Below are 57,671 nucleotides of genomic sequence, written 5' to 3' on the forward strand. Positions count from 1 at the left end.
ATTCCCTACTGCTGCCTCCCGTAGGAGTCTGGGCCGTGTCTCAGTCCCAGTGTGGCCGATCACCCTCTCAGGTCGGCTACGCATCGTCGCCTTGGTGAGCCGTTACCTCACCAACTAGCTAATGCGCCGCGGGCCCATCTGTAAGTGTCAGCGAGAAGCCGACTTTCAGCTTTCCCTCATGAGAGGAAAAGGATTATCCGGTATTAGCATCGGTTTCCCGATGTTATCCCAGTCTTACAGGCAGGTTGCCCACGTGTTACTCACCCGTCCGCCGCTAACCAAGAGGTGCAAGCACCTCRAGATTCGCTCGACTTGCATGTATTAGGCACGCCGCCAGCGTTCGTCCTGAGCCAGGATCAAACTCTCCATGAAAGTTGATATAGCTCATTTGTTACGTTGGCTTCACTTCAATTAAGAAATGAAAAATATTATTCGTTGACATTTTTGTTCGTTTAGTTTTCAAAGAGCAATTTTTCATGTCGCCCAAAAGCGACTCCTTTAATTTAACACAAAACACTTTATACTGTCAATAACTTTTTCAAAAACTTATTTTGTCTTGTTCTTCTTTCGAAGAGGACGTGTATTAATATATCACGCATATAAAATGATTGCAATAGAATTTTTCATCTTTTTTTATCGTCCTAAATTTTCTTTCTTCCAAGCCATCACTTCATCTCCATATTACCTTCAATTTACTCCAGCATAATTTCGTTTATAACTCATAAAATTAACATTAAAGTTAAACGCAAAAGAAATTTTTATGGTCAACACCACACCAGTAATGGTCTTTCCTCCTTTATTTTTCTAGATTTGAGAGGAAACCGATTTTTAGTTTTAGGGTTATGTATAATAGTATATATACAACCTTTCATTACATATAAGAAAAAGGCGTGAATCCAATGGAGTATATTGATATTGATATTTTAATAAAACTAGGTGTTTCTGCAGTTTTTGGTCTAATAATTGGTCTTGAACGCGAATTAAAAAGAAAGCCTGTTGGCCTGAAAACAAGTCTAGTTATTTCTGTTGTAAGTTGCCTGTTAACAATTGTATCTATTGAGTCCGCTTATATGTTTCCTAATACCGATGATGTCCGCATTACAATGGACCCGTTGCGTCTAGCAGCCCAGATTGTATCAGGAATTGGCTTTTTAGGTGCGGGTGTCATTTTAAGGCGGGGTAATGACAGTATTTCTGGATTAACAACAGCGGCAATGATATGGGGGGCTGCTGGTATTGGAATCGCTGTAGGGGCCGGCTTCTATATTGAGGCTTTTATTGGTGTAGCATTACTAATTATTAGTGTTGAATTTATGCCTTTTTTAATGAAGCTGATAGGACCAAAACAATTACGGGAAAAAGAAATAATGCTGCAACTTTTTATAAAGGATAAAATCCAAATCGATAAGGCTATATCGTTATTAGTGGAAAAGAAATATATCATGCGCAGAGTTCGAATTAAGGATTTAGATAATGGTGACCATCTCGTACAAATTTTGGTTGCAGTTGATTATCGTGAAAAGATAACAGAAGTATATGAATTTGTTTCCAATCTTGATGGAGTCAATAAGGTAGAAATAGAAAGTATGAGTTAGGGCTGTTAAACAACTAGCCCTAATTATTTTATTATTAAAAAATTTCCTCTTGCAAGAATCTCTTCATGAAGATATAATTTTCCTTGTACCACTTATACGGGGGCTTAGCTCAGCTGGGAGAGCGCTTGCATGGCATGCAAGAGGTCGTCGGTTCGATCCCGATAGTCTCCATAAAAATAAAACCTTGCCATAGCAAGGTTTTTTCTTTTTTCAAAAGGTAATTCGCTGTTCTCATTTCAATTTAGCCCTTTCGATAGCCAATACATTTACTCTTTTCAGGTAAACTATTAGAGAAAAAACATAAAAAGGCGTGATTCTTAATCGAATTCACGCCTTTTTTATTTCAACTCGTTTATTACCTCTTTTTATTTGAAGCTTTTCTCCTATCCGTTTTCCCTAATGGACGGCCAGAATTATCTCGTTGTCCACGATCTCTTCCCTGCACTTCGGTACGTCCTTGCTTTCCAGCTGGTTGACTTCTTCTGCCTTCTGGAGCAGAGGTTTTTATACCTGAACGGTCAGAAGTACTCCGCCTTCCTGACTCACCAGTTTTATACTCACTAGTATCTCTAGGTTTATTTTTTGAAAAATCCTTTTTACTTCTAGCACTTTCCTTATCCCCTCTAGTCTTCAAAGGTCTAGCGCCGTTATTTCCACCTGTCCGTTTTTTGGAACCTTCTCCCCTGCCTCCGTCTCTACTCCTAACAGGACGAGCTGGACTAGTTTTTTTCTCTGAACTCTCTTCACTATTCCCGATGTTTTGTTTCTGAATTTTAATATTTAGTTCTTTTTCGATCATATCGAGAGTGGACCTGTCGTCTGATGAATAAAATGTGATAGCCAATCCTTTTGAACCAGCCCTGCCAGTTCTGCCAATACGGTGAACGTAGCTCTCTGCATCCTGCGGAATGTCATAGTTAAAAACATGTGTTACTCCCTCGACATCAAGCCCTCGTGCTGCAACATCTGTGGCAATTAGCAGCTGTACTTCTCCATCCCTAAATCGCTTCATCACTTGCTCTCTTTTAGCTTGTGAAAGATCACCATGAAGTTCATCGCATAAAAATTTGTGGGATTTCAGCACTTCATATAATTTACTCACTCTTCGTTTCGTTCTGCAGAAAATGACTGCTAAATAGGGGCGATGTGTTTCCACTAATTGAATTAAGGTCCCTTGCTTGGCACGATCAATCGTATGAATAGCAATTTGCTTAACAGTGTCAGCAGGTCCCTGAGTTTTTTCCACTTGTATATACTCTGATTTACGCATATGTTTATTTGCTAAAATTCTAATCTCCTCTGGCATAGTGGCAGAAAAGAGCATCGTCTGACGTGTTTTAGGAGTTTCCCTTATGATGTCCTCTACTTCATTTAAAAAGCCAATATGGAGCATTTGATCTGCCTCATCAAGCACTAGAAACGAAACGTCTGATAATTGAACCGTTCCTCTTCTAATATGATCTAATAATCTGCCTGGCGTACCGACAACGATCTGAACATTTCTTCTCAGCTTCTTTAATTGTTTATCAACGTCCTGTCCGCCATAAACAGCCAGCACGTCCACCCCTTCTATATCCTTAATCAACTTTTCAAATTCCTCGGTGATTTGTAAAGCTAATTCTCGGGTTGGGGTTACGATAAGCGCTTGAACATGTGAAGCATGCGGATCCAATTTTTCTAAAATAGGTAAGATAAACGCAAAAGTCTTACCAGTTCCTGTTTGTGCTTGTGCAATAACATCTTGCCCCTTCATTACAAACGGTATCGCTTGTTCTTGAATTGGGGTAGGTTTCGCCACACCAAAACCACGTAATTTATTTACAATTGTTTCTGAAATACCTAATGCTATAAAATCAGGCAAAAGAATCCCTACTTTCTCTATCCATACAGAATAATGTCTTATTAATATTGAGTGTTTATCACAGAAATAGCAAATATTCTTTTTAAGACAAAAAAGGACCTTATCCAATAAGATAAGTTCCTTTTAAACATATTAAGCCATGACAGTAGCTTTTACCCAGTGGTTTACAATTGGAATTCCTGCATCCTTTAACGTCCTAAAGATCGGGCATCGTTGATCGACTGCTTGCTGTAATTCAGCAATACGCTCATCAGATTCAGAGGTTTGTAGAAAAGCTCTACCTTGAAGTTAAGCAACTGTCCCATTTTATTACCTTCCTCCGCTTTATTTTTATATTAGTACACTTTCACGAAGTTTCTTCGCGGCAATTGACATCGTTTTTAATTTCTCAAAAGCAATTTTGTCACTATTCATTGGACGCTGTGCAAATGTTCCAAAACCACAATCAGGATTTAAGAATATTTTCCCGTCTGGCAGGTATTTTCTTGCTTCCTCTACGCGGAATAAGATTTCTTCAACAGTTTCAACTGTTTCTGTTCTTGGATTAACAATGCCAAAGCCTATCTCTTTCCCCCCGAATTCACGAATTGCGTCAATCTCCCCAGCACGAGGAGTCGCATACTCAAGAATAAGCTGGTCAACATTTACTTTAGAAAAATAGGGAATTAGCGGATAATACGGGCCTTTTAGCAAAACCTCTTCCTGGGTACTCCAATTCCCACGGCAAACATGGACGCCAATCCGTGTTCCTCTTCCCAGCATATCTTTCGTAATTTTGTTCATTAAGTCCAAAGCAAACTCAATTTCTTCTTCTGCATCTGCCTTTGCCGTTAGGGCTCCGCACATGAATGTACGGTTTGCATTTTTCTGGGTGAACACTAGTTCAGTTAAAACCGGCTCATCAAATTGAACAAACTCTACTCCTGCCGCGATTAAATCTTCTATTTCTTCTCGAAGTACCTTAATAATATCTACTGCCAAATCTTCTTTTGTCGGATAGGCATCCTTCGATAGTCCTTCAACCCACATCGCTCTTGTCAAAAGGTAAGGACCTGGAAGAGCAACTTTTATAGCCTTTTCTGTATGTTTTTTAAGAAACAGGAAATCATTTAATGCAAGAGGTTTCCTTCGGCTAATCTTACCGGTTGCTGCTGGATTTGACATAGAAAATGCAGGCACATCTAACGTACCAAGAATTTCCTCAAAGCTGGCTTTATCTTCAACATAATCTAGCAGCTCAGATACTGTCAGCATCTGGACATTATTTAGGTGGTCAGCTACAAATGAGATAAAATTGTCGCGTCGCTGTTCTCCATCTGAAACAATATCAATTCCTGCTTCCTCCTGCCATTTTAGACATTGTAAGACCGCCTGGTCGGCTATTGACTCGAATTCTTCTTCACTTATCCTTCCGGCACGTTTATCTCGCATCGCTCGCTTTACTTCTATTGTTCTTGGCCAGCTGCCAATAACCGTGGTAGGGAACTTCGGTAAATCCATCTGTTTGCCTCCCTTTAGAAAACAATTGAGAGTTTAATATCAATTGCTATACTTTGTTTTAGAGTTTGATAGATAGGTGATTTCGTTAACGTCATATTCCATATATCTTCCAAAACAACTTCTGATTCAGGAGAAGATACATAGAATACCCCTGTGATAGTATTCATTTTCGGACTACCATCCTCTTCTAATTCCATATGAAATAAAACATTTTCTAAACCGCCTTTTAATGTCAGTTCTAGATGATCTATCTCGATATCCCTGCGTGAAGCCTGGGCTTTATAACCAACTGTTAAACAGGAGGCTAATGACGCCAGAAGATAATCAATTGCACTTGGAGCATTCACCTTTGGACTAAAGTCAGCTGGTTGACCAGCCAGAAATGTATGATTTCTTGAGTAGATTTTAGCAGTAAGCTCCTTGTCCCCTTTTGCCCGGACACTCCATTGAAATCCTTTTGCGGCCTGTAAATCTGCCTCCAACTCATCCTGATATGACCCTTTTCTTATAAAATATCGAGTGGTATTACTTCCAGGCTCTGAACCAAGATACTCATGCTCGACCATTCGGCACCAAGCCGGAAGGTCCTCTGCAACCGTTCTCTCTCTGCTTTTCACTTCAAGAATTTGACCATTTGAAAGGGGGTCCATCGTTTTCTTGATGATTAGTAATAATCCAGAACCACAGTCTAAGTCTCCACCATCACAAACTGCATGGGCTATATACATATTTCCACCGGCTTAGTATGTAATGGATGCGGCACCAAGGCTAAGGAACTCTACTAATTTCGCTCCTCCAACAATGGTAGCACCATCTACAAGGTTTTCTTCATCCAATTCCCTTTTCTTGTAACAAGGGCTGCAGACCCAAAGAGTGCCTCCTGCTTCAACGAAGTTTTCCATTAATTGTTTTAATGGAGCAAAACCTGCTTCATGAATATCATCTGCATAGCCTTTTGAAGCTAGATAGGCTCCTTCTACATTCAAAAAAACCACTGTTTCTTGTCCTGAAGCTACTGCTGCATTTGCTACAACAAAACCAACTGTCGCTTTATCAGCATCATTCTTTGCATTTGTTAAACTAACTAAAAATTTGCCAGCCATTTAAATTCCTCCATAATTTCATTTTATGTAAAAGACTGTATCAGCCTTTTTCAATATAGTAATAACTGATTTTGCCAACATCTTTACGTTCTAACAGATTGTGCTTTTGCATCCTGCACCATGCGGGCAGGTCCTCTCTAGCACCTGGGTCATAAGAGATGACCTCAATGATTTGTCCACTATTCATCTTCTTCATCGTTAAGAACAAGTTCATAATTAACTCCCCACACCCTGTTGGTCCTGCGTCATAGATATGGTCTGGTACATATTGGAGTGACACCCAATCATCTCCTATCCAATTTTTATTGTTCATTTTCATAATCTTTTCATATCCTCTGGACATTTTAATTATAAAAAAATGATATCATTAGATAAATTCAAATTATCTATTCTACCTATAGATATTAATCGTTTACACGAATACCAAAGGAGGAAAGTCGTAATGGATCTGCACCAACTCTTGGTTTTTACAAAGGTAGTAGAACACAAAAGCTTTTCTAAAGCAGCGGAGGATATATTTCTAAGTCAATCAACAGTCAGCTCGCATATACAAGCTTTGGAAAAGACGTTGAATATTAAGCTCTTCGACCGTGTTGGCCGAGAGAGTATTCTTACCCCCTCCGGAGAACGATTGTATCAATGGGCATTAAAGCTTCTTTTGCTTAAGGATCAGGCATTGCTTGATTTGAAAGAGGGAGCGACCGAACTAAGAGGGATTCTCCGTATTGCGGCAAGTTCAGTACCCGGACAATTTATGCTTCCTAAGATGGTCAAAAATTTTCGAAATCAGCATCCTCATGCTACTTTTCATATAAACCAATCTTCTTCGAAAAATGTTGCAGAACAAGTACTCAGCGGCTCTGTGAATATGGGGATATTGGGAGGAAAATACGAAAACGACAACCTCTACTATATTCCAATTGTAAAAGAAAAATTAGTCCTAATTACTTCGAATCAATCTGAAATCTCAGGCCAAGTTACGATTCACGATATATTGAAGTATCCTTTTATCATGAGAAATTCAGATTCAGGTACGAATGCACTTCTTGAGCGGTTTTTAAAGAGAAATAAAATAACAAAAGATCAATTAAATGTTATTGCTTATACTGAGAGCGGACAAAGCTTAATCCAATTTGTACTGCAAGATATCGGAATTGCAATTGTCTCTGAAATAGCGGCCAAAGATTATTATGAAAACCATATGCTTAAAATGCATGAGATAAGTGATTTTAACGAAGACAGATATTTTTATCTAGTTTACAACAAAAATAAAACGCAATCGATGTTAGCAAAATTGTTTATAGAAAATGTAAGTAAGATATTCTAATTTATAAAAATGAAAATTTCATGAACCGAAAAAACAAGGAAAAAGGAGAACAGCGAGTTCTCCAAGTTAGAAATTTATTGAAAAGAAAAAGCAGCTCACATTGAACAGCTTCTTCTCATATATTCATGATTAAAACTGAAGGGATCTCATTTGGCTGTCAGTAGCTTTAATCAGCTCTCCCCAGGTGCTTAAGCCCCGTTCTTTGAACAGTCTTAGGAGCTCAATAAATAGATAGGCAGTGGTTAAGGCATCCCCAAGCGCACTATGACGATCATAAATCCTTGTTCCAAAAACCATGGCGTACCGCTCTAAATCTCTCATATCATAGGACGGCGCAATATAGCCAATAAGGTCCAACGTATCAATGGTTAGGAAGTTTTTTAATGTAAGGTTCTGTCTTTTAAACTCGCTTTTCAATGCCAGTGCATCAAACCCGATATAGTGTCCTACTAAGCAAACGGTTTCTCTTGATTCTACAAAATCAAAAAAGCTCATCATAGCCTCTACAGCTTGTGGTGCGTCTTTCACGATTTCATTTGAAATAGAGGTAAGATCGGTTATTTTTTGAGAAATGGGTTGATTTGGATTGACGTAGGTTTGAAAGGTGTCAAAGTCGACCACTTCTAGACCTTTTATGGGAACAGCGCCGATTTCAATCATTCGGTCGGATGCTGCCACCTGAAATCCAGTTGTTTCAGTATCAAAAACGACAAAATTTAGGTGCTCCAAGGGAGTGCTTAGTGGAATGGTTTCATATTTTAAGGTACAAGATACACTGTTTCTTCGAAAAAACATAGCGCCCCTCCTCTACTCTATACTGAAAAGTGAGCGAACACCTGGCTTTGGAGCTCTCTTAGTGTTTTTAAGCTTAAAATTAGTTCTTCTTTCTGCCGAGTCGATAATGTAGTGAATGACACAATCGATGACACATTACTACCAACTTTTGTCTGCTGCCATCGCTGATTGACATATAGCGTTAATATATGGCTGACCGCTTGCTTAAGATCTTGAGTAAATAATTCTGAAAAGACTCCCTTATCCTTTAACCAATTGATTTTTTCAATAGGAGGTCCGACAAGATTTCCATGTAGAAGGGATAAAATTTGCAGGCTATGATGGTATGGGAACAAGACTTCTTTTTTCATATCAATCGTTTTGCGCTCAAGTTTGAATAAAGAACGAATAGGCTGTTCAAGGGTTGGAATGGAATGCTCCTTCTCGAGCTGGGTCAGCCTGTATAAAAAAATCCTCGATCTTTGCATTTGATTTGAAATGGTTTTCCGAAATTGGTCATCCAGTTCTTCGCTTCCGATAATAAAGCGAAAAGAAAAGAAATTTTGCGCTAATAACAAATTATCATTTGTAGATTGAAGCATCCATCTTCGCAGCCGTTCTTCCCAGTCTGCCAAAGACCCGCGCCATTCCTTCTCACTGCACATCATCAATCCTAAACAACGTGCGTATCCAGCTGATTCTAGGTTGGTTGTAATCTCTTTACCCAAATCGAAAAAGTAGGCATCTGTGTCTGGTGAATCCTTTTCATAAACAATGAAATGGTCTTGATCCGTTAGGATAAATTGCTCTTCACGGCCACTGCTGCCCATTTGATAGAAAGCAAAGGAACAAGGCTGGTGCATGCCTTTTAACTGTAAAGCCTGAATTGATAAATTAACGATTCTTGAAACAAGCCGGTCATATAGTTTTGTTACAATCTCTAAGGTTGTTAAGATAGGAACCCGATTCCTTAATAGTGTGTCAATGACTTCACAAATGGCATTCTTGACGTGAGGAAGGCTATCCCTATCAGCCAGCTCAATTTTTTGGATGGTCTTCATCACATTTTCACTTTTTTTCCTTAATAAATCCGATAATGTGACAATACCCACTACCTTAGACTCTTCTATTACCGGCAAGTGCTTAATGCCTTCCTGGAAGATTAATGATAGCGCATTATAAAAATAATCCAAACGAGAAACAAATATGGGATTATGTGTCATAATCTCATTTGCCTTCGCTGTCAACGGTATTCCTCGCGCTACTACCCTCTCGACCATATCTCTTTCCGTGATAATTCCTTTTAAAATCTCATTATCTATTACAAGGACAGAACTCGTTCTATTTTCATGCATAAGCCGTGCCGTATCTTGTACAGTTGTGTTCGGGGTAACACTTACAATTTTTTCAGTCATAATATCCTGAACACGGATCATGAACGCATCATTTTCCCCATAATCCCGGGCAAGCTTAACCTGTTCTGCCAGAGAAGAATAAATATCCTTTAAGCGAAGGGATACCTGAGACAGTAAGTAATCGTGAACAGCGGGATCGTCCCATCTTTTCGTGATTACCTCAAAAGGAATATATAATACCTTCACTGGACTAACTGCTTTTACTTCAACCATCGTTTCACTTTTTTCAGGTTTTGACATACCAAGGAAATCTGCGAGGCTTGAAAAACCAATCATTTCTCCTTTTTGAACGACTTCCAAAACTTCAATTCTTCCATGGCTTTCATTTCTCACGAAAACCTCCGAAAGGCCCTCTAGCATCAGCAGAAGCCCTTCACGAGATTTATCTTTCTTTAACATGATTTCATTTTTTTCAAAATGACGAATTTCGCATAATGATAGAAGATAATTGGCCATAACATGGTCCACCCCTTGAAAAAAGGGGTGAAACCGAACAGCCTCACTTACAGTTGAATTAAACTGATTTTGGTCCATCATCATTCATCCAAACTTCGCCGTCTTTATAAACCATTTGTTCTGGATAGCGAAGGTCCATTACATCATCCTGTAGTTTTTGAGAAGGTGCTGCTGTCAAAAGTGATACTACAATATTGGTAATAAATGCAGCAGTTGCACCAAAGACTCCCGCTCCTGTATCAATGATACCGAGAATCGTAAAGCCGCCATACTTAGCTGCAAATATATAAGATAGAGTTACACCTAAACCAACTAGTAAACCAGCAATAACCCCTTTTGAATTAGATCGCTTCCACCAAACTCCAAGTACAAGAGCAGGAAAGAAGGTTCCAGTTGCAATAGCAAAGGCCCAAGCAACAATTTGTGTGATTGCTCCCGGTGGATTTAAGGCGATTAATCCAGCTAAAAGCGTTGCAGCAACAATTGTCCATCGTGCAACAGAAAGTCGATTTTTTTCTGTTGATTCTGGCTTTAGAACGCGATAATAGATATCGTGTGCGAAAGAGGAAGAAATGGATAGCATTAAACCGCCGGCAGTAGACAATGCAGCCGCCATTGCTCCTGCTGCTACTAAACCGATTACAAACATACCAAGGTTTGCTATTTCGGGAGTTGCCATAACTACAATATCATTTGAAATAATGAGCTCACTCCATTGTAAGATTCCATCTCCATTCCCATCAGCAACCTGAAGCTTGCCTGTATCCACCCATGTTTTTGTCCATGCAGGAAGTTCACTGATTTTGCTTCCTGCCACTTTTGTCATCAGGATGAATCGAGAGAATGCAGCATAAGCTGGCGCTGACAAGTAAAGCAAACCGATGAAAAGCAATGCCCATGCTCCCGACCAACGTGCTGCTTTCATTGTTGACACTGTATAAAAGCGGACAATAACGTGTGGAAGACCAGCGGTACCAGCCATTAACGTAAACATCAAGGCTAAGAACTGCCACTTTGTTCCATTCGTAAATGGAGCAAAGTATTCTGAAATTCCCAGCTCACGGTCAAGCTCACCCATTTTTCCGACAAGCTCTCCATAAGATAGCCAAGGCATTGGGTTTCCAGTTATTTGCAGTGACATGAAAATAACAGGAATTAAATAGGCAATGATTAAGATACAATACTGGGCAACCTGGGTCCAAGTAATCCCCTTCATTCCGCCAAATGCAGCATAGAAGGCAATTAGCACTACCCCAATCATTGTTCCTAGCTTCGCATCTATTTCAAATAAACGGCCAATTACTACCCCAGAACCAGACAACTGACCAATTGAGTAGGTAAAGCTGATGATAATCGTACAAACGGCAGCTATAACACGAGCGGTGTGGCTGTTATATCGGTCCCCGATAAACTCTGGCACGGTATAGCGGCCATACTTCCTTAATTGTGGTGCAAGCAGGAACGTCAGAAGTAAATAACCACCCGTCCATCCCATGATATAGGCAAGTCCATCATAGCCTAGAAGCATGATGGTTCCGGCCATCCCGATAAAAGATGCCGCACTCATCCAGTCAGCACCGATGGCCATCCCATTAAAGATAGGCGGTACGCCACGTCCAGCTACATAGAAGTCTGATGTCGCCTTTGCTTTGTTATAGATTGCTATTCCGATATATAAAGCAAATGTTACTAAAATAATTGATAATGAGACCAAGAATTGAGTGTCCAAGGCCATCCCCCTTTTTTAAAAGCAACTATAAGTAGAAAAGAGTCCTAAAGATTGTAAACTTTGATTTTGCAAAACAACCAGCTTATCCTAATTAATGATCTAGTACTTTCCCTGAACTGATTTGCTCATTTTTATCTTCATCTATTCCATATTTTTTATCGATGCGATCACCAAGCTTAGCATTAACAAAAAGCAGAATAATGAAGGTAATAACGGCACCCTGAGCTCCCATGAAATAATGGAAGGGGAAACCGTTTATGGAGAATTTACTCAATGGCTCGGCAAACATGACCACACCAAATGAGACGATAAACCAAATAATAAAATAAATAATCATATTTCGATTTTTTTCACGAAAATAGCGTTCCGCTTTTTCCTTTTCAATTTTCTTCACATTTCCACCCCCGGTTAATTTTCAGTTTTGACGCTCAACCCAAATAAATGACCAACCAACTACTCCTTTCAAATTAATGTTGCATTACGCATTTCAAGTAGTGCTATCATTACTCCGACTCCTTTCGGAAACGGGGAAAACTACCTTAAACTGAAAATAAATTTTATAGTATCCATAAATGGTGCTGGTACTAAAATAATTTGAACGAGGAAGTAAATAAAGATAGATAGGAACGGCATGACAAGGAAGATTGTCTTCTTTTTCTTTAACGCTAGAAAAAGGCAGACAGCAGTGATGGCAAAAAGAGCTAGTAAAACAGGCAAAGAATTCCCTCCTTTTTTGATGAGAAAGCGCTATCATAATACAACGTGTTTAACTTATGCAGTTATATCAGACAACAAATAACATTTTCTGATTAAACTAAATCTTTTGAAAATTTGTACTTAATTATTATCTACAAAAATTTATAGTAGGTCAAGACCTACTGCCAAAAAATAGTAATATTTTCTTATTTTAGTAGGGAGGAGAGCGAAGTAAACTAGCCGATGGCGCCTTGCGCCGGTCCGGTATAAAGAATTTACTAAAACAAGCTACAAGGTAGTTTGTTATTCCTCGTAGAACATTTTTCTGGTCATTCCCCCATCGACCACTAAATTGATTCCCGTTACAAAATTATTATTCTTTGCAGTTAGATACAGGCAAGCTTGTATGATATCACTAGGTTTTCCAACACGGTTTGAAAAATGTTGCTCATGGTCAGCCTTTGTTAATTGAGCATAATCACCCGTGTGTATCCATCCTGGTGAAATACAATTTACCGTGATCCTGTCCTCACTAAGCGACGCCGCTAAGGCATGAGTAATCGCAACAATTCCTCCCTTGGAAGCGGCATAACCCTCTGAGTTTGGTTCAGACATTAAAGCACGAGTCGATGCCAAGTTAACAATTGAACCGCCTCCCTTTTCCCGCATCACTTTGGCTGCTTCACGTGAGCAAAGAAAGACACTCCTTAAGTTGGTTTGTATGATATCGTCCCATTCTTCGAGAGTTACATCATAAACTGATTTGAATAATCCCTTACCAGCGTTATTTATCAAGATATCAATTCTGCCATAAGTCTCTTTGGCCATTTTTATTAAATAGATAATATCTTCTTCTCTCCTAACATCTGTTCTAACAAAAATAGCCATTCTATTGTTTTCAATTAAACGTTGAGCGACCTTCTTCCCTTCTGCTTCATCTACATCCGCCATGACTACTTTTGCTCCCCGTTCTGCATATCCGGCCGCCACGGCTTGGCCAATTCCATTAGCAGCGCCTGTAACAATCACTACTTGATTAAAAAAGTCCATTCTTAATCTCTCCTTTCTAAATTTCATTCCAACCTACAGGTATATTTCCATATTATCTAAAAAAAATTTACCATGTAATATCTACCTTATTTTTGAAAAAACTATCAAAAAACAAAAGCAGTCTACAAGGAGGATTCGAAATGCAAGAAAAATGCTTTTACTGTGTTAGTGAAATCGAAGAAATGCAGCTCCATTATGTAACTTTTTTAGCTTCAAATAAAGAAAGAGATGAACCGCTCTGTGATGAGTGCTATAATGAGTGGCTACATGGTCTAAAAGGGTAACCTTTCCACTGTTATATTATGCTCAAATTTGGGCATTTCGAGGTGTTTAAAATGTCCATAAAAAAGAAAATCCCAATTATCTTTACCTTATTAGTTTTTTTAATCTTATTATCAAACAATGCCTTTCAGTATTTACATTCAAAAAACCAACTCCTTACCTATAACGAAAGAGAAATTGCATTGATTACAGAGGAAGTCTCCTATCAAGTGGAAAATACCAGAGAAGGTTCGCTTTATATGGAGGACATCCTTGCTCGCGAATTACGTACTGCATCCTTAGCCATTAGGAATGAGCTCCCATCTGACTATAAAGATGTTTCAAATGAGCAGTTGGCCAAGGTTGCCGAGGAAATGGGAGTTTCTCATATTACCTTGTTTGCAAAAACAAACGATGATATCGTCGGGGTAAAATCCTCAGATCCACATGAGATTGATGTTTCTACGAAAGAGTGGGGATATTGGTACGATGCGTTTGAACAATTATTCGCTTTAGTACCTGTAAAGGTTGAAAAGGGATTAACCTTAAAAAATTATTGGTCAGGTCCGATTGAAATTGCATCTTCTAACCCAGAGCATATTGATAAGTGGGGGTATTACTATGACGGCACAACCAATTACATCATAAACCCCTACTTCCGAGACAACGTATTAGATTTTGAGCTGCAATTTGGCCCTGGTAATATTATTGATAGTCGTACGAAAGAGAGAGGCATTTTAGAACTAACCGTTTTTAATCCTAAAAACTTTGGCAAGGAAGATGAATTTGTCAATTTAAACGGGAATAGCTATATCAGAATCTCGGAACGTCCTATATGGTATGGGGCATATACTTATAAGAATATTAATAAGGACAAATCCTTTATCACTAAAGCTATGGATACGGAATCTGTTTGGACTTATAAAGAAAGGCTTAATGGCCAGAATGTCATGAAGACCTTTGTTCCCGTAGTTCAAGCAACAAACGGTGAGCCTTATGTCATTGGCTTAGTATATAATTACGAACTCATTGAACAACAACTACGGAACGAATTAAACGCACATATTCTGCTTTCTATTGTTATTATGGTTCTTGTATTCTTCGTTAGCTTGGTGTTCTCACGATCAATAACGAATCCTATTGGATACATTGTTGAACAAGTAAAGGAGATTGCCAAAGGGAAGTTCGGGAAAACCCTTGAACTCAATCGGAATGATGAATTTGGGACCCTGGCTGAAAACGTTAATGCCTTATCACGCCATTTACACAGCTATATGAATGATTTAATCAAGAGTAAGGAACTTATTGAGTACCAGGCATTTCATGATCCCTTAACAGGGCTTCTTAATCGAAGGTTTATTCTAGAAAAAATGCCCGATATTATTGATGAAGCAACTAAAAATGGTGAAACGATATCGGTTTTATTCATAGACATCGACCGGTTTAAACATGTGAATGATTCTCTTGGCCATAACAAAGGCGACCAGTTATTAGAGATGGTTTCCACTCGGATAAGAGAATACCTTCCTGTTGAAAAGGCACTTATCACTCGCCAGGGAGGCGACGAGTTTATTATATTGTTGATGAATCTTAGTTTGGAGGAAGTTAAAAGCTCCGCTGAAGGTCTTGTAAGCGTGTTAAAGAAGCCTTATACACTAGAAGCTAACGAGCTTTACCTCGGAGCGAGCTGTGGAATTAGTCTTTTTCCACAGCACACAAAAAACATGGACAATCTTTTTGTCTACGCTGATATTGCTATGTATGCTGCAAAAAAAATGGGTGGTAATAAGGTTATTATTTACAATGAACAAATGGGAATATCAAATCAAGAACGACCGCAAATCGAAGCACGCTTAAGGAAAGCATTAGAGCAGGCAAAGCTCGAAGTTTATTATCAGCCAAAATTGAATGTACTAACGGGGGAAGTAGTTGGAGCAGAAGCCTTGGTTAGATGGACAGATGAGGAGCTTGGGTTTGTGCCTCCTGATATCTTTATACCTATTGCGGAAGATACTGGTCTCATTCAACCATTGTGGGATTTTGTTATGAATACAGCCTGCCACCAAATGAACGAGTGGAACTTGAAACATTCACGAAACTTATCGATTTCGGTAAATTTTTCAGCTCGTCAATTTCAGGAACCCTGTAATATGGTGAACAAGATTAAGGATATCCTCCTCGAAAGTAAACTTCCTGCAGATAATTTTGAAATTGAAATTACTGAAAGTATTTTACTTACCAATTCAAAGGAGATTGTTCAGACATTACGGTCCCTTCAAGAAATGGGGATGTCCATTTCCATTGATGATTTCGGAACAGGTTACTCTTCGCTTAGCTATTTAAAAAACCTGCCCATTACTACCCTAAAAATCGATAAATCATTCATTCAAGACATTACCAAAGAATTAAAAAACACGGAGATTGCAGAGGCGATCATTAACCTAGCACGCAGCCTTCATTTAAAGGTAATAGCTGAGGGAGTAGAAGAAGAATATCAAAAGAACTTCTTACTATCAAAAAACTGCTTTCACATGCAGGGATACCTTTTTAGCAAACCGCTTAACAAAGAAGATTTTAGTGTTTTTTTGGAGAAGAACTGAGAAAAGGCAGCTGCGGCTGCCTTTTTTTATAAACATTTTTCGCATTTTTTAACAGAGCTTCCAGTGCTGTCTATGTTTACTAATTTGACCTTCATGTCAGGGAAAGCACCCTCTAATACATTTGCAAGTTCCTTACCCTTACCCAATTCACAAAAACATAAAACAGTTGGTCCTGCACCGCTTAAAGCAATCCCAAATGCACCAGAGTCCTTTGCCACATCATCAATTTCCTGGTAAAAAGGGATTAATGGTTTACGGTAAGGCTGGTGAAAACGATCTCTGTCCATCATTTTTCCGGCTAGTTCCCAGTTTTGACAAAGTAGGGCAGCCACTAACAGATTGGCTGTCGAGGATGCTTGAACTGCTTCAGGATAGGAGAAATCTGTTGGAAGAACACCTCTTGATTCCTTTGTTAATAAGATTTCCTGTGGGATGACTGCTACCATTTCCATTGGAATGTCTGCCATTGACAGTATATCAACTTCATTGTTCTGATAGCTGCCAATTACTAAACCACCATAGAGTGAAGCTCCCACATTATCAGGATGGCCCTCAATCTCTGTTGCCAGCAATAACTTTTCCTTTTGCGTTAATTCTAAATCGCCTACATAATTTGCCAATTCAATTCCTGCTACAATCGCTGCTGCACTTGAACCAAGTCCTCGGGCTAGTGGGATATCACTATCAACAACAATCCTGCAAGGTGCTAACTCTTTGCCATATTTCTTTGCTGTTTGAATGGCAATTTGACAGATGAAATTTCTATCATCTGTTGGAAACTCTTGCAGTTCAATGGTCCGTGAATAACATTCCCAGTGCTCACTTGTCTCTACCTCTAAATCTAAATACAAATCAAGGGCTACGCCCATGGAATCAAAGCCTGGCCCCAGATTGGCCGAGCTGGCTGGAATACGTATAGCAAACTTTTGATCCGTTAAATTCATTGATGGACAACTCCCCTTATTAAGCTGAGGGTATTTTGACTAATAGTCAGAAATTCTTTATATGCTTCATTTAATTCCTGCCATCTCATTTTAGTTCCTCACCACTCTGTATGCACTTTTTATTTCCTTAACAGCGTGTAAGTCATTCAATTCATGTAAAATTGCATCATAATTTGTTAATGAGGCACGATGTGTAACCAAGACAATCTCCGAAGTTTCATTTTTCCTCACTGGAAGCTGAAGAATCTTTTCAAAGCTAACCCCATGCTTGGCAAAAACCGACGTGATCTCAGCAAACACACCCACTTCGTCTTGGACATGAATACGTAGAAAGTATTTAGAATACTTTTCTTCGTTCGTCTTTAACCGCTTAGGATACTGAGGTGTTACAGCACTTCGTCCATTTACGCCTAACCGTAAATTCTTGATCACACCCACTAAATCAGAAACAACTGCGGTGGCTGTAGGGAGACTTCCTGCACCCGGTCCATAAAACATCGTTTCTCCAACAGCTTCACCATAAACGTATACGGCATTATATTCATTCTGAACAGAGGCTAACGGATGATTGTTTGACAAGAATGTTGGTTGAACACTTACCTCTACTTTCTCCCCTTCACGATGTGCATAACCAAGAAGTTTCATCGTGTAGCCTAGTTGCTTTCCATATTGCAAATCTTCTTCGGTAACATTAGAAATTCCAGATACAGCTACATCGTCTAAATCGATATGCATCGAGAATCCCAAGGTTGCCAAGATCGTCATTTTACGAGCGGCATCTAAACCTTCTACATCCGAAGTTGGATCTGCCTCTGCAAATCCAAGCTCCTGTGCTTCCTTTAGGACCTCATCATAGGCAGAGCCATCCTTGCTCATTTTTGTTAAAATATAGTTAGTGGTACCATTTACAATACCCATCATTTGCGTAATTCGATCGGAAGCAAGTCCGTCAACTAGGCCTCTTAGAATTGGAATTCCTCCGGCGACACTTGCTTCATAGAATAAATCACAGCCATTTTCTGACGCAACCGTCAAAAGCTCAGACCCGTGAAGTGCCATTAAATCTTTATTAGCCGTTACAACATGCTTCCCTTTTTGAAGAGCACTTAGTAAATAATCTTTTGTTTCATGCACCCCACCCATGACTTCAATAATTACATCAATCTCATCGTCATTTAGTACTTCATCTGCATTGGATGTCAACAAGTCTTTGTCCACTTCACTGGGTCTTGATTTATGTAAATTTTGGACAAGAATTTTTTTCACTTCTACTGGACATCCTACTTGGTGCATTAATTTATCTTGATGGTTTTTGATTATTTTTACGACACCGGAACCAACCGTTCCTAATCCTAATAAACCGATTGAAATTGCTTTCAACAAAATCACTCCTGTATAAAGTGTATTTTTTAGATGTACATTTGTATTTCTATAGTAGACATTATATTATTGTAAGAATTTTTTTACAATAGATAAGTTTTACAGAAATATCACTGTAACCGCTTAAACCCTTCTGTCTACTAGCATACTGCTTTTTTTATTTTTTTTCGCCTAAAAAATATTGAAAAATAATTTCATTTTATTCCTTTACAATATAAAAGGAACCGATGTAGAATGTTCAGTATATTCAGTTAAAAGCGAAAGTGCCTTGTTCAGGGCCGACAGGCATAAGACGAGCTGGCAGGAAGGTTGCTTTTTAACCTATAGGCAGTAAAAGAGGGTGGCACCGCGTTTAATCACGTCCCTCATAACAAGACAAACCTGTCTGTTATGAGGGATTTTTTATTTATAAGGCTGTTAAAGGATACACTTTGTTAATTGGAGCGGAAGGCACGAGACTCCTCGAAAATGCTAACGCATTTCCTTCGTGCGTGGGAAGATTCGAAGATGCTCTTCAGTGTCCTGCGGGAGGACTGGGCAGGGGAGACCCCGCAGGGCGCAAAGCGCCGAGGAGGCTCCCCGGACCGCCCGCGGAAAGCGAAGTTCCTGGAGTGTAAATCAACAGCCAATATTTTCACAGCCATTTTTCAAAATATAGGAGGTTTCAAAAAATGTATAAGGTACTTGTAACAGACGGAATTAGTGATACTGGACTAAAAAGTTTATTTGACCATCCCAATTTCATTGTTGAACGTCAGCCTACTCTTCCTACTGATCAACTAAAAAGTATTATCGGTGAATATGAAGCACTTATAGTAAGGAGTCAAACAAAGGTAACAGAAGATCTTTTACAACACGCTGACAAATTGAAGGTTATTGCCAGAGCTGGTGTCGGAGTTGATAATATCGATGTAAACGCAGCAACACGAAAAGGAATTATCGTTATTAATGCTCCGGGTGCCAATACGATTGCTGCTACCGAGCACACTTTGGCAATGATGCTTTCTATGGCTCGGCTAATTCCGCAGGCTCATAGGAAAACGGCAGATGGTGAATGGGATCGTAATTCCTTTAAAGGGGTAGAATTGTATAAAAAAACACTCGGAATTATTGGCATGGGAAAAATCGGTACTGAGGTCGCGAAACGTGCCAAAAGCTTTGGAATGACTATTCTTGGCTATGACCCGTACTTAACGGATGAAAGAGCAAAAAAGCTTGGCATGACAAAAGCGAGTCTAGACTTAATTGCTCAAGAATCTGATTTTATAACGATTCATACCCCTCTAACAAATGATACCAAGGGCTTAGTAAATGAAGAATATTTAAGCAAAACCAAAAAGGGAGTACGCTTTATCAATGTAGCCCGCGGGGGAATTATTGATGAAAATGCACTAGTTCGAGCTATTCAAAGCGGTCACGTAGCTGGAGCTGCCCTTGACGTATTTGAAAAAGAGCCAGTTGCTAACCCAGCGCTCCTAGATAATCCAAACATCATCGTTACACCACATCTAGGTGCCTCAACAGTCGAGGCACAAGAAAAAGTAGCTCAGGAAGTAAGCGTTGAGATTATTGATATTTTGGAAACACAATCCATTCGCAACGCAGTGAATATGCCTCAAATGACAGGGGAAGCACAGCAGAAAATGCAGCCATATTTATTGCTTGGAGAGCAGATGGGACAATTAGTCATACAACTGTTGAAGAAGGCACCAACAAAAATTGAAATTAACTACTTTGGAGATTTGATTGAGGAAGATACAGAGCTATTAACAAGAACAATGATTAAAGGAATTCTATCCCACCATCTAAGTGATTCAGTGAATTTAATCAATGCTCTCCATCTCTTGAAGGAACAAGGTGTTTCCTATAATGTCCAGAAGAATGCAACAAACAAAGGCTTTGCAAACTATGCAGAACTCTCCATTATAAAAGGGCCGGAAACAGCTAAAATTGGTGCAACCGTACTAAATGGCTACGGTGCACGGATTGTAAAGATTAATCAGTATCGAATCGATATAAGACCTGAAAAATATCTTCTTTATATAAAGCACCAAGACGTACCAGGAATGATTGGAAAAGTTGGTTCTTTATTAGGCGATTACCAAATTAATATTGGAACCATGCAAGTGGGAAGAACTGAGGTAGGCGGTGAAGCCATCATGGTGCTGACACTTGATAAAACAGTTAATTCCGAAGTGCTTCGTGCACTAACCTTAATCAACGGCTTAGATGTAGCACAACTATTAGAGCTATCCAACGTCGATTCCTTTTACCCAGGAAGATTTGAAAAATAAAAGAAATAGGGATTGCGGCACAATAGGCAATCCCTATTTCTTTTATTTATGGTTTCCACACTTCATCGGGGCAGGATGACCCCGATGGTTACCGCTTTACTCATAAATACTGCTCCACGGGCATCAGACTATCCTTCTGGTTACCGTTATCCTCTTAATTTCCACTTCACGGGCATCAGACTATCCTTCTGGTTACCGTCATACTCTTAATTTCCACTCCACGGGCATCAGACTATCCCTCTGGTTACCGTCATACTCTTATATTCCACTCCACGGGCATCAGACTATCCCTCTGGTTACCGTCATACTCTTATATTCCACTCCACGGGCATCAGACTATCCCTCTGGTTACCGTCATACTCTTAATTTCCACTCCACGGGTATCAGACTATCCTTCTGGTTACCGTCATACTCTTATATTCCACTCCATGGGCATCAGGCGAACTCTCTGGTTACCGCCATATTCTTAAATTTCACTCCACGGGCAGCAGAATGCAAGGCTGCATTATAAAATACTTTTTAAATCTAGTACGGAATTAAGGATATAGTCTGCCTTTTTCTCCTCGAAGTCACTTCTGGCATCTTTTCCAGATAACCCAGTTAACACGGCGGCAAACATACAGCCCAGTTGTCTAGCCGCTAGCAAATCGGCTAAAGAATCTCCCACTACTAATACCTCATGACCATTTTCAATGGGCAAAGGCAATTTTAAACAATCCTCTACAGAAGTCCCTTTCCCACGAAGACCTAAAATATAGGTATACGGATGTGGTTTTGATAATGACTTCTTTTCTTTGAGTCTTTCCTCTGCTCTAAGAACATCATCTGCAGTTACAATATGATTCTTATTGAAGTGATGAAGCCAATTTAGGTGGTGAAAAGGCTGGATGGTTTCAAGTTCAGGTCTGCCCGTACCAATACCAATCTGAAGACCAGCAGCTGTTAAGTATTCAAAGAGCCCTTCAAGCTCATTTGCTGGGGCTAAAGTAGTCTCATTTGCTAAAAAGCCTTTTTTTCCTAACTGGACAGAGGGCCTTCCAGTGGACTCAAGTACATGCTCATCACCAACATACCATTCCTGTGAAACATGCTCACAGACTGACCATAAAGTCCCTTTGCCTTTAAAAATATCGGTTTCCACTCCCAGCTTTTCCTTTGCTAGGACATTTATGTAGTTAAACAACTCTTCCTTCATGGCACTAGACCGTTTAAAGTCATCAACGAATATCGTAAAGTCAGGTTTTACCTCATAATCTTTTAACACCTTACCCATGTCTACAAGAACTTCACGATTAATCTCGGACTTTAGCCAATGGTTAATTTTTTCCTGCTCCGTATTCCTTATTTGTGATAACAAATGAAGAAGTTGATGGCAAAATGATAAATAAATCATGTCCCAGTTAGCATTTAACCCGCGTGACTTTAAGAACTTTAAAACCTGATCTTTTTCAAAAACATGTTCTCGAATTGCTGTAATCTCGTCTACACTATAGTCCGTCTTATAGTCATTTGGTGACAGCGCTAAGTACTTATCACTAATGATTAACTCCCAAACTGTAAGTGCTGATGCATCAAAGTAATGCTCTTCACTTAAAAGAACTCCATCAACGTCAAACAATACTATCTTTATCATCTAATCCACCCTTTTCTACCGTTTCACATTTGTACTTTATGGTAGCACAGTAAAGATTAGAATAGAAAGAAAAAGAAGCTTTAGTAACTAAAATTAATCACTACAATTTATATATTATTAGAAGAATAAAAAAGAAGAAGCTAGCCATAATAATGGTTAGCTCCTTCTTTTTTATTAAAAAATCATTTATTTAGCAAAACGATGGTTACCAATGGTTACTGTAACAGGTCGTGAAAAAATCCACTTACTTACAGCTGTCTTCGGGTTATAGAAGAATAATGACCCGCTGCCCTGCCCTCTAAACGCCAATGCTTCATTAACAGCCTTTCTCGATGCCGCATCTGCTGGTTTGTTGATTTGTCCGTTGGCAACAGGTGTAAATGCATAATGACCATTTGAAATTTCATAAACTACACTTCTTACTGTATTTGGAAACTCTGAACTTGCCACTCTATTTAAAACGACTGTCGCAACCGCTACCTTGCCAGCGTATGGTTCAGCCTCTGCCTCGGCACGAACAAGTCTTGCCATTAAATCTTTGTCTGCTTCTGAAATAGTAGAGTTAGGGATTACTATATTCGAGCCAGCGTATAATAGTGAACCTGTTGCATTATTTGCTTTCATTAAACTATTAACAGGCACACCATATTTCGATGCTATCTTCCAGTAGGTTTCACCTGATTGTACTCTATGTGAAGTTGCAGCTTCTGACTGCGAAGTAAAAGTAAAAGCTGACATAGAAAATATTAATCCAGTTGCAATGACTAGTTTTTTTAGTTTCTTCATAATTTATTACCTCCTAGTAATCTGGTTCGTTTCTCTACTAATCATGCTATCAGCTGTAACATACTAATTCATTATCCAAAAAGTGGTAAGTATTTTCGCATACCTTCTTCCATTGGTAATAAAGGTTTCTCATCTATACTGGCATTTTTAACCACTGGTTAATTCCCACCTAAAAAAATACTCAAATGTAACATTATGGTTCTATTTTTACGCAGTGTATCATGGTTGTAACATAGAAATTAAAGAGAGTTCACTAAATTGACATGATTTCCCTTTAATCCGCAAAGAATTCTAACTAAATCTTTGGTAATAATATATAGAGGACAAACAAACAGGAGGTAAACTACATGGAAAATCAGTTAAGCAGTGTTCTTAACAAACAAATCGCAAATTGGTCAGTATTGTATATTAAATTACATAACTATCACTGGTATGTGAAGGGCGGACAATTCTTTACATTACACACTAAGTTTGAAGAGTTTTATAATGAGGCAGGCCTGCATGTGGATGAATTAGCCGAGCGGCTCCTTGCAATTGGAGGAAACCCAGTGGCGACCATGAAAGGATGTCTTGAGCTTTCATCAATTCAAGAAGCTATAGGCTCAGAATCAGCAGAGGAAATGGTTCAATCTTTGATCAACGATTTCTCGATTGTTATCGGAGAGATAAAAGAAGGTATGAGTTTAGCCGGTGAGATGGATGATGAAACAACAGGTGATATGCTTCTTGCCATTCATTCCGGTCTTGAAAAGCATGTATGGATGCTAAAAGCCTTCTTAGGTAAAACAGTTTAAACATCTTCTAAAGGTCTAACAAATTTGTTGGACCTTTATTTTTAAAAGGAGGTATTCGTCATGTTTTCACCCGAAATTATTGTTTATAGCAGTAACGGTTGTTCATATTGTAAGAAAGTAAAAGTGTTCCTTAAAGAATTGGGTTTCGAATACGAAGAAAGAAATGGATCCATACATAAAGAGTATTTTGATCAATTGAAAGAAAAGAAAATATTTGGAACTCCCGCAACCTTTGTAAACGGGAATTTAGTGTTGGGTTTTCAAGAGAAAAAACTTAAAAAACTACTTGGGATTCCATTGGATTAGTCAGTTAAAACGGATACTTCTCCTATGCAAGTAGGATTCCTTAGAATCGTTGTCTTCTACCCTATTAAATTGTAAAATTAAATATAAATTGCATCTAGGGGGAAAAACATGAAAAGGTATATTATATTAATCCTTACCGTACTGATCCTTTCAGCTTGTACTTCAAAGACCTACACAAAGAGTTTTGAAGCAGGAATAGAAGAATTGAAGCTTGGTAACTACGCGGAAGCAGTTAATCAGTTTCAAAACGCATTAGAAGAAAAGGAAACAGACGAGGCGATGGGCAACCTACAGTTTGCAGAAAGCCTTGCAGAAAGTAACGAACTTTACCTAGACGGTGACTTTGACACTGCCCTCTATGCCGTTGATAAGGCTCTCAATAGTAAGGTTAGTACAACATTTGATCAGGCTATTATAAAACCGGCAGAAGAACTCAAAGACAAAATAATTGAAGCAAAAAAACTGGCGGACTCCTTAACAGAACAATTGGTAATAGGAAAAAACCTGCTAGATCAAGAACAATATGAGCAAGCAGTTGAGATATTCCGACAAATCTCTGAAACAAAAGACTTCACCCATATTTCAATGATTGAAAAAATGACTCAAGAAGCTAATTCTCTCTTGAATGAGACAACAAAAAAGAAAGAGAAGACACAGCAGGAGAAAGAGAAACAGGACCTAGCTAAAGAGGAAAAGAGAGAAGATAAGCAAGAACAAGTCAGTCAAACCCTTACATATGAACAAGCAGAATCCTTGGTAAGAACTTACCTCAATTTAAACGCGAACCCGAGTATCTTTGTAAAATATGACCATGATGCAGACAACGGTGATTACATTATCCAAGTGTATGAAATAGTTGTCGATGATCCAAAGACAGGTGCAGGTCACACTGCGACATGGGGATGGTATGGGGTTAATAAAACAACCAGAGAGATCTACGATACCATGAATTAAAAAAAGCTGACTTACTGAATCTTTATTTTCAGTGAGTCAGCTTTTTTACATTAGCTAGGTGTATGAATTATCTTTTAGAAATCTAAACGCATGTCCAACCCGAAAAGAACCTTATTACATAAATTATATAGACGAAACTAATGGAGGTGAATAAAATGTCTGGATATGGTTCTAGCAACAGCTTTGCGTTAATTGTTGTTCTTTTCATCCTGTTAATCATCGTAGGTACTTCTTTCTACGGTGGTGTTTACTAATTTTTAGCTAGAAGAAGAGAAGGTCTTAGACCGTCTCTTCTTCTCTTTTTCTAACGGCTATTCGAATTAAACAGATGGTAATAATGGAAAAAGCAACAAATGCCAGTACTGGAATAGTTATAAAACCAAACCAATTTATATAGTCCTTTGAACAAGGAACTCCACTTTTGCACATTTCAAACTGTTGTAAATACGGTATCTTTTGCAATGCAATATGATAGCCTGAAATCATCATTCCTACAATTGATAATGGTAATGTATAGCTAACAATGCCGTTATCGTTTCGATAAAACGCAATACCAAGCAGGATTGCTAATGGGTACATAAAAATCCGCTGATACCAGCATAGTGTACAGGGAATATAATGCAAAACTTCGCTAAAGTATAAGCTGCCAATCGTTGCGACAAGGGCAGCAACCCAAGCAAGCAATAAGGATTTATTCATTTCCTTCCCCTAGAGACGCTTCATCAACCATCGTTTTTAAATCCTCCATCGTCTGTCCATTGAAAAGCTTCCCGTTTACGAAAATGGAAGGTGTTCCCGATACATTAAGTTTGCCGGCAAGTTCTTCATCTTTCTTCCATGCTGCTTCAGGCTCGCTCGTTTCGAAATATTTAACTACCTTCACAACGTCTTCTTCACTTGCTATTTCTTTTAATGTCTCTGTTAAAAACTCCTCAGTAAATACATCTACAGTTTCATAACCTGGGTCCTCTGGTTGTTTATCATAAATTAACTCATGGAATTCCCAAAAAGCTTCGTTTCCTAATTCATGATAGACAGCTTCAGAAAATTTTGCGGTTCGTTTAGAGTCGATATTAATAAATGGGTAATGGAAATAATAAAACTTTGCTTTCCCAGTATCAACAAATTCCTCTAAAATCCAAGGAACGATGTTATCGGCAAAGTTTTTACAGTTTGGGCATTTATAATCACCGAATTCAATAATCGATACTGGTGCTGACTCTTCTCCAATAAAGGGCTGATTTGCATAATCAATTGTATCGTTTTTACCTTCGTCGTCTGATTTAGAATGATTGTTAAAAAATATAAGTGCTACAACGCTGACTGCAATCAAACCGATCACCCAAAAGACAAATTTTCCTGCTTTTGCTTCTTTTTTAGTACTTTTTTTATTCTTAGCCATAATCATACCCCTTATTATCTATAATAGTATTCCTGCCATAATCAATCTATTAAAGTTCGAATTTTGTTAGCTAGGATTGATTTTACTAGAACTTGTCCATTTTGTGAAATTATTAAATCTTACCACTCAATGTGCGGGATTTTAGAAAATGAAAGAAAAAACGAAAAGCCCTCCATTTATAAGGAGAGCACTTTTCATTATAATTTATATATGTGGCCAGCCTTCTGCATCCCATAACAATGGTTTAATCCGTAATGTTGGTTTTCCCTTTTTTAAGGCATCATAGGCATGATTGACGAGGATCGATGAGTTATCGGAGAAATAAACGGCACAGTGACCTGGGCCAATCCAGCGTTCATCTCCAGCGTCTATTAATGTTCCGCCGCCCTCCATCATTGATAGACCGTTTTTATCGGTATAAGGTCCTGTAATATTCTTAGACCTTCCTACTACGATTTTATATGTACTTTCGATTCCTCGGCAGCAGAAATCAAAGGATACAAACTGATAATAGTAGCCGTTACGATAGACGATAAATGGAGCTTCGATTGTATTAGGCTGTTCTGTCCGACTCGAAATGGACAAAAGCTCTGCATCCTCTGCACGCTTCATCGTAACAGGATCTAATTTAAACAGCTTGATTCCTGACCAAAAGGAACCAAAATTTAACCATGGCTGCCCTTCTTGATCAAATATCAAATTGGCGTCAATTGCATTGTAATCATCAGATTCTGTACTATGGATGACATATCCCCTGTCCTGCCATTCATACTCTGGATTCTCAGGATCAAGTGTTGTATTTGTTACTAATCCAATAACAGAAGTGTTCTTCCCAAAGGTAGACACAGAGTAATAAATATAATAGGTTCCATTGTGGAGGTAGATGTCTGGTGCCCAGATACTTTCTTCCTCCTTTTCCGGAACATAATGCTTACTCCATTCTGGCAAGGTTGAGAAAATTGGACCTTGCTGCTTCCAATTAACCCCATCCTCAGAAGTTTTGATTTGGATACCTTCTCCTGTATGAAAAACGTACCAGCGATCACCTTCCTTAGCCATTACAGGATCATGGGCCCATAGATCTCCCTTCAAATCCCACTTTATCTCATTAAAATTAATACTGCCAAAGCCTCTTGAGTTATTCATGTTTAAAATCCCTCTCCTTTTGGAATAACAGACCTAACGCTGAGTCTGGTTCTGCCATTCCTAAGATTATTAAAATAATATGATTGATCATTTATGATAGACAAATCGTTCTCCAGGCACCAACATATGAAACTTTTGATTAGGATATTGATGAAACAGATAGTCCACGAAATAAGCAGGATTCTCACGATTAGTTGGAAATAGATCAAAATGGATTGGAATAATCAGGTCGACTTCCATTTTTACTCAAGTCAGGACTTGTTACCCAACAGCAGGGATTTCTGCTTTCTCAATTAGCACTTTCTTTTCCCAAGCTCTGCTCTTCCATCTATAGTACATGATAATGCCCCTAAACCATTCATCGACGATAAAAGCAATCCATATACCCGCTAACCCTAAGCCAAAATAGATTCCCAAGATGTAAGAAATCGGGACAGCTAATCCCCACATGGACAAGATCCCCATTTTCATCGTAAAAACAGCATCACCGGTTGCGCGCAAAGAGTTGATTACGATTAAATTAAAGGTTCTGCCTGGTTCTAGAATTAAACATAGTAATAGCAGAAAGCTGCCTGTATGAATAATATCTTTATCGTCCGTGAAAATACTCATAATATTTTCTCGAAAAATAGAAATTAAGATGGCGATTACAATTGTAATGACCAAACTATACTTCAAGCTTTTTAGTAGTTGACGATAGGCTCCGTCGAAATCTCTAGCACCAACCCGGTAACCTATTAAAATCTGTGTCCCCTGCCCAACCGCTAACCCAAACAGCATGATAAACGACATTACGTTCCAAGTATAAACACGTGTAGATAAGGCAGCTGCACCCATAATGGCGATAATAGCAGTCATGGCCATTTGACTCGTATTATAGCTAAGTTGTTCCCCAGCTGTAGGTACACCAATTTTTAATATTTTTCTAATATGGGTAATTTGGAAATCAAAATAATCTTTAAGCTGTATTTTTATAGGAAGCCTCTTATACATAAATACAAACGCAATAATTAAGGCCGCTGCCCTACTAACAGCAGTTGAAATGGCCACCCCTTTAACTCCCAATACGGGGAATCCGAACAGTCCGTAAATCACGATAGCATTTCCGATTAAATGGATGATGTTCATCATAATAGAGACGAACATGGCTTCTCTTGTAAACCCATTTGCTCTAAGAATTGCCGAAACAGTAACCAGCATTGCTTGAAGGAACAATGTTCCGCCTACAATTGAAAGGTATTCGTATCCAATCGCCGCTAACCGGTCTTCAAGGTGAAAGATTTCTAAAAGAGGGCCTTTAAAAATAATTAATAGCATACTTACCACTAGACCCATCCCTAGATTAATCGTAAGAGAAATGGCTGAGGCTTGTTTAGCCTCCTTCTTCAGTCCAGCACCTAAGTATTGTGAGACTAATACCGCTGTCCCAGTTGCGGTAAAGTTAAACAAGAGAATAGCAAAAAAAACAAGTTGATTGGCTACTCCTATTGCAGCAACAACGTCATCAGAAATGTGGGACAGCATAATAATATCCGTGGTTCCCATGAGCATCTGTAAAAAAAGTTCTATAAAAATGGGCCATGTTAATGCACGGAGAGTGAGATTTCTTTTACTTTGTTCTATTGTATTTACCACGGTTGATCTATCCACCTTTTAATAGAAAAGAAACATATCAAAGTGTTGATATGAATCTTTCACTTTCACCCAAAAACTAATGATTATTCCGGAAATCCGAGGTCAGGTGTTCCGTCTGGATTCCAAGTGAATTCTTTTGCACATGTGTGACGATTCGGGTCGTATAATGGGTCTCCAACAATCTCTGTATAATTCCTTACGTGGTAGACAATTACATCCTTACTGCCATCTTCTGAAACAGTAAAGCTATTATGTCCTGGGCCATATTGGCCAGTTCCATAACAGGTTTTGAAAACAGGCTCCATTGTTTTACTCCAGGAATCTGGATTTAATAGGTCGCTATTTTCATCTGCTGTTAAAAGTCCCATAGCATAGTTCTCATCGGTTGCACTTCCCGAGAAAGAGATAAAAATTCTACCATTTCTTTTTAAGACTGCTGGTCCTTCATTTACCCAGAATCCAATGGTTTCCCAATCATATTCTGGTTTGGCCACCATAATCTGAGGACCTTTAATCGTCCATGGATTTTCTAGTGGAGCAATATAAAGATTCGAATTCCCTCTAATTTCTGGATCTTTTTGAGCCCAAACCAAATACTGCTGTCCGTTATGATTAAATGAAGTAGCATCTAGCGCAAATGAATCCCAATCGGTATTGACTTGTCCCTTTTCTTCCCAAGTCCCTTCCAATGGGTTTGCTGATTTATTTTCAATTACAAACATCCGATGTTGGAAAAGCCCATCAACGATTTCCTTTGACGGTGCTGCTGCGAAATAGATATACCAGCTGCCATTAATATAATGTAGCTCTGGTGCCCAAATTAGATTGCTCATTGGTCCAGTTTCATGCCTTCTCCATGCAACAACAGGCTCCGCTTCCGCTATTCCTATTATTGTTTTTGAACGTCTAACTTCGATTAGGTCATACTCTGGTACTGATGCTGTAAAGTAGTAGTAACCATCTGTATGTTTATAGACCCATGGATCTGCTCTTTGTTCAATAATTAAATTCTTTGCCTTTTTGGCTTGGTCAATTGTTACATGTACCATACTAATTACCCTCCATAATCATGATGTCAGCTATTTTGCATCTGGTACTGGAACACCGAAATTAGGAGTTCCGTCTTCATTCCATGTAAAGACTTGTGCCCGTGTATGGCGGTTTGGATCCCAAAGAGGATCGCCAACAATGTCGCGGTAATTACGGGCATGATAGATTAAAATGTCCTGACTTCCATCTTCTGAAACAGTAAAGCTATTATGTCCTGGACCATATTGGCTGTTTTCTTCATTGGTTTGAAAGACAGGAGATTCTGTTTTTGTCCAAGATTTCGGATCCAACAAATCGCTATTTTCATCGGCTGCTAGTAAACCCATGCAATAATTATAATCAGTTGCACTGGCAGAGTACGAAATGAATATCTTTCCGTTTCGCTTTAATACGGCAGCTCCTTCATTCACTAAAAAACCAATGGTTTCCCAGTCAAATTCAGGTTTGGTGATCATGACTTGAGGTCCTGCAAGTGTCCATGGATTCGCCATTTTAGCAATATAAAGGTTGGAGTTCCCAACTATTTCTGGGTCTCTCTGAGCCCAAACATAGTATCTTTCACCCTTATGTTCAAAGGTAGTTGCATCAAGTGAAAATGATTCCCAGGCTGCTTTTACTTGTCCTCTTTCAACCCAATTTCCTTCCAGGGGATTTTCTGATTCATTCTCAATCACATACATCCGATGGTCAAATATAGCATCTTCTCGAGCAGCCGCATAATAGATATACCATTTTCCATCAATGTAATGGATTTCCGGTGCCCAAATATTAGCGCTCATCGGGCCGCTTTCATGCTTTCTCCAGGCAGTTACTGGTTCTGCACTTCCTAGTTCTTGAATGGTTTTTGCCCTTCTTACTTCAAGTCGGTCGTATTCCGGAACTGATGCGGTGAAATAGTAATATCCATCTGTATGTTTATAAACCCAAGGATCTGCACGCTGCTCGACAATCGGATTGTTTAAAGTTTCTACTTTTTGCATAATAGGTCACCTTCCATTTTTATGATTTCTTCTATAATAGCTGGTTCTCATTTATAAACTTTAGTGCTGTGTAACGATTTCGTAGGTGATGTGCTTTTCTTAAACTTGCGTTTACTAATTCTTGATCAATGCCAAGCTGACTTGGTAAACTTGCCCCACCTATCATTTCCAATAAAGCTCGCAGTTGAGTTGAGTTCGGTATCTCGTGATAGATGGCGATGATTTCTTGAAGGTTTTCTTTCATCCTGATTACCAAGTCTTTGTCCTTTACCGAATGTAAGCAATTAGGTTCTGATATGAATGGAAGAAACGTTTCTTTATATACTTCCGCAAGGAGTGCTGTTGATACACCGACTTTGGCGCCATGCAGAACTGCAGGAAGTTTTCGCTGTAGGAATTCCATTTCCCAATAATGCGATAGATGATGTTCACCGCCGGATGCCGGATGTGATTGCCCAAAAACAAGCATGGCTAAACCAGATTTGATTAAGGCTTCAATTACTATTTGAATTCCCTCTTCATCACCTTCAGCAATCTTTTCGGCCTTCTCGAAACAAGAATTCAGGGCATCCTTAGTAATGCTTGCAACAAGTGGACAATAGGGTTCTTCTTTTAGCAGATGGCCAAATTTCCAATCTGCAAGTGATGTATATTTTGCCAGCATATCTCCAAATCCTGCTGCGATCATTTCCCTTGGTGAAGCTTTTAATATACCTATATCTGCAAATACAGCGATTGGCGCTGTCATTTGAAAGGTGGTTTTAACTCCTCTGATGATTAAGGGAGCACCCATTGAGGTGAAACCATCGACTGAAGGAGCAGTTGGAACAGAAATAAAAGGTACTCCTGTTTTTGCACTGCAAAAACGAGCAATATCATGAATGGTTCCAGCCCCTACCGCAACAATTACGTCCGTACCGTTTGGAATCTCCAATAATGCTTGAACCAATGAAATTTCATTTGCTACAACATCATTATTTTCATCAGGCTTGATGAGACTACTAGAGAAATTTATATCAGCCTTCATTAATTGGCTAGATAATTTCTCCCCTGCTGCTTGAAAGGTATTTTTATCGGCGATTAGTACAGGCTGTTTATATTCCTTTTTTTGTATAAAAGAAACTAGTTCTTCTAATACATGATGACCGACTAAAATTGTTTCAATTGGGATTTCGTTATGATGATTTCCACAACTGCATCTTTGAGCGAGAGACATAAGTTCAGTTATATATTTTTCCACTGTCCATCCCTCCTGCACACCATAAATTAAACGTATAAATGAAAGATAAATAAATGATTCCATACCATTTCGAACATCAGTATGTCAAAAATGGTATGGAATATAAAGTATGATTATTTACGCTTTGCCAGGCGGATTACGTTCCAAGAAAGCTTAGGCAGTACAGCAGTTACCCCGCCATTTTCCGTTCTGGCATTTCCATTGGAATGTGGAGCGACTGGTGTACCTTCGGCAGAATTGGTTTGCTTTAGATTGCCGTCATTTTCCAAGACAATATGCTCAACGACTTCGTAGCCATTGAAGTTACGAATGTCCACTGCTAAGTCTAATCCTTCTTCTAGGTGGCGGTTTACAGCAAAAATGGTTAGGGTTTCTTGTTCTTCATTGTAAACAGCCGTTGACTCTAAGTATGGGACATCGGTGAAATCTTTACTGTCATATTTAGGGCTCGAAATAATTGGGTTTAGTGATACTCCTCGGCCATAAACAGAAGTATGCATATATGGATAGAAGATGGTTTGCTTCCAAGCAGGTCCATTATTCTCCGTCATAATTGGTGCTATAACATTTACCAGCTGGGCAAGACAAGCAATTTTCACACGGTCAGCATGCTTTAACAAGGTAATCAGCATACAACCCACCAATAGAGCATCTTCAAAATTATAAATGTCTTCTAATTGAGGTGGTGCAATGCTCCACGGTTCTATCTTTTTATCTGCTTCATTGCTGTGATACCATACATTCCATTCATCAAAGGAGAGGTTAATCTTCTTTTTACCACGCTTTTTGGCTTTAATATAGTCTGCAATCGAGATAACAGATTTAATAAAGTCATCCATTTCTAAAGATAATGCTAGATAATTAGAAATATCATTGTCACGGTTGCCGTAATACTGGTGAAGCGAAATATACTCTACATGATCGTAAGTGTGGTCTAGAACAGTTGCTTCCCAGTCTGCGAATGTCGGCATATGGCGGTTTGAGCTTCCACAGGCAACTAATTCAATAGTAGGATCCACCCACTTCATTACCTTTGCTGTCTCCTGTGCCAGGCGTCCGTATTCTGCAGCTGTCTTATGGCCAATCTGCCATGGACCGTCCATTTCATTTCCTAAGCACCAAGTTTTGATTTTATATGGATCTTTTACGCCATGAGAGATCCGTAAATCGCTATAATAGGAACCACCTGGGTGGTTGCAATATTCTACTAGGTTTCTAGCAGCGTCGATTCCCCTAGTTCCTAGGTTAACCGCCATATTTACATCTGCATTAACAAGCTGCGCCCATTTCATGAATTCATTTGTTCCCATTTCGTTGGTTTCTGTTGTCCGCCATGCTAAATCCAAGCGACGCGGACGGCTTTCCACTGGTCCGACACCATCTTCCCAGTTATAGCCTGACAGGAAGTTACCGCCCGGATAACGGACAAGCGGTACCTGAAGCTCCTTAACCATTTCAATTACATCCTGACGGAAACCATTTTCGTCCGCTTGAGGATGTCCTGGTTCATAAATTCCGCCATAAACTGCACGCCCTAAATGCTCTATGAAAGAACCATAGATGCGATTATCAATTTCAGACACTTTAAAATCTTTTTCTAAAATCATTTTTGCTTTATTGTTAGCCATGTATATCCTCTCCCATTTACTAGAGATAAAACTAAGTATTATAAGAAGTTTACTTTAGAAAAACGTTAGATTAACTGACCTTATCCCATTTCGGTTTGCCCGCAAATGGGCAGCTTTTGTTTTTAAATTTGGCTCGATAGCGGACGATGCATCCGCTATGGGCACAAGTTGTTCTGTATTGAAGGGAGGGACAGCCTTCACAAATCTTTAATCGAGCTGCATATACTTCATCAGATACAATCACAGATAAATTCTCCTCAGTTTCCTTAACAAGCTCCTGGATGACTTCCTCTGTTACGATCACGCTGTCAACGCAGCCTTTACATAGATTTCGCTCACTCACTGCCTTCTCCCCTTATCCTTTATTCCACCGCTAAGGTAACTACAGACATTGGCGGAAGTTTGATGGCTAATTTATTGTTTTCGACAGTTACTCCAGTAAACTCAACCGGTTTAACAACCTCCGGCTGATCGAATGTATTATGTGCATTCATCGTATCAGCAGTGATAATCGTGCCGGTAACCTTCGTTTCTGCAGCTGTTACACCACGAAGGTCTAAATCTAGTACGGCTTCGTTTTGGTGGTCGATATTACACAAGCTGATGTGTACTACACCTTGGGAATTCTTAGATGCCGAAACCGTTACTTGTGGTAATGTTTGCCCATTGACTTCATAAGTTCCAAATGATGAATCTACTGCCAATAGTTCCGCATCCTGATGTACTTTGTACATATCAAAAACGTGATACGTTGGTGTTAGAATCATCTTCTCGCCTTCTGTTAGAATCATGGCTTGAAGCACATTGACGGTTTGCGCAATATTCGTCATTTGTACGCGGTCAGCGTGATTGTGGAAAATATTAAAGTGCAATCCTGCAACTAGAGCATCACGGATTGTATTCTGTTGATATAAGAATCCAGGATTAGTTCCCGGTTCTACATCAAACCAAGTTCCCCACTCATCAATAATCATGCCAATGCGCTTATCAGGATCATATTTGTCCATGATCGTACTATGTTTCGTAATTAACTCATCCATATGAAGAGCTTTCTTCATTGTGATAAACCATTCGTCCTCTGGAAAATCAATTGCCGAGCCTTTTCCTAACCAGAAGTCACCTGGGATTGTGTAATAATGAAGGCTTAAACCGTCCATTAACCAGTGAGCATTTTTCATTAACACTTCTGTCCAGTTATAGTCATCTACATTTGCGCCACCAGCGATTTTATAAATTTTGTTATCTCCATAGTTTCTTACGTATGTTTGATAACGGCGATAAAGGTCCGCGTAATATTCTGGGCGCATATTTCCGCCGCATCCCCAGTTTTCGTTCCCTACTCCGAAATATTTCAATTTCCAAGGCTGACCCGCGCCGTTTTCGCGGCGCCAGTTTGCCATTGGAGATTCGCCTTCAAACGTCATATACTCAACCCATTCAGACATTTCCTGAACAGTACCACTGCCAACGTTTCCGCAAATGTAAGGCTCACACTCTAACATTTCACACAGCATCATAAATTCATGTGTCCCAAAGTGGTTATTTTCAACAACGCCGCCCCAATGTGTGTTTACCATACGTTTACGGCCTTCTCTTGGACCAACGCCATCCTTCCAGTGATATTCATCTGCAAAACAACCGCCTGGCCAGCGAAGAACTGGAACTTTCAGGTGCTTTAATGCAGCTAATACATCGTTGCGAATCCCGTTTGTATTTGGGATGGAAGAATCTTCTCCCACCCAAATACCTTCATAAATACATCTGCCAAGATGCTCAGCAAAATGACCATATATATTTTTATTAATTTTTCCTTTTAAAATATCTGTATTGACTATTACATTATTTGACATAGAGTAACCTCCAGTTGTAGTAGTTTGGGATGAATAATTACTGTTCAACCCCTTTAGCATCTCCGAATAACCAGGATTTAAAGGCGTTCTTTAATTTTCTTGATAATACTTTCAGCTGTAAAACCATACTCTTTGGCAATTCTGTCACCAGGTGCAGACGCTCCAAATGTGGAAATTCCAATTACAAGTCCATCTCTGCCTACATATTGTGCCCAGCCCTGAGGTGAACCTAATTCTATTGCAACATTTAGTTTAATTTCAGATGGTAAAATAGCTTCTTGGTAGGCTTTTGGTTGTTTGTCAAACAACTCCCATGAAGGCATATTCACAACTCTGCTAGTAATCCCTTCTTTGTCTAAGCCCGCTTTTACATTTAAAGCTAGCGTTAATTCTGAGCCAGTAGCAATCAATTGAACTGTTGGCACTTCCTGTTCTGAGTTCGCAACAATGTACGCCCCTTTTACAGTTTCTTCATTTACTGTGTCAACATCTAGATTGACGGTCAGATTTTGTCTTGTTAACACCAATGCCACTGGACCATCTTGATTTTGCATGGCATATTTCCAAGCTGCTGCTGTTTCATTCGCATCTGCTGGACGCAAGACGGTTACATTTGGAATTCCCCGCAATGCTGCCAATTGTTCAATTGGTTCGTGTGTCGGTCCATCTTCCCCGACAAAAATACTATCATGTGTGAATACATATACTGCAGGTAAATTCATAATTGCAGCCAGCCTAATTGCAGGACGAAGGTAGTCTGAGAATACGAAGAAAGTAGATCCAAACGGCTTTACTCCACCGTGCAAGAGCATTCCATTTACAATCGTTCCCATAGCAAATTCTCGGACGCCAAAATAAACATTTCTGCCTTGGTAATTACCTGCTGAGAATCTGCCTAATCCGTTTAAGTGGGTCATCGTCGATGATTCTAAATCTGCAGAACCACCAATTAAGTTCGGGATGGTTTTTGCAAGCGCATTTAAAACCTGTCCTGAAGCAACGCGGGTTGAAAGTGATGTTCCTTTTTCGTATACAGGCACTTCCCCATCCCAATCTTCAGGCAGTTCACCCTTCATCTCTCTTTCAAGGCGGTCTGCTAATTCTGGGAAGCTCTGCTTATATTGGTTGAGTAATTCATCCCATTTCTGGTTAGCTTCTATCCCATTATTTTTAACTTCCTGCCAGTATTCTTTAACCTCTTCAGGAATAAAGAAGTCTTCCTGCGGCCAACCGTAAGCCTCTTTAGTCAGTTTAACTTCCTCAGAACCTAGTGGAGAACCGTGTGTACCACCATGGCCGCCTTTGCCACCCTTATTTGGACTGCCGTAACCAAGTGTTGTTTTTACTTCTATTAGAGTTGGTTTGGACAAATCCTTCTTTGCTTCAAACAAAGCCTCTTCAATTGCAAGAAGATTATTTTCTTCATCCACTCGAAGAACCTGCCAGCCATATGCCTCGAAACGTTTAGCTACATCCTCTGAAAAGGACAGGTCCGCTTCGCCGTCAAGTGTTATATTGTTAGAATCATAGATTGTGATTAATTTACCTAATTCTAAATGTCCTGCAAGAGAAGCTGCTTCAGCAGAAACACCTTCCATTAAATCTCCATCACCACAAATCGCATATGTAAAATGATTAATAAGCTCGTAGTTTTCGCGATTATATACGGATGATAAGTGTGCTTCAGCCATTGCCATTCCGACAGCCATTCCAATACCTTGGCCGAGAGGACCGGTTGTTGCATCTACTCCTGCTGTATGTCCAAATTCGGGATGTCCCGGTGTTTTGCTTCCCCACTGTCTGAACTGTTTTAAATCCTCAAGTGATAGGTCATATCCACTTAAATGTAATAGGCTGTATAGAAGCATCGATCCATGTCCAGCTGATAAAACAAAACGGTCACGGTTAAACCATGTTGGATTTGCTGGATTGTGATTCATTACCTTTGACCATAGTACATGGCCTGCTGGTGCCATGCCCATCGGCATTCCTGGATGTCCTGATTTAGCCTTTTCAATTGCATCAATTGCAAGAGTTCGAATGGTATTAACTGCAAATTGCTCTACTTGCAATTTATCAACGGTTTTACTCAAAATGTGTTCCTCCTTCAGTTTCTAAAAGTGAGAGTTCTTCTTCTATATTTAAACAATAGGGCTATTATTGCTAATAGCCCTTTGTTTTTAGATACTTTTTTTTTTAACGATAAATCAGATCGTTCCACCGTAATTCGTTATTGAAAGCATGTGTATTCGTATCGTTATTGATTACTACCATTTCAATTCCAGCTAATTCAGCAAAATCTCTTAGTTGTTCAGTTGTGACTTTATAAGAGTAGCCAGTATGATGAGCACCACCTGCTTGGATCCAATTTTCAACTGCTTGGCTTAAAGATGGCTGTGTCTTCCATAATACTCGTGCAACAGGAAGGTTTGGCATATCCTGTTCCGGCTGCAGGGCATCTACTTCATTCACAAGAAGACGGAAACGATGGCCAAGATCAATAATGGAAGCATTTAGCGCAGAACCGCCTTTACCATCGAACACGATTCTTGCAGGATCTTCCTTGCCGCCAATTCCAAGTGGATGAACCTCAATTTTTGGACGAGTAGCCGAGATCGTTGGGCAGATTTCAAGCATGTGCGCACCAAGTACCATCTCGTTTCCTGGTTCAAAATGATACGTATAGTCTTCCATAAATGAAGTTTCTTCGTTACCAGCAATGATTTTCATTAAGCGGACAAGCGCTGCTGTTTTCCAATCGCCTTCACCAGCAAAGCCATATCCTTGTGCCATTAAGCGCTGAGCTGCAAGACCTGGAAGCTGGTGCATGCCGTGTAAATCTTCAAATGTTGTTGTAAATGCTGTATATCCGCCTTCTGTTAAGAACGCCTTCATTCCAAGTTCAATTCTTGCTTGATAACGAATAGAATCCCTAACTGGTCCATCTGTAAGGCCTACAGGTACGATATCATACAGTTCTTCATATTCAGCCATTAGAGTATCAATTTCCTGTTCGGTTACGTCATTCATTCTTTGAACCAAATCTCCAACACCGTATCCATTCACTGTCCAGCCAAATTTGATTTGAGCTTCAATTTTATCGCCTTCCGTTACAGCTACTTGGCGCATATTATCACCGAATCTTGCAACTTTAAGGACTTTGCTTTCTGCAAAGGCTGCTGCCGTTCTCATCCAGCTTCCAATTCGTTCTCTTACTTCTCCATTTTCCCAGTGACCTACCACTACCTTGCGTTTTACATTCATACGGCTGTGGATGAATCCATGTTCACGGTCACCGTGTGCAGATTGATTTAAATTCATGAAATCCATATCAATCGAAGCCCATGGTATATCACGGTTAAATTGAGTCGCTAAGTGCAATAGTGGCTTTTGTAGTGCAGATAGTCCTGCAATCCACATTTTTGATGGTGAGAATGTATGCATCCATGTAATGATCCCTGCACAATTTTCATCTGAATTTGCTTCAAGAATTAATCTTCGAATTGCATCTGAATCCTTTACAACTGATTTGAATACCAATTTATAAGGTACAGCTGGATCTGCATCTATACCATTAACAATGACTCTAGAGTTTTCTTCTACTGCTCTAAGTACATCTTCTCCGTAAAGTAATTGACTTCCAGTGACAAACCAATATTCATATGCTTTTGTAGTTAACAAGGTAAAGCCCCCCAGATCATTTTTGAGTTTATTTCACTTCATATAGTAAATAAGTTATACGTACAAGTAATTTTAGAAGCAAATGTCTAAAATACCTATGCAGTACTACAAATTATTTTTGACCGTAATATGCATTTGCTCCATGCTTACGCAAGTAATGTTTATCTAATAAAAATTGTTGGATGGGTTGGATATTGGGATTCAATTGAAACGTATGAAGAGCCATTTTCGCCACTTCTTCCATCACTACTGCATTGTGCACAGCCTGATTAGCATTTTTCCCCCAGCAAAATGGAGCATGATTAAATACCAGTACCCCAGGCATAGCTGCCGGATCAAGACCTTCTTTCTCAAAGGTTTCGATGATGACATTTCCTGTTTCAAGTTCGTAGGCACGTTCAATTTCCTCTTGAGTCATCTCACGTGTACAAGGAACCTCCCCATAATAATAGTCAGCATGAGTGGTACCAAGTGCCGGAATCGGACGCCCTGCTTGTGCCCAACTAGTCGCCCATGGGGAATGAGTATGAACTACCCCTCCAACGCTTGGAAATGCACGATACAAGGCAAGATGAGTAGGTGTATCAGAGGAAGGGCGCAAATTCCCTTCAACAATATTTCCTTCTAAATCAACCACTACGAGGTCCTCAGCTTTTAACTCTTCATAAGGAACTCCGCTTGGCTTGATGACGACAAGATTTTGCTCACGATCAATTCCACTAACATTTCCCCATGTAAAGGTAACTAAGTTATGCTTTGGCAAAGCCAAATTTGCTTCAAGCACCTCTTGCTTTAATTTTTCTAGCATAAAATCTCCTCCTTTTACCAAGGTACTAGCTCTAATTTGTTAATTTGGCCAATACTATAAAACTGCCTTAAAGTAAGAATACGTTTACAAAACTGTAAAAATATTTTTCAAGTTTCATAGGATTTAATCTATGAGACTTGATGAATTTAGCGCTTTCTAAATTTATTGATGCTATACGTACAAGGGTTAGAGTAGTAGATAGTAACTCCTTATGACCAACCTTACAAGTTGATCATAACCAGCCTCAAACTTGTACGTATAACCTTTAATTTGATTGTACCATCTATCATTATTTTTTCAATGGTATTTTAAAAAGTTTTCGCTTATTAAGTAAAAAGTTTACTCCGTAACCACACGAATTCCAAAAACCTTCGGAACTTTTTGCCCCTCATGTGCACAAAACTTTACTTTCACCTTACTCTTGTCCATTGTTACATGATTTGGAATCTCATATTTAACCAGTACAAACTTATTCATTTCTTCTAACTCTATTTGACCATCTTCTAAGATTACTCCATCAACGGTAATATCGAATGATTGCATCGTTTCTATTTCCTTCGTATACATAACAATTAGATGGTTCACTTGATTAGATAGTACTTCTAGATTAAAGGAGAAGTATCCACTTGGCCAAGTTTCTCTGTACTTTCGATTGGAAAGTACACCATAACCTACATGTTCCCCTTCAAATTCATGATCCCGTTCTGGCTGCATTTCTCCTGGCTGCACGAAATCTATCGTTTTCAGTCTAAGTTCACGATCTTTCTCAATAGAGGCTTTATAAGAGATTTCAGCCGCACTCCACTTTTCGTTAGTAAATACATCCCAATAGACTGATGTACTCCGATCATGCATTTGGTAAAAAGGTGATAAGCTGACGTCTCGCGGAAACCCTAGGTTCTTTGTTTCAAATAGATGATTCTCTTCTAAAACCGGCACAACCTGGCTAAGCACTTCCGGATGATCGGTTACCAGTACTGGTGTAAACAATAGGTCAGTTGCATCTATTTCTTGATCAATTTGTCCTAAATCACCTGCCAAAACAATCGGACCATTCATAAATGCGATCCGGTTTGGGTTATCATTCATTGATTCCACTCTTAAGGTCATTGGAATATTTAATTCTAGTTGATCACCACTATTCCATACTCTCTTAAGCGAAATAAAACTAGAAGGTTGTGCATCATGGCTGTACGGTTCACCGTTTATTAAAATAGTCATCCCCTGTTCAGCCCAATAAGGATAACGAACTAATAAGGCGAACTCTTTAGGCTCAGTAGATTCAATTCCAAGTGAAATTGAACCGTTTTCTGGATAAGAGGTAGTTTGATTCACCACAACTCCCATCTCCTTCCAATTCAGCCTAGAAGGAATATATTGATTGATGACAAGAGCATTTTCACCTTGGAAGTAGATGGCGTTACCATAGCTTGAATGGTTTTCCATTCCTGTACCGACACAACAAGTGAAATCATTGAATTTAGAATTATAAACCTTATGTCCACCCATATCTAAGGAAACAAAATAGGTAACAGTGCCTTCACTCGGATGCTGGGAGGCTAAGATATGATTATATAAAACCCTTTCATAATAATCCCCTTGCTCCGCTAGAGCGTTCCATTGGAAAAGATGCCTTGTCAGTTTTAACATATTGTAAGAATTACAGGTTTCACAGGTATTTGCACCAAGACGATCATTCAATTTGCCCGCTTCACCAAAATGCTCATTTAAACTGTTACCGCCAATTACATAGGAATGCTGGTGTACAACTCGGTCCCAGAAGAATTCCGATATACGTCGGTATGAGTCTTTTTTAGAAATTTCATACTGCCGGGCCGCCCCAACCACTTTTGGGATTTGGGTGTTTGCATGTCTGCCTGCAAGCAAGTCTTTTCCATCTGCCAGCGGATTTAATAGTTCAGCGTGATGGAATAGTTCAGATAATTTCCAAAACCGATTCTCACCAGTATCTTCAGCAAGGTCTGCCAAGGTTTCCGACATCCCGCCAAATTCGCATTTCAAGACTTCCTCTACCTGCTGTGCATTTAAGCTTGAAAACACATCCTCCAGCCATAGACCAAGCTTTCTTTCAACTTGCAGCGCTTTTTCGTTTTTAGTCAGCTTGTAAGCGTCACGTAAGCCTGCAAACAATTTGTGAATTGAATACAGCGGGACCCAGCCCCCGTTCAAATCAAAGCCTTGGGAGCGGATATCCCCTGCCTTTACTTCCTCAAAGATTTCTTTTCCGCGGGGAACACCAGATATATATCCCGTTCCATGTGCTTCTTGGCATAACCCTAATTCATCTACTAAATAGCTTACTCGTTCGATCAATCTAGCATCATCCGTTGCTGCCGCCATCATGGCACATGCGGATAAGTAATGGCCTAATGAATGACCAGAAATCCCTAAAGCTTCCCAGCCTTCATAATTTTTCGACTTTGGTTCTAAGCCTGCATATTCACGGAACCTTGATAAAAGTCTGTCAGGCTCAAGCTGTAATAAATAATCTTTATTTAAATCCATTGCATGCTTTAGTGGTCCATCGGTAACACGAACACGGTTAAGATCAAACGCTTTTAGTTTCATCTGATATCTCCCTTAGTGATTTTTTTCCAGCTTCTTTTTGCCCCATAGAACGGTTCCTTCTTGGTCCATTCCTGTGAACACAATCGTCGGGTTCCAATTCTCCCAATCCCAGGCAGGAATTACTTTCAAGCTATAATTCCAGTAGTCGTCAGGAGCAACACCAGGATCATAGATAGATAGTTTTAATGTATTATCTCCCGTTAATTCCCAGCTGCTTTTTTCTTTATTTTCCACTTTTCCCTTAGGCAGGAGGGTCAGTTCCGCGGAGGTTTGTAAACTATCATCATACCGCGGAAGGTGAATCTGTTCGTAGTGCCCTACAAGATTTTCTTCCTTGATTTTTTGTTCCTTTTCCCCTGCATATCTTTCAGGAGATACGACCGGCCAGCCATCTAGAGTCCAAAGGATTTTTCGGACATGTAAATGGGACCAGTAAATATCTTCACCCGCTCTGGCATTGTGGGTAAGATAATAGTTGCCATCCTCTTCTAGGAGACCATTATGCCCGGTACCAAGCCAGCCATCACTATTCTCAAACGCATAGCTGCCCACTAATTTGTTTCCTGTATCAAAAGACTCGTCCGTCGTATCGACCATATCCCTGTGGTTATAATCTAGGTACGGACCGGTGATACTTTTTGAGCGCGCAGTCCTAACATTATAGGTATCCTCTAACCATTCATAGGAGACGGTTAAATAATAATAACCTGTATCAGGATTGTACATAATTTCAGGCCCTTCAATCCCATAGCTCATGTTTTTCCTTTGTGCGATCAATGTTCCTTCATCAGTCGGATCTACTAATTTACCAGTGACCTTATCTATTTTGGTAATAAAGATGCCGCCAAAATAGGAACCATACACCATCCAAGGCTGTCCTTCATGATCGATCACAATATCAGGATCGATTGCGTTAGCAGTATAGTCATCACTTTCTTTTGTTTTAAAAACTGCCCCTTCATCCGTCCATGGTCCTTCTATACTGTCACTCGTTGCAAGGCCAATATAGGAGTTTCTTTTACCGACCGAAGAAACAGAGTAATACAAATAAAACTTATCATTCATTTCGATTACATTCGGTGCCCAAAAGGTATTGCCGGTTGTCCACTCCCATGCCTCCATTGAGACTTGGTCAAATACCCGGCCGACAAACTCCCAGTCTATTAAATTCTTAGACTTCCTAATTTGAATACCTGGTGTCGGAGATGCCCCAATCATGTAATCAGTTGAGAAGGCATAATACCACCCATCCGCTTTAATGATGGCAGCATCATGAGTGAAATTGGTTGTCCAATCCCGTTCTCTATGAACAATGTCAGCATTGACATTCTGGATTGGCTGCTTTGCAGGTGCTTTGGGGAAACTGATCCCTGAATCATCATTATTATTTGGCTTCGTAAAATGCATTCCTAATAAAATAGACGAGATTACAAGTATAAAAATGATGAGCCCAAGGACTAGCATTTTAGTTTTTCTATTCATTGTGCCGACTCCTCTATGTGCTTTCTTAAAACAAAAGGCACTTATCAAGTCGATGCTGATAAGTGCCTCAATTTACTCTATTAAACTTCTAAAACCACGAATCAAGAATGCACTTGCATTTGATTTAGTTGTATTAACCTTTTACACCCGAAATAGCGATTGACTCAATGATTTGTTTTTGGAAGATAATAAACACAATCAACATTGGCAATAAGGCAATGACAGATGCAGCCATGATTAATGGATAATCACTTTGAATCGCATAAGATGCATTGAAGTTGGCAATAACCAACTGCAAGGTTTGCTTCTCAGGTGAGTTCAAATAAAGGATTGGACCTAAGTAATCGTTCCATATTCCCATAAACCACAAAATTAATTGCGCTGCCACCGCTGGCTTAATTAATGGGAAGATAATCTTGTGAAAGATTTGGAAATAAGAGCATCCATCAATCTTTGCTGCTTCAATGATTGAGTTAGGAATACTTGTTAAGAACTGTCGTAAGAAGAATATCATGAATATGTTACCGAATAGTCCTGGTACGATTAGCGGCAGTAAGCTATCAACCCATCCAACAGTAGAGAACATGATAAACTGCGGAATCATGATTACCGGGTAAGGAATCATAACAGAAGCAAATAGCAATAAGAAAATCTTATTTTTTCCTTTGAACTGTAATTTAGCAAATGCGAATGCCGCTAAACTAGAGGTGAATGTTCCAATAAGTGTGACAGAAACCGCTACGATTAAACTATTACTAATACCTGACAGCAAAGGTCCCATTGACCAAATTTCAGCATACTTTGCAAATGAAATTGTTTCTGGGATCCATACTGGCGGTAGGGCAAATACATCTTCTTTCGATTTAAGCGAAGTAGAGAACATCCATAATAATGGTGCTACCATGAAGATAGCTCCTACACTTAAAAAGGCAAAAACAAATATATTCGTAATTCTATCTTTTTTCTTTTCAGACATTGGTTCTGATTTAACCAACTTTTTATCTGCAAATGCACCTTCCATTATTAAAAGCCCCTTTCTTTTACTCTTTTATTCACCAGTTATTAATCCAAATCAAAGGAAGATTTTTCGTTAATCTTAAATTGGATCAGGGTAATAATAAAGATGAAAAGTCCTAGTACTAAGGCCATTGCAGATGCATAACCTAGTTGGAAGTTACCAAATGCTTTCTGCCATACATAGAATACAACTGACGCTGAACTATATTCTGGTCCTCCCGTAGGAGTCATAACGTTAATTTCCGTAAAGATTTGCGCCCCGCCAATAATATTGGTTACGATGATAAAGAAGGTAACCGGCTTTACCATTGGGAGTGTAATATACCAAAAGGCTTGAAGTGCTCCAGCACCATCTAATTTGGCTGCCTCATAGAATGATTTAGGTACACTTTGTAATGCCGCTAGATATAATAGCATCGTGTAGCCTAAGCCCTTCCATACTGCCATGATAATCAATGCTGGTTTTACCGTGCTAGTATTTTGCAGCCAGTTAGGGCCTTCAATACCGAATAGTGCTAAAAATTGGTTAACTAATCCATAATCTCCGTTGTAAGCCCATTGCCAAAGAATAGAGATCGCAGCAATAGAGGAAACAACCGGAATATAGTAAAGTACTCTAAATGTGTTTGTTCCAGGAATTCCTCTATTTAATGCCATTGCAAGTAATAGCGCAAGAATAATTCCAATCGGGATACCAAGCATCATGTAAACAGTGTTAAACATGGATTTATAGAAATACTCATCCTGAAAAACATTGATAAAGTTTTCTAACCCAATAAAATTCATTTGTCCTAATCCATCCCAGTCCGTAAAAGCTCCATAGATTGAATAAATAAGTGGAGCCATTGCAAAAATGAGGAATCCTAAGACAGGTGCTGCAATAAATAAGTAAGCATATCTCTGTTCTGTACGATACAGTTTGGAATGTGAAGCTACTTTCATCTTTCCTCACCCTTTCAAAGAGCATTTTAAGTATATATTTGACATTTCCCTTTTTCTAAATTTCTTTCGTGAAAAAAATTTAGATAAAAGGAATAAATGGTGCTAGTAATCTTCTAAAAACTAGCACCATTTACACTATGTCAAAGTATCATTATTACCTTACTTAGCAGCTTTCTTTTCTGCTTCGATTGCTGCATCTAATAGTTTTTGCATTTTTGGCTGTGCTTCTTTTACATATTCCGCAGCAGTTTGCTTACCATCAAGTACTGGCTGGATATTTTTGAAGAACTCATCATACCATTCACCTGTATATGTTTTTTCAGCTGGGAATCCGCGGCCGTAATCGTTAATAATATCAAGGAATTCTTGCTTGTTAGCAGGCTTGATTGATTCATTAGCAGCCCACTGCTCTGCAACTGTTACGCTGTTTGGTAATTGAACTTGAGCATCAACTAATGCTTGGTTTCCTTCTTGGTCAGCAGATAGGTACAATGCTAACTCAGCAGCTGCTTCGGCATTCTTAGAAGTAGCTCCTACACCAATACCTAGTGAACCAACCCACGCAGCAGGTTTACCAGTTTTTCCTGCAGGCCAAGGCATTAAGTCGTATTCAAACTTTAATTGCTCTGCATATGTTGCCATATCCCAAGGACCAACAGGGAAGAATGCTAATTCACCCTTCATCCATCTTTGGTACGTATCAAGTGTTTGTGCTTCTGCAATAGAAGGAGTTACTTTGTGAACGTTTTGCTGATCAGCAAACCATTGTACTGCTTCTGCAAATTCTGGAGTATCAACTGTTACCTTTGTTCCAGTTTCATCGATCCAGTCTGCACCATTACTCCAAGCAATTGGCTGTAATGACCATTGAATGTTAAAGCCTGTACCAAACTGATTAGTTTTACCATCGCCATTTGTATCTTTTGTTAATTGTTGTGCCACTTCAATGAATTCATCTAATGTATAAGGAGTGTCATTGTCAGGAAGTGGAATTCCAGCTTCTTCAAACATTGTTTTGTTGTACCCTAATGCAAACGGACCTAAGTCTTTTGGTAATCCATAAATCGCACCTTGACCAAGTGTTTTCCCATCAAAACGATATTTATTGATACCTTTTTCCCAAATATCGTCGATGCTAACACCTTCTGAACCTTCAACAAACTCAGTGATATCTTTTAGCACACCAGAGTTAACATATGCTTTAACTTGAGCTGGGTTGTAGAAGAAAACATCTGGAATCTTCTTACCAGCGATTGCTGCTTTCAACTTTGTATCATATTGATCTGGAGCAACTTGAACTAAAGTAACTTTTACATCTGGATTTGATGCTTCAAAACGCTTTACAGTAGCTGTATAAGCTTCTAATTCTTTTGGCTGTCCTCTAAACATGAAAGTGATTTCCGTTTTTCCAGATTTGCTATCTCCTGAACCACTTTCTTTACCACCACAACCAGCTAATACTGCACTGATAACCATAATTGCAAGAAGCAACATGATACCCATTTTTTTAGATGATTTAAACAAGTAAATCCCTCCAATACTTATCTTTTATTTTTTTAAAAAATTTAACCCCATGATAGAATTTCTTTGAAAGCGCATCTACTTTTATATAATATAGAAAGTAGATATGTTACTACTAGAATAACAGAATAATAGAATGCCAAAATATAGATGTACGGACATGTTGAACAATTACATAAGAATCCCTCCTAGAAATTCTTTCGCAATTAAGTTAATAACCTTAAACTATGAAAGTTTTCCTGCCCTTTTTCTAGAGATCTTGTTGCAAATCTATGAAAGCGTATTCTCTACACTTCAAATAGTAATATACCTGTTCGTACATGTCAATTAGTTTTATAAAAAATATTTACTTTGTACGTACGTGTTTTATGAAGCATAATTTAGTATAATTTAGACATAGTAAATCTTTGTTTAATTTGGTAGTATAGTCATAATAATTCATTTAAACTGTTGTACGTATAAGTTGTTTAATATGGAAATGATTAATTGGATGAAAGAGTGGTGTAATATGGCACAAAAGACCAAATACAATATGGTGAAGGAACAGATATCCGAATGGATCTCGACGGGCAAGGTTAGCCCAGGGGAAAAGATTTATTCTGAAAATGAACTTGTAAAAATGTTTGGTGTTAGCAGACATACAGTCCGCCAGGCAGTAGGTGACTTGGTTCATGAAGGATTACTATACAGGGAACAAGGGGCTGGAACTTTTTGCTCCCATACTATTGGACAGAATCAAAATAAGGAAACTGTACAAAATGTAGCGATTCATGGTGGTAAGAATATTGGTGTAATTACTACTTACATTTCTGACTATATTTTCCCCTCGATTATTAAAGGAATTGAATCATATCTTACTACAAAGGGTTATTCTTTAACCTTTGCTTGTACGGATAATGATACTGAAAAAGAAAAACAATGCCTGCAGACGATGTTAAGCAGAAATATTGACGGACTTATTGTTGAACCAACAAAGAGCAGTAATTATAACCCTAATATTAATTACTACTTAGAATTAGAGCAAAATAACATCCCTTACTTAATGATCAACCAATATTACTCACAATTAATGCCGCCACACATTATCATGAACGATGAACACGGCGGTTATATTGCAACAGAGCACCTAATTAAATTAGGACATGAGAAAATTATTGGTATATTCAAAACAGATGACCTTCAAGGTGTTAACCGTATGCAAGGCTTCATTCGAGCATTTAGAGAACATGGTTTGCCGTTTTTCCCTGATATGGTCATTACCTATACAACAGAGGATGAAGAAAGTAAAATATTAGATCAATTAAATAGATATTTTGCTGCAGAAAAAATGCCTACAGCAATTGTTTGTTATAACGACCAGATCGCACTTAGTGTATCGGGTATGCTCCGAGAGCTCCAATTAAACGTCCCTGAAGATGTCTCGCTTGTTGGTTATGATGATTCCTTTTTGGCAGAAGCATCCGAAATAAAACTTACTTCAGTCACCCATCCCAAAATGGATATGGGAATTGAAGCTGCAAAGTGGATTGTTTCAGCAGTTGAGGGGAATGATAATATCCCGCAATCCGTTATATACGAACCGGAAATAGTTGTAAGGAATTCTACTGCTGAAGTGAAAAAAGCTACTGCTGTCAATTGAACCAAACATTACTTTGTTTAGTATCTAGCCAAGAAGAAATCCCCCTTTAACGGTAAAGGGGGATTTCTTCTTGGCTTTTAGTATAACTTTAATAGCATGGAACTATGGGGAGGTAAAGAATGGTGGATTCTATCCGAAATTTGGCCTATTTCTTCTTGCTTCCATAAATCTCTTACGCTCTTTTTTTGTGAAAGTCCAAGTTGTTCTAGTGAAACTTCTAAATTAGTAGTCTCCTCACCTATGTTGAATAAAGCAACATAGGTGTGGTCATCATTATTTTTAGCTGACCAGACAACTTTATCATCCTCACGAAAAATCAGTCGATTGTTATGGCTATTTTGGTTTACCTCTAATACTTCTTTGTTACTTAGTAAGGATAGAGTCCATGCATCATTATCTCGTAATTCCCCTCCAAACATGAGCGGAGAACGGAAAATGGACCATAATGTCATCATGGTTATTTGCTCGTCTCTTGTGAATCGTGTCCAGCGATCCCCTCCCCCTCCATCAACGGAGCGTAATCCAATATGTCCTAATGGAAGCATATCACAGTCAGGCCAATGACCTTCCCCAACGTATTCGCTCCATTTTTCACATCTTTCAAACATTCCATATAGGAGATTCCAATGATCCCAATAATCATCTGTCATTCTCCACATATTAGCATTATTCTTTAAGTCTTCTGCAAATTCTACTGGTGCAGGGCCTGGAGACAAACTAAGAACCATATCTCTTCCACAATGGTCAATCGCCTTACGAATAAGTTCTATTTCTGCTTTATGAAAATGATAAAGTCTGGATGCAGCGATATCATCTACTTTAACAAAATCTACTCCCCATTCGGCATACATGTCAAATAAGGAATTGTAATATTCCTGCGCTCCGTCTTTAGAAGCATCCACTCCGTACATATCCGTATTCCATGGACATATTGAATTTGGATGAGCAATATCTCTAGCCCTCACACTTGTTCCTAATAATGGTGTATTTTGATGTACAGCTTGACGGGGGATCCCGCGCATCATATGAATACCGAATTTTAATCCCTGGTTATGTACATAATCCGCTAAAGATTTAAAGCCCCTCCCTTCTGTTGCAGAAGGAAAACGATTAACAGCAGGAATTAATCTTGAGTATTCATCCATTTCAAGCGGAACAAAAGAGCGGTAAGCAGAGGAAACTGCTCCTGGTTCATACCATTGTATATCTACAACTACATACTCCCACCCATATGGTTTAAGGTGTTCTGCCATGTAGTCTGCATTTCCTTTTACTTCTTCTTCTCTAACCGTTGCTCCATAGCAATCCCAGCTATTCCAGCCCATTGGTGGTGTTTTTGCAAATGTATGATGTCTCATTTTATTCCTCCTACTTAAGTTCCTTTTTTATGATTTCGAGAATAGATAACAACTGATCTACTTCTCCTAAAGGCTTATGTTCACTAGTTGGCTGTCTTTTGCGGTGATTATACCAAATAGCCTGCCATCCTGCTTCTAATGGGGCAACTACATCATTGGGCCAAGAATCACCAATGTATAAAATTTCATTAGCTGAAAAGCCATGTCGATCTGAAACTTGATGGAAGATTTGCGGATTCGGCTTTGCAACTCCAACTTCATCCGAGATGGTCATCATTTCTCTGGGGATATGATTTGTTAGACCTAGCAGCTTTATTTTATTAAATTGGTGTTCCACCGGACCGTTTGTAATGATTCCAACATGGATTTCTTTACTTTTTAGGTTTTCTATTAGTTCAGGTACTTCTGGAAATAAACGAAGACGGTTCAAACCTTCCTCATATTGAGCTTGGAATTCCACTGCTTGTTTATCCGAGATGAAAATATTAAAATAGTTCATCGCTAATACCAATCTATCGATTCTTAATTGTTCTAAGGTTAATTCACCCACACTGTATTTTTTCCAAAGCAGGTCGCTAAAATCTCTAAACTTTTTGTATACTGCTTCGATCTCAATTTGCTTATCAAAAGTTGGAAAAGTCATTTTAAATGCCTTTGAAAACGGTAATAGATGATCATGTAATGTGTCATCTAAGTCAAAAAAAATTGCTTTTATTTCCATTTTTTCCTCCATGTCTAATCTACTTCTTTTTTTATTAAATCTATGCTATTTTTATTGTACTGCTAGAAAATACGAAACTTGGTGAGATTATGAAAGAAATTTTTAAGGTACTTGAAGTTGTCACTGCATTTTTTCAATTGACTGTTCTTTGGCTATTATTTTGTTTACCCGTTGTCACTATTTTCCCTGCTACCGTGGCGATGTACTGTGTTATACGCCAATGGGTCCTGCATAAAGACTTTAGTGTTTTTCGCTTGTTTTACCAATTTTTCAAAGAGAATTTTAAACAAAGCTTTATATTAGGTATCATTTGGATCGTTTTTGGCGGAGTATTTGTAGTAGATTTTATGTTAATGGAACAGCTTGGTTCTTTCCAGTATATCCTGCTACCTGTCTTATTTTTATTAGGATTCGTTATCCTATTAATCACGATTTTTATTTTTCCGACGATCGCCAATTACAATGTCAATTGGCTGACTGCGATTAAGAATTCTTTTTTCTTTTCGATTAGGTATATCCTCGTCACATTATCCGTTATTGTTCTACTCGTTCTTACAATGTTGATTTTATTTACTTGGCCGATCACTTTTATTTTTATTTTCGCTGTCTATGCCTATTGTAATTATCACTTGTGTAATCTTGTTTTTACCAAGGTTCAACGTTTGCAAGCTAAGTAAATATAGGTAAGTATGGGCCCTGTTTTTAACAACAGGACCCTTTTTCTTATCTTAAAGGGGCAAAGTCTTTTATTCCTGCAAGTATTTGATCAATTGCTGCTATTACATCAAGTGTTAATACCACATCAACAGCTTTCACGTTTTCTTCGATTTGTGATGGTCTGCTTGCACCAATAATCGCAGAGCTGATCCCAGGATTACTTAAGATCCAGGCAAGTGCTAGCTGACTTAGTGTTACATCCAGTTCTTTAGCTATGTTGTTTAACTTTTGAACGCTTTCCAATACATCGTTTCGGAAGTAGCTATTAATTACAAAATTAGTCGTATCGTTAGCAGCACGGCTGTCAGCTGGCTTTTCCGTATTTGGTTTGTATTTTCCCGTTAGAACACCTTGGGCTAATGGTGAGAATACAATTTGACTCATACCATTTTGGGTGCAAGTATCCATAATATCTTCTTCAATGTATCTCTCGAGCATATTGTAGATCGGTTGATTTGATATAAGAGGTCTTAATTTATGTTCTTTCCTAATTCCTGCCGCTTTTTCAATTTGAGCTGCACTCCATTCACTAACTCCGGTGTAGAGAACCTTCCCCTGTCTTACTAAATCATCAAGGGCATAAAGTGTTTCCTCCATCGGAACTTCCGCGTCATACCGGTGACATTGATATAAATCGATATAATCTAAGCCAAGTCGTTTTAAGCTGGCATCACATTGTTCCATGATATGCTTTCTTGATAACCCGCGGTCATTTGGACCATCTCCCATTGGGAAAAATAACTTTGTTGCTACCACATAGCTGCTTCTCTGATACGATTTAAGTGCCTCACCTAGTACTTCCTCCGCTTTTCCACCTTCATACGCATTCGCTGTATCAAAAAAGTTAATTCCTAGCTCGTATGCTTTATGTACACAGTCGTGTGCTGTTTCGTTATTAACAGCCTTTCCATATGTTAACCAGCTTCCTAAAGCAATTTCACTGACGCGTAACCCGCTATTTCCAAGCTTTCGATATTTCATATTAATCCTCCTAGGCATTCTACTAAAAGATATACTCCTTTAGGTTATAGAAAACCCTTTCTTGTGACAATGTGCAAGTTGAACAACAAATGCCAACTAATATTTGGACATTAAGCACTAATTTTTAATAATTCTGCGTTTTTTTGTTAAAATAAAATGAATCTATTTTTTTAAGGGGAATGAAAATGACAATTCATGAGTTTAAAGGTTTCATTGGCACCTATACGAAAGGTGAAAGTAAAGGTATTTATTCCTTTACGTTAAACGCAGAAGAGGGGAAAATACTAGATATTAAAGTTGCAGCTACTTTGGAGAACCCTACATACCTAACCATTAGCGATAACAAACAATATCTATATGCTGTTTCAAAAGAAGGCAATGCAGGCGGTGTTGCATCCTTTTCTATTCAAGAAAATGGTGAGCTAAAAGCGATCAACAGTCAGGTTCTAGAAGGATCACCTCCCTGCCATGTAAGTGTTGACAGCAAAAACCGCTATGTGTTCAGTGCCAATTACCATAAAGGGAGCGCTGAGTCGTACTTATTGAATGAGGACGGTTCACTTCAACCGCCAGCCTCCATTGTTCTACATGAGGGATCTGGACCTGACCCAAGACAGGAAAAGCCGCATTCACATTATGCTGCTTTAACACCTGATGGGAAGTACTTAACCGTTGTCGAATTGGGGACTGATGCTTTAATTACCTACGATGTAGCGGAGGACGGGAAGCTAACCAAAAAGAAACTTCTCCCGTTAAAAGCTGGAAGCGGTCCTCGCCATCTGGTCTTCCATCCAAATGGGAAAACTGCCTATATCATGACTGAGTTCAGCTCAGAAGTGATTACCTTAAGCTATAATCCAGAAGATGGACACTTCTCAGAAAAACAGTATATCACCACCCTTCCAGAGGATTTCACTGAAAACAACCAAGGAAGCGCGATTCATATTTCTTCTGATGGACGTTTTGTCTATGCGGGTAATCGAGGGCATAACAGTATTGCTGTTTTTAAAGTTAGTCAAGAAACGGGTAAGCTTAGCTTTGTGGAAAGAGTTTCTACTGAAGGGGATTGGCCGAGGGACTTTGCACTTGATCCGAGTGAGAAATTTGTTATTGCTGCGAATCAGGAGTCGAGTAATTTGGTCTTGTATGCACGGGATGAGGAAACGGGGAAATTGACGTTATTGCAATCCGATGTCACCGTTCCTTATGGGGTTTGTGTGAAGTTTATGTAATCTCCAAATAAATATTTGTTTGTAGAGTTTATAGCAAATACGAAAAAATGGCCCCTTTGTAATGAGAGCTAAACAAAGGGGTCTTCTTTTGTTTACTTAATATGAATCCACTTTTGATTTTTCCCACCCTGCACCTTTGCAACATAGTCACTATAATCCTTATTTTTATTAAATATATAATTCGCCGCCGTAATAGATAGACCGACTGCTATCCCAGTTAAAATTTTTCTCATAGTAGGATTCACCCAACCTCGATTATCAATAATGAAATAGTTTAGATTTGCTTTGCGGGAATGCCAAATACAGTCGTCTCTGGTTTCACCTGTTTAACAACAACACTTCCCGCTCCGATCTTTGCGAAATCTCTCACTTTCACACTAGGTGTTATTACCGAATGACTGCCTAAGAATACACCAATGCCCAACTTAGCACACCCTGTAACATCTGAATGAGAATTAATCGTACACCCATTACCAATTACCACATCGTGTCCAATCGTTGAACATAAATTGATCAGTACATAATCCCCAATTTGAATGTCACAAGTAAGTACTGCACGTGGGCTCACTACACAACCATTTCCCAGTTCAACGTTTTCTCCAATTATCGCAGTTGGATGTATCAAGCTAAGAAATTTACCACCACGTTTTTCTAAAGCTTGCCCTACTGCTAGCTTATCCTTTGGGTCAGCAATTGCCATAACTAAAACATGATCCTCTTCTGGCTGATAATCTTCGATTGTACTGATAATTGGTATGTTATAGTTGTAATCATCAAGAATGTCTAATCTATCACTAATAAAACCAATTACTTTCCAAGAATCACCTATCATACTTGGGAGCCAGCTGTATATCATTCTTGCTAATCCGCCTGCACCTACAATTACAACTTTTTTCATAATAGATCTTCCTTTACGATTTGAATGGAAGCACCCTGCTGTCTACATTTTGATAACTTCGAGTTGATTATTGATTAGATTTAATAAGTCGCCAACAATTTCACACTTCTTTATAGCTTCATTTGAAACAGATAACTTGAAGTGTTCATCCACCATCACAATAATTGAAATTAACGCCAAAGAATCCCAATTTTCATTTTCTTCTAGCTGATAATCATTGGTCAAATCCGCTCTCTCAATCTCTAGTAAATCGGCTAATTCTAATAGAAAAGCTTCCATTTTCCAACCCTCCATTAATTAAGATACGAGTCTTTGTGAAATTTTGATATTATTACAGAACCACAAACTGATCAAATCTAACCATAATCTTCCCTTCTTCATAATGATAGATGTTTTTTTCATATGGTGGATTAGTAATACCATTAAGATTATTAATAATATTCTTAATGAAATTTTCTCCCATTTCATATGCATAGGGATATCCTCCACCAAATCTTGGGTTTATTTCGGATATCACATAACCATCTCCCGTTTTAAAGAAATCAATATCAACCGGACCTATTGGTTTTAAAGCATTGATAAGTTTTAATGTTAACTCAAATAGGACGGGGTCTTTTATAGCTATAGATTTATCGGTTTCTCCAGCCCTCATATTAATTTTGCGTTTGCTAAACTGACTGATCAACTCATTTGATAGAATGTCAATATAACACTCTACACAATATTCACTCCCTTCCATAAAAGGTTGAGCAATGAGGTTATGGTTACTCTCCCAATATATTTGAAGGTCGTTAAGGTTGTTGACTTTATACAGTCCAGCACTTCCACTGCCATTTTTGGGCTTTATCATTAATGGAAAATTAATTTTACCTAAGGTTATTTCCTGTATTACATCATTAAGGTTTTCATAAGTCGGAACCGCTGGTAAGTCATTATCCTTTAAAAACTCATATGTTAAATTTTTATCATAGCAAATATCAATGACTTGCTTATCCGATACAATAATGTGAATATCTTCTTTTTTTAATTCATCTTTCATGGTAGTTAATATTGATAATTCAGGATCTATTAACGATAAAATACCTTTAATGTTATATTTCCTACAGAGGCTTTTAATAACAGTTTTATATTCTGGATGATCTATCCGTGGCACAATTTCAAAAAAATCAGCATGATATAACGCAGGTGCTGTTTGATCGCAGTCTATTGCCAAAACCTTTCCATTAACTTTATTAAGCTCAGCTTTAAAATACTCAATTAACTGTACTCGCCTTCCCACACTTGAAATGAGAATATTCATTGCCTTACTCCTCCCCATAACCTAAAAAATATATATTTCTTCATTGAAGAATTGTCGTAACGTTTCTTTTTTTCTAACTTCAGATATTCGATTATTTTCAATCGCAACAATACCCGGTTTTTCCTTGATAAAGGAAGGATTAAAAACGATTGTATATGCACCAACATTTTCAAATATAATGTAATCATTCGTTTTAGGAATCTTTTCATGAAAATTATAAGCTAAATAATCTTTTTCCAAACAAGTGTAGCCAACGATATGAAAATCCTCGTTATTCCCAAAATCAACACTATCTTGCCTAACAATTTTCATTGGAAGATTCTTTTTATGCATGGTTGGTTTGATATTATGTACACTGCCATCTACCAACACAAAGTTATGGTCTTTTATTGATTT

Annotated in this window: 53 protein-coding genes, 1 tRNA gene and 1 rRNA gene (1 of these 55 running past the window's edge); 13 read left to right on the forward strand and 42 right to left on the reverse strand. The window is 38.8% G+C overall.

Annotated features, from left to right (window positions below; genetic code table 11):
• Positions 1-372, reverse strand: a 16S ribosomal RNA gene (locus BTR25_RS14385); the annotation flags it as partial.
• A gap of 527 nt (positions 373-899) precedes the next feature.
• Between BTR25_RS14385 and BTR25_RS14390 the strand changes: the two genes are divergently transcribed.
• Together BTR25_RS14390 and BTR25_RS14395 are read left to right on the forward strand one after the other, a co-directional pair.
• Positions 900-1,595, forward strand: coding sequence for an MgtC/SapB family protein (locus BTR25_RS14390; protein ID WP_075688745.1), 696 nt, complete (start codon positions 900-902; stop codon positions 1,593-1,595).
• A gap of 98 nt (positions 1,596-1,693) precedes the next feature.
• A tRNA-Ala gene (locus BTR25_RS14395) sits at positions 1,694-1,766 on the forward strand.
• 184 nt (positions 1,767-1,950) lie between these two features.
• On the opposite strand, the gene BTR25_RS14400 is transcribed toward BTR25_RS14395, so the two are convergent.
• The 5 genes from BTR25_RS14400 to BTR25_RS14425 form a co-directional block, all read right to left on the reverse strand.
• Positions 1,951-3,456 carry a DEAD/DEAH box helicase gene (locus BTR25_RS14400; RefSeq protein ID WP_075688746.1) on the reverse strand — a complete coding sequence of 502 codons (1,506 nt, stop codon included), beginning with the start codon at positions 3,454-3,456 and terminating at the stop codon, positions 1,951-1,953.
• A 330-nt stretch (positions 3,457-3,786) separates the two neighbouring features.
• Positions 3,787-4,956, reverse strand: coding sequence for a cobalamin-independent methionine synthase II family protein (locus BTR25_RS14410; RefSeq protein ID WP_075688747.1), 1,170 nt, complete (start codon positions 4,954-4,956; stop codon positions 3,787-3,789).
• 14 nt (positions 4,957-4,970) lie between these two features.
• Positions 4,971-5,684 (reverse strand): sulfurtransferase TusA family protein, encoded by a 714-nt coding sequence (locus BTR25_RS14415; RefSeq protein ID WP_075688748.1) that lies wholly within the window; start codon positions 5,682-5,684, stop codon positions 4,971-4,973.
• Between the two features lie 12 nt (positions 5,685-5,696).
• On the reverse strand, positions 5,697-6,059 hold the full coding sequence (locus BTR25_RS14420; RefSeq protein ID WP_075688749.1) for a DsrE family protein: 363 nt from the start codon (positions 6,057-6,059) through the stop codon (positions 5,697-5,699).
• 40 nt (positions 6,060-6,099) lie between these two features.
• On the reverse strand, positions 6,100-6,339 hold the full coding sequence (locus BTR25_RS14425) for a sulfurtransferase TusA family protein (RefSeq protein ID WP_075688837.1): 240 nt from the start codon (positions 6,337-6,339) through the stop codon (positions 6,100-6,102).
• 162 nt (positions 6,340-6,501) lie between these two features.
• On the opposite strand from BTR25_RS14425, the gene BTR25_RS14430 reads away from it, so the two are divergent.
• Positions 6,502-7,386, forward strand: coding sequence for a selenium metabolism-associated LysR family transcriptional regulator (locus BTR25_RS14430; protein ID WP_075688750.1), 885 nt, complete (start codon positions 6,502-6,504; stop codon positions 7,384-7,386).
• 129 nt (positions 7,387-7,515) lie between these two features.
• Here BTR25_RS14430 and BTR25_RS14435 read toward each other — a convergent pair whose 3' ends face one another.
• The 6 genes from BTR25_RS14435 to BTR25_RS14460 all read right to left on the reverse strand — a co-directional run bounded on the left by BTR25_RS14435 (position 7,516) and on the right by BTR25_RS14460 (position 13,506).
• Positions 7,516-8,181 (reverse strand): 3'-5' exonuclease, encoded by a 666-nt coding sequence (locus BTR25_RS14435; RefSeq protein ID WP_075688751.1) that lies wholly within the window; start codon positions 8,179-8,181, stop codon positions 7,516-7,518.
• 17 nt (positions 8,182-8,198) lie between these two features.
• On the reverse strand, positions 8,199-10,031 hold the full coding sequence (locus BTR25_RS14440; protein WP_254842719.1) for a DUF294 nucleotidyltransferase-like domain-containing protein: 1,833 nt from the start codon (positions 10,029-10,031) through the stop codon (positions 8,199-8,201).
• A gap of 58 nt (positions 10,032-10,089) precedes the next feature.
• Positions 10,090-11,760 carry a sodium:solute symporter family protein gene (locus BTR25_RS14445; RefSeq protein ID WP_075688753.1) on the reverse strand — a complete coding sequence of 557 codons (1,671 nt, stop codon included), beginning with the start codon at positions 11,758-11,760 and terminating at the stop codon, positions 10,090-10,092.
• Positions 11,761-11,851: 91 nt separating this feature from the next.
• Positions 11,852-12,154, reverse strand: a complete 303-nt coding sequence (locus BTR25_RS14450) for a DUF4212 domain-containing protein (RefSeq protein WP_075688754.1) — start codon at positions 12,152-12,154, stop codon at positions 11,852-11,854.
• 140 nt (positions 12,155-12,294) lie between these two features.
• Complete coding sequence (locus BTR25_RS14455) at positions 12,295-12,477, reverse strand: hypothetical protein (protein WP_075688755.1); 183 nt, start codon at positions 12,475-12,477, stop codon at positions 12,295-12,297.
• 282 nt (positions 12,478-12,759) lie between these two features.
• Positions 12,760-13,506, reverse strand: a complete 747-nt coding sequence (locus BTR25_RS14460; RefSeq protein WP_075688756.1) for a glucose 1-dehydrogenase — start codon at positions 13,504-13,506, stop codon at positions 12,760-12,762.
• A gap of 140 nt (positions 13,507-13,646) precedes the next feature.
• Between BTR25_RS14460 and BTR25_RS27685 the strand changes: the two genes are divergently transcribed.
• Complete coding sequence (locus BTR25_RS27685; RefSeq protein WP_175596794.1) at positions 13,647-13,790, forward strand: hypothetical protein; 144 nt, start codon at positions 13,647-13,649, stop codon at positions 13,788-13,790.
• A gap of 51 nt (positions 13,791-13,841) precedes the next feature.
• On the forward strand, positions 13,842-16,367 hold the full coding sequence (locus BTR25_RS14465; RefSeq protein WP_075688757.1) for a putative bifunctional diguanylate cyclase/phosphodiesterase: 2,526 nt from the start codon (positions 13,842-13,844) through the stop codon (positions 16,365-16,367).
• A 26-nt stretch (positions 16,368-16,393) separates the two neighbouring features.
• On the opposite strand, the gene thrB is transcribed toward BTR25_RS14465, so the two are convergent.
• The gene (thrB, locus tag BTR25_RS14470) at positions 16,394-17,311 is read right to left on the reverse strand and encodes a homoserine kinase (protein ID WP_075688758.1); all 918 of its coding nucleotides are present in this window, start codon (positions 17,309-17,311) and stop codon (positions 16,394-16,396) included.
• A 90-nt stretch (positions 17,312-17,401) separates the two neighbouring features.
• Complete coding sequence (locus BTR25_RS14475) at positions 17,402-18,691, reverse strand: homoserine dehydrogenase (protein WP_075688759.1); 1,290 nt, start codon at positions 18,689-18,691, stop codon at positions 17,402-17,404.
• Between the two features lie 671 nt (positions 18,692-19,362).
• On the opposite strand from BTR25_RS14475, the gene serA reads away from it, so the two are divergent.
• Positions 19,363-20,985: a phosphoglycerate dehydrogenase gene (gene serA / locus BTR25_RS14485; protein ID WP_075688761.1), complete on the forward strand. Its 1,623-nt coding sequence runs from the start codon at positions 19,363-19,365 to the stop codon at positions 20,983-20,985.
• Positions 20,986-21,490: 505 nt separating this feature from the next.
• Here the strand turns inward: serA and BTR25_RS14490 are convergent.
• Entirely contained in the window at positions 21,491-22,618 is a 1,128-nt protein-coding gene (locus tag BTR25_RS14490) for an HAD family hydrolase (RefSeq protein ID WP_075688762.1), read from the reverse strand.
• Positions 22,619-22,804: 186 nt separating this feature from the next.
• Complete coding sequence (locus tag BTR25_RS14495; RefSeq protein ID WP_075688763.1) at positions 22,805-23,404, reverse strand: cell wall hydrolase; 600 nt, start codon at positions 23,402-23,404, stop codon at positions 22,805-22,807.
• A 347-nt stretch (positions 23,405-23,751) separates the two neighbouring features.
• Between BTR25_RS14495 and BTR25_RS14500 the strand changes: the two genes are divergently transcribed.
• The 4 genes from BTR25_RS14500 to BTR25_RS14515 all read left to right on the forward strand — a co-directional run bounded on the left by BTR25_RS14500 (position 23,752) and on the right by BTR25_RS14515 (position 25,712).
• The gene (locus BTR25_RS14500) at positions 23,752-24,198 is read left to right on the forward strand and encodes a Dps family protein (RefSeq protein WP_075688764.1); all 447 of its coding nucleotides are present in this window, start codon (positions 23,752-23,754) and stop codon (positions 24,196-24,198) included.
• A gap of 60 nt (positions 24,199-24,258) precedes the next feature.
• The gene (locus BTR25_RS14505) at positions 24,259-24,504 is read left to right on the forward strand and encodes a glutaredoxin family protein (RefSeq protein WP_075688765.1); all 246 of its coding nucleotides are present in this window, start codon (positions 24,259-24,261) and stop codon (positions 24,502-24,504) included.
• Between the two features lie 108 nt (positions 24,505-24,612).
• Positions 24,613-25,458, forward strand: coding sequence for a lipoprotein (locus tag BTR25_RS14510; protein ID WP_075688766.1), 846 nt, complete (start codon positions 24,613-24,615; stop codon positions 25,456-25,458).
• A gap of 155 nt (positions 25,459-25,613) precedes the next feature.
• On the forward strand, positions 25,614-25,712 hold the full coding sequence (locus tag BTR25_RS14515) for a YjcZ family sporulation protein (RefSeq protein ID WP_139311246.1): 99 nt from the start codon (positions 25,614-25,616) through the stop codon (positions 25,710-25,712).
• Positions 25,713-25,737: 25 nt separating this feature from the next.
• On the opposite strand, the gene BTR25_RS14520 is transcribed toward BTR25_RS14515, so the two are convergent.
• The 18 genes from BTR25_RS14520 to BTR25_RS14605 all read right to left on the reverse strand — a co-directional run bounded on the left by BTR25_RS14520 (position 25,738) and on the right by BTR25_RS14605 (position 48,402).
• Entirely contained in the window at positions 25,738-26,157 is a 420-nt protein-coding gene (locus BTR25_RS14520; protein ID WP_075688768.1) for a disulfide oxidoreductase, read from the reverse strand.
• Positions 26,150-26,860: a DsbA family protein gene (locus BTR25_RS14525; protein ID WP_083652390.1), complete on the reverse strand. Its 711-nt coding sequence runs from the start codon at positions 26,858-26,860 to the stop codon at positions 26,150-26,152. Before BTR25_RS14525 ends, BTR25_RS14520 begins: the two co-directional genes overlap by 8 nt.
• Before the next feature lie 204 nt (positions 26,861-27,064).
• Positions 27,065-28,006 carry a family 43 glycosylhydrolase gene (locus BTR25_RS14530; protein ID WP_075688770.1) on the reverse strand — a complete coding sequence of 314 codons (942 nt, stop codon included), beginning with the start codon at positions 28,004-28,006 and terminating at the stop codon, positions 27,065-27,067.
• A 261-nt stretch (positions 28,007-28,267) separates the two neighbouring features.
• Entirely contained in the window at positions 28,268-29,641 is a 1,374-nt protein-coding gene (locus BTR25_RS14535) for an MATE family efflux transporter (protein ID WP_254842720.1), read from the reverse strand.
• Positions 29,642-29,724: 83 nt separating this feature from the next.
• Complete coding sequence (locus tag BTR25_RS14540) at positions 29,725-30,690, reverse strand: glycoside hydrolase family 43 protein (protein ID WP_075688771.1); 966 nt, start codon at positions 30,688-30,690, stop codon at positions 29,725-29,727.
• 30 nt (positions 30,691-30,720) lie between these two features.
• Entirely contained in the window at positions 30,721-31,671 is a 951-nt protein-coding gene (locus tag BTR25_RS14545; RefSeq protein WP_075688772.1) for a glycoside hydrolase family 43 protein, read from the reverse strand.
• A gap of 31 nt (positions 31,672-31,702) precedes the next feature.
• Positions 31,703-32,911 carry a sn-glycerol-1-phosphate dehydrogenase gene (locus BTR25_RS14550; RefSeq protein WP_254842721.1) on the reverse strand — a complete coding sequence of 403 codons (1,209 nt, stop codon included), beginning with the start codon at positions 32,909-32,911 and terminating at the stop codon, positions 31,703-31,705.
• Positions 32,912-33,024: 113 nt separating this feature from the next.
• The gene (gene arfA / locus BTR25_RS14555; RefSeq protein ID WP_075688773.1) at positions 33,025-34,539 is read right to left on the reverse strand and encodes an arabinosylfuranosidase ArfA; all 1,515 of its coding nucleotides are present in this window, start codon (positions 34,537-34,539) and stop codon (positions 33,025-33,027) included.
• A gap of 70 nt (positions 34,540-34,609) precedes the next feature.
• Positions 34,610-34,882 (reverse strand): DUF6171 family protein, encoded by a 273-nt coding sequence (locus tag BTR25_RS14560; protein ID WP_075688774.1) that lies wholly within the window; start codon positions 34,880-34,882, stop codon positions 34,610-34,612.
• Positions 34,883-34,901: 19 nt separating this feature from the next.
• A complete protein-coding gene (locus BTR25_RS14565; protein WP_075688775.1) occupies positions 34,902-36,389 on the reverse strand; it encodes an alpha-N-arabinofuranosidase in 1,488 nt (495 codons plus the stop codon).
• A 77-nt stretch (positions 36,390-36,466) separates the two neighbouring features.
• A complete protein-coding gene (tkt, locus tag BTR25_RS14570) occupies positions 36,467-38,482 on the reverse strand; it encodes a transketolase (RefSeq protein ID WP_483295260.1) in 2,016 nt (671 codons plus the stop codon).
• A gap of 103 nt (positions 38,483-38,585) precedes the next feature.
• Positions 38,586-40,070, reverse strand: coding sequence for an L-arabinose isomerase (araA, locus tag BTR25_RS14575; protein WP_075688777.1), 1,485 nt, complete (start codon positions 40,068-40,070; stop codon positions 38,586-38,588).
• A gap of 112 nt (positions 40,071-40,182) precedes the next feature.
• Positions 40,183-40,878 (reverse strand): L-ribulose-5-phosphate 4-epimerase, encoded by a 696-nt coding sequence (gene araD, locus BTR25_RS14580; RefSeq protein WP_075688778.1) that lies wholly within the window; start codon positions 40,876-40,878, stop codon positions 40,183-40,185.
• Between the two features lie 339 nt (positions 40,879-41,217).
• On the reverse strand, positions 41,218-43,467 hold the full coding sequence (locus BTR25_RS14585) for a glycoside hydrolase family 127 protein (protein WP_075688779.1): 2,250 nt from the start codon (positions 43,465-43,467) through the stop codon (positions 41,218-41,220).
• 12 nt (positions 43,468-43,479) lie between these two features.
• Positions 43,480-44,949: an arabinan endo-1,5-alpha-L-arabinosidase gene (locus BTR25_RS14590; protein WP_083652392.1), complete on the reverse strand. Its 1,470-nt coding sequence runs from the start codon at positions 44,947-44,949 to the stop codon at positions 43,480-43,482.
• A gap of 133 nt (positions 44,950-45,082) precedes the next feature.
• A complete protein-coding gene (locus BTR25_RS14595) occupies positions 45,083-45,925 on the reverse strand; it encodes a carbohydrate ABC transporter permease (RefSeq protein ID WP_083652401.1) in 843 nt (280 codons plus the stop codon).
• An 86-nt stretch (positions 45,926-46,011) separates the two neighbouring features.
• The gene (locus BTR25_RS14600) at positions 46,012-46,908 is read right to left on the reverse strand and encodes a carbohydrate ABC transporter permease (protein WP_075688781.1); all 897 of its coding nucleotides are present in this window, start codon (positions 46,906-46,908) and stop codon (positions 46,012-46,014) included.
• Positions 46,909-47,067: 159 nt separating this feature from the next.
• Positions 47,068-48,402: an ABC transporter substrate-binding protein gene (locus tag BTR25_RS14605; RefSeq protein WP_083652402.1), complete on the reverse strand. Its 1,335-nt coding sequence runs from the start codon at positions 48,400-48,402 to the stop codon at positions 47,068-47,070.
• A gap of 535 nt (positions 48,403-48,937) precedes the next feature.
• On the opposite strand from BTR25_RS14605, the gene BTR25_RS14610 reads away from it, so the two are divergent.
• Positions 48,938-50,068, forward strand: coding sequence for a GntR family transcriptional regulator (locus BTR25_RS14610; RefSeq protein WP_075688782.1), 1,131 nt, complete (start codon positions 48,938-48,940; stop codon positions 50,066-50,068).
• A gap of 77 nt (positions 50,069-50,145) precedes the next feature.
• Here BTR25_RS14610 and BTR25_RS14615 read toward each other — a convergent pair whose 3' ends face one another.
• Both BTR25_RS14615 and BTR25_RS14620 read right to left on the reverse strand, forming a co-directional pair.
• Positions 50,146-51,426: a glycoside hydrolase family 27 protein gene (locus BTR25_RS14615; RefSeq protein WP_075688783.1), complete on the reverse strand. Its 1,281-nt coding sequence runs from the start codon at positions 51,424-51,426 to the stop codon at positions 50,146-50,148.
• Positions 51,427-51,436: 10 nt separating this feature from the next.
• The gene (locus tag BTR25_RS14620) at positions 51,437-52,147 is read right to left on the reverse strand and encodes an HAD family hydrolase (protein WP_075688784.1); all 711 of its coding nucleotides are present in this window, start codon (positions 52,145-52,147) and stop codon (positions 51,437-51,439) included.
• Positions 52,148-52,236: 89 nt separating this feature from the next.
• Here BTR25_RS14620 and BTR25_RS14625 point away from each other — a divergent pair, with 89 nt between their 5' ends.
• Entirely contained in the window at positions 52,237-52,824 is a 588-nt protein-coding gene (locus tag BTR25_RS14625) for a YesL family protein (RefSeq protein WP_075688785.1), read from the forward strand.
• A 46-nt stretch (positions 52,825-52,870) separates the two neighbouring features.
• Here the strand turns inward: BTR25_RS14625 and BTR25_RS14630 are convergent, their stop codons facing one another.
• The gene (locus BTR25_RS14630) at positions 52,871-53,845 is read right to left on the reverse strand and encodes an aldo/keto reductase family protein (protein WP_075688786.1); all 975 of its coding nucleotides are present in this window, start codon (positions 53,843-53,845) and stop codon (positions 52,871-52,873) included.
• Positions 53,846-54,030: 185 nt separating this feature from the next.
• Here BTR25_RS14630 and BTR25_RS14635 point away from each other — a divergent pair, with 185 nt between their 5' ends.
• Complete coding sequence (locus BTR25_RS14635; RefSeq protein WP_483295261.1) at positions 54,031-55,077, forward strand: lactonase family protein; 1,047 nt, start codon at positions 54,031-54,033, stop codon at positions 55,075-55,077.
• A 92-nt stretch (positions 55,078-55,169) separates the two neighbouring features.
• On the opposite strand, the gene BTR25_RS27690 is transcribed toward BTR25_RS14635, so the two are convergent.
• The 5 genes in view from BTR25_RS27690 to BTR25_RS14655 are tightly spaced (at most 52 nt apart) and all read right to left on the reverse strand, a layout consistent with a single transcriptional unit that may run on beyond the window.
• The gene (locus tag BTR25_RS27690) at positions 55,170-55,310 is read right to left on the reverse strand and encodes a hypothetical protein (protein ID WP_175596795.1); all 141 of its coding nucleotides are present in this window, start codon (positions 55,308-55,310) and stop codon (positions 55,170-55,172) included.
• Between the two features lie 41 nt (positions 55,311-55,351).
• The gene (locus BTR25_RS14640) at positions 55,352-55,975 is read right to left on the reverse strand and encodes an acetyltransferase (RefSeq protein WP_075688787.1); all 624 of its coding nucleotides are present in this window, start codon (positions 55,973-55,975) and stop codon (positions 55,352-55,354) included.
• Between the two features lie 42 nt (positions 55,976-56,017).
• Positions 56,018-56,254 carry an acyl carrier protein gene (locus BTR25_RS14645; protein WP_075688788.1) on the reverse strand — a complete coding sequence of 79 codons (237 nt, stop codon included), beginning with the start codon at positions 56,252-56,254 and terminating at the stop codon, positions 56,018-56,020.
• 52 nt (positions 56,255-56,306) lie between these two features.
• A complete protein-coding gene (locus BTR25_RS14650; RefSeq protein WP_075688789.1) occupies positions 56,307-57,275 on the reverse strand; it encodes an ATP-grasp domain-containing protein in 969 nt (322 codons plus the stop codon).
• Positions 57,276-57,296: 21 nt separating this feature from the next.
• Positions 57,297-57,671: the final stretch of a type III PLP-dependent enzyme domain-containing protein gene (locus tag BTR25_RS14655; RefSeq protein ID WP_368482996.1), read on the reverse strand. The gene runs 906 nt beyond the window's last position; only the last 375 of its 1,281 coding nucleotides appear in the window; its start codon lies off the right edge, out of view; its stop codon occupies positions 57,297-57,299.

Source organism: Bacillus sp. MRMR6 (assembly GCF_001940785.1).
GTDB lineage: Bacteria > Bacillota > Bacilli > Bacillales > Cytobacillaceae > Neobacillus.

What these genes read in the sequence shown, in the direction of transcription:
- BTR25_RS14390 (WP_075688745.1), top strand. Translation starts at nt 900, where the DNA reads ATGGAGTATATTGATATTGATATTTTAATAAAACTAGGTGTTTCTGCA.
- BTR25_RS14410 (WP_075688747.1), bottom strand. Translation starts at nt 4,956, where the DNA reads ATGGATTTACCGAAGTTCCCTACCACGGTTATTGGCAGCTGGCCAAGA.
- BTR25_RS14415 (WP_075688748.1), bottom strand. Translation starts at nt 5,684, where the DNA reads ATGTATATAGCCCATGCAGTTTGTGATGGTGGAGACTTAGACTGTGGT.
- BTR25_RS14420 (WP_075688749.1), bottom strand. Translation starts at nt 6,059, where the DNA reads ATGGCTGGCAAATTTTTAGTTAGTTTAACAAATGCAAAGAATGATGCT.
- BTR25_RS14430 (WP_075688750.1), top strand. Translation starts at nt 6,502, where the DNA reads ATGGATCTGCACCAACTCTTGGTTTTTACAAAGGTAGTAGAACACAAA.
- BTR25_RS14435 (WP_075688751.1), bottom strand. Translation starts at nt 8,181, where the DNA reads ATGTTTTTTCGAAGAAACAGTGTATCTTGTACCTTAAAATATGAAACC.
- BTR25_RS14440 (WP_254842719.1), bottom strand. Translation starts at nt 10,031, where the DNA reads ATGGCCAATTATCTTCTATCATTATGCGAAATTCGTCATTTTGAAAAA.
- BTR25_RS14460 (WP_075688756.1), bottom strand. Translation starts at nt 13,506, where the DNA reads ATGGACTTTTTTAATCAAGTAGTGATTGTTACAGGCGCTGCTAATGGA.
- BTR25_RS27685 (WP_175596794.1), top strand. Translation starts at nt 13,647, where the DNA reads ATGCAAGAAAAATGCTTTTACTGTGTTAGTGAAATCGAAGAAATGCAG.
- BTR25_RS14465 (WP_075688757.1), top strand. Translation starts at nt 13,842, where the DNA reads ATGTCCATAAAAAAGAAAATCCCAATTATCTTTACCTTATTAGTTTTT.
- thrB (WP_075688758.1), bottom strand. Translation starts at nt 17,311, where the DNA reads ATGAATTTAACGGATCAAAAGTTTGCTATACGTATTCCAGCCAGCTCG.
- serA (WP_075688761.1), top strand. Translation starts at nt 19,363, where the DNA reads ATGTATAAGGTACTTGTAACAGACGGAATTAGTGATACTGGACTAAAA.
- BTR25_RS14490 (WP_075688762.1), bottom strand. Translation starts at nt 22,618, where the DNA reads ATGATAAAGATAGTATTGTTTGACGTTGATGGAGTTCTTTTAAGTGAA.
- BTR25_RS14495 (WP_075688763.1), bottom strand. Translation starts at nt 23,404, where the DNA reads ATGAAGAAACTAAAAAAACTAGTCATTGCAACTGGATTAATATTTTCT.
- BTR25_RS14500 (WP_075688764.1), top strand. Translation starts at nt 23,752, where the DNA reads ATGGAAAATCAGTTAAGCAGTGTTCTTAACAAACAAATCGCAAATTGG.
- BTR25_RS14505 (WP_075688765.1), top strand. Translation starts at nt 24,259, where the DNA reads ATGTTTTCACCCGAAATTATTGTTTATAGCAGTAACGGTTGTTCATAT.
- BTR25_RS14510 (WP_075688766.1), top strand. Translation starts at nt 24,613, where the DNA reads ATGAAAAGGTATATTATATTAATCCTTACCGTACTGATCCTTTCAGCT.
- BTR25_RS14515 (WP_139311246.1), top strand. Translation starts at nt 25,614, where the DNA reads ATGTCTGGATATGGTTCTAGCAACAGCTTTGCGTTAATTGTTGTTCTT.
- BTR25_RS14520 (WP_075688768.1), bottom strand. Translation starts at nt 26,157, where the DNA reads ATGAATAAATCCTTATTGCTTGCTTGGGTTGCTGCCCTTGTCGCAACG.
- BTR25_RS14525 (WP_083652390.1), bottom strand. Translation starts at nt 26,860, where the DNA reads ATGGCTAAGAATAAAAAAAGTACTAAAAAAGAAGCAAAAGCAGGAAAA.
- BTR25_RS14530 (WP_075688770.1), bottom strand. Translation starts at nt 28,006, where the DNA reads ATGAATAACTCAAGAGGCTTTGGCAGTATTAATTTTAATGAGATAAAG.
- BTR25_RS14540 (WP_075688771.1), bottom strand. Translation starts at nt 30,690, where the DNA reads ATGGTACATGTAACAATTGACCAAGCCAAAAAGGCAAAGAATTTAATT.
- BTR25_RS14545 (WP_075688772.1), bottom strand. Translation starts at nt 31,671, where the DNA reads ATGCAAAAAGTAGAAACTTTAAACAATCCGATTGTCGAGCAGCGTGCA.
- arfA (WP_075688773.1), bottom strand. Translation starts at nt 34,539, where the DNA reads ATGGCTAACAATAAAGCAAAAATGATTTTAGAAAAAGATTTTAAAGTG.
- BTR25_RS14565 (WP_075688775.1), bottom strand. Translation starts at nt 36,389, where the DNA reads ATGTCAAATAATGTAATAGTCAATACAGATATTTTAAAAGGAAAAATT.
- araD (WP_075688778.1), bottom strand. Translation starts at nt 40,878, where the DNA reads ATGCTAGAAAAATTAAAGCAAGAGGTGCTTGAAGCAAATTTGGCTTTG.
- BTR25_RS14585 (WP_075688779.1), bottom strand. Translation starts at nt 43,467, where the DNA reads ATGAAACTAAAAGCGTTTGATCTTAACCGTGTTCGTGTTACCGATGGA.
- BTR25_RS14590 (WP_083652392.1), bottom strand. Translation starts at nt 44,949, where the DNA reads ATGAATAGAAAAACTAAAATGCTAGTCCTTGGGCTCATCATTTTTATA.
- BTR25_RS14595 (WP_083652401.1), bottom strand. Translation starts at nt 45,925, where the DNA reads ATGTCTGAAAAGAAAAAAGATAGAATTACGAATATATTTGTTTTTGCC.
- BTR25_RS14600 (WP_075688781.1), bottom strand. Translation starts at nt 46,908, where the DNA reads ATGAAAGTAGCTTCACATTCCAAACTGTATCGTACAGAACAGAGATAT.
- BTR25_RS14605 (WP_083652402.1), bottom strand. Translation starts at nt 48,402, where the DNA reads ATGTTGCTTCTTGCAATTATGGTTATCAGTGCAGTATTAGCTGGTTGT.
- BTR25_RS14610 (WP_075688782.1), top strand. Translation starts at nt 48,938, where the DNA reads ATGGCACAAAAGACCAAATACAATATGGTGAAGGAACAGATATCCGAA.
- BTR25_RS14615 (WP_075688783.1), bottom strand. Translation starts at nt 51,426, where the DNA reads ATGAGACATCATACATTTGCAAAAACACCACCAATGGGCTGGAATAGC.
- BTR25_RS14620 (WP_075688784.1), bottom strand. Translation starts at nt 52,147, where the DNA reads ATGGAAATAAAAGCAATTTTTTTTGACTTAGATGACACATTACATGAT.
- BTR25_RS14625 (WP_075688785.1), top strand. Translation starts at nt 52,237, where the DNA reads ATGAAAGAAATTTTTAAGGTACTTGAAGTTGTCACTGCATTTTTTCAA.
- BTR25_RS14630 (WP_075688786.1), bottom strand. Translation starts at nt 53,845, where the DNA reads ATGAAATATCGAAAGCTTGGAAATAGCGGGTTACGCGTCAGTGAAATT.
- BTR25_RS14635 (WP_483295261.1), top strand. Translation starts at nt 54,031, where the DNA reads ATGACAATTCATGAGTTTAAAGGTTTCATTGGCACCTATACGAAAGGT.
- BTR25_RS27690 (WP_175596795.1), bottom strand. Translation starts at nt 55,310, where the DNA reads ATGAGAAAAATTTTAACTGGGATAGCAGTCGGTCTATCTATTACGGCG.
- BTR25_RS14640 (WP_075688787.1), bottom strand. Translation starts at nt 55,975, where the DNA reads ATGAAAAAAGTTGTAATTGTAGGTGCAGGCGGATTAGCAAGAATGATA.
- BTR25_RS14645 (WP_075688788.1), bottom strand. Translation starts at nt 56,254, where the DNA reads ATGGAAGCTTTTCTATTAGAATTAGCCGATTTACTAGAGATTGAGAGA.
- BTR25_RS14650 (WP_075688789.1), bottom strand. Translation starts at nt 57,275, where the DNA reads ATGAATATTCTCATTTCAAGTGTGGGAAGGCGAGTACAGTTAATTGAG.